The following is a 51837-nucleotide window of genomic DNA, read 5'->3' on the forward strand; positions in this document are numbered from 1 at the left end:
CGCCATTTATATTCTTTTTATATATTTTTAGAAATAAAAATCTATCCCTACTTATATTCATTATCTTTCTTATTTTATAAACTCAGACCCCAAAAAAAATGCGACCCGAAGGTCGCATTTATTCATTTGTTTAGGCTAATTAATTACCATTGGTAACCTACACCTACACCACCAGAGTAGTGACCAGCACTGTTTGCAGTACCATTCACTTTAAGGATAACTTTACCGTTATCACTTGCTCTTGAGTAGCCTACCGCTACTGCAGATGCGCCGCTATAAGCGCCACCTGCTACAGCAACCATTGATTTACCCGGAAGCATTACTTGTGGTAATGATGAAGCTGCCGCTGAGTTCGCACCGATACCACGAACACGTTTATCTAATTTAGATACACGGTTATCAATGTTCGCTACGTTTTGTGCAACACTTCTTAACTGACGTACGTTTACAGCGTCGTTATCAGCTTTACCATCTGCTACGTTGTTAATACGTATTTCAGATTTACCGTCTGCGCCCGTTACTTTGATTGCAGAACCGTGTTCATCTTGTACCGTACCAACTGTTGCAGTGTTACCGTCTTTGCCTACAGTGACTGTGTCAAATGTCGGTGTTGCTGAAGTTGCAATTGCAATATTTGAACCATCTTGAGTAATCTCGATGTTATTGCCTGCTTTCACGCCCACTGTATCGCCCATCGCAACGTTAGATTTCGATGCGCCAGTCACTTTACCAGTTGATCCTTCAACTGTGCCAGCTTCAATGTTCCAACCTTTCGCAACGTCATTTTGTAAGTTCGTTACGTTTTGGTTAGTTGCATGTAATTGGCTACCGTTTACAGCGTCCGTACTTGTTGCACTTACTTCACCCGCTTTCACGTTAGTAACTTTGTTACCACCGTTATTTAAACCATTGCTGGTTAAATTCACGAGTGAATCAGCGAAGCTTACGCCTTTCTCGGATACTTTCGTACCGCCGGCTGTTAAGCTACCGTCTTTGCCTAAATCAACATCCTTGTTTAAGCCCACTGTGAGTGAACCATTAGTTACGGTTGTAGTTACATTACCGTCACCTTTCACTTGGATTGTTTTACCAAGACTTTGTTTCACTTCAGTGCCATTGTCATCTGCTAAACCGAAACCACCGCCTTGCTCTGCGTCTGTTACGCTAGAGATAGCTGTTTGGAGGTCACCGATATTCGCAGCATTCTTCAATGTATCGCCTTTCGCATCTGCAAGTTTAGTACCACCTAAACCACTTTCTACGTTAGTGATTTGTTTGTTACCTGCATTGATGCCGGTTTCTGCAGAGATTTTCACATCACCCGCAGTTAAGCCGTCTTTCGCTAATGAGACTTTATCACCAACTTTCACACCGTCATTGTTCATGATAGTGTCGCCAGCTTTAATGCTACCGTCTTTACCTAAGTCAACATCTTTCGCTAAGCCAACAGTTACGTTTGTGCCATCGTTATTAATTTCGATGTTCTTACCGTTTGCAAAGTTTACAGTGTCACCCGGTTTAACGTTAGTTGAAACATTACCGTTAGTTTGAATGTTCCAGCCTTTATTAGCCACTTCGCTTACTGCATATAATTGGCTACCGTTTACTGCATCAGTACTTGTTGCATTCACGTCACCAGCAGCTACGTTAATAACTTTGTTACCGCCGTTATCTAAGCCTTTAGTAGTTAAGCTTACTGTATTACCACCGTTTGCCGGAGTAATCGTTAAGCCGTTACCTTCAACTACTGACTTATCACCACCTGCGTTAGTAAATGTTGCGCTCGTTAAATCCGTTAACGTTCTCGCCATCTTAATGATGAGTGCGCCATCTACGTTATCAACACGTAAGTTCTTATCAGTAACATCTGCCGCAGTGCTTAAGTTACCTTTAATAGTTAACGTTTCGTTAAGTTTCTTAGTAACTACTTTACCGTCGTCACCTACGAATTTTAAGCCATCGTTAAGGGTTGCAACTTCTTCCTGCTCACCATTTGGTGTTTCATAAACGATACGAGTTTTCGTTTCGCCATCTTTACCATCAACACCTGGTTTGCCTTGCTTAACAGTAATTGTGCCGTTAGAACCGTCTTTACCATTGATACCGATTGTGCCGTTTGCACCATCTAAACCAACACCGGTTTTACCGTCTTTACCGTTAACTGCAATTGCACCGTTGCCGTCTTTACCATTGATTGATACTGCATCTTGGCCATTTTCGCCTTTAATGCTGATACCATCTTTACCGCTGATAGAAACGCCATCTTTACCGTTTTCACCTTTAACAGTGATGACGCCAGGCTCTTTATCGTTACCCACTGTTACGTTGTTAGTTAAGCCGATTTGAAGTGCTTTCTTACCGTCTTTTTCAATAACTTCAGTTTTCACGCTACCGTCACCAATAACAGTAACTGTTTTACCTAAATCCGCTTTAACGTCGTTGTTATTTTCATCAGTTAAACCAAAACCACCGGTTGTCGCGTTAGTTAAGTTATTTACTGAATCTTTTAAGTCACCTACATTAACTGCGTTAGTTAAAACATCACCTGTTGCATTTGCAAGGTCGACTTTATCACCGTTACGGTTTACTAAGCCGCTTGTTACATTAGTAATTTGGTTATTACCATTGTTTAAGCCCTTATCAGTTAAGCTAACAGTCTTAGCTGCATCAGCACCTTTGATAGTTAAACCGTCTTTGTTAATTACAAGTTGGTCATTAACATCGTTACCAAATGTTGCTGTCGTTAAGTTAGTTAAGTTTTGTGCTAGTTTAACGATTAAGTCGCCACCTACGTTATCAACACGGATATTTTCAGCTGTTGCCGTATCAGCTTCAGCTAATCCGCCTTTAATGGTTAAGGTGCTATTTAGTTTCTTATCAATTACTTTGCCGTCGTTACCTACGAAGCTTAAACCGTCATTTAAGGTTGAAACGTTATGTTTAGTACCGTTTGCATCTGTATAAACGATACGAGTCATACCGTCTTTACCGTTTGCACCATCAGTACCGTCAACACCTGCTGCACCTTTCTCTACAGTAATTGCACCGTTAGAACCGTCTTTACCGTTGATACCGATTGAACCGTCTTTACCGTTTAAAGTAACGCCAGTTTTACCATCTGCACCTTTAACGCCGATTTCACCATCTTTACCGTCTTTACCACCAACTGTTAAGTTGTTGTTTAACGCGAAGGTTACGTTATTCGCATCTTTAGTGATAACGATGTTGCCATCTGTATTCGCTAAATCTACGGTTGCATTTGGCGTTACAGTCGTTTGGTTATTACCGTTATTAACTGTTAATTTCCAACCTGCATTTGCAGTTGCATTTACACGCTCTAATTGGTCTTTATTCACAGCATCTTTGCCGTCTTTACCATCAGCAACGTTAGTAATACGACCATCTTCTTTAAATGATACGCCGTCTTTACCGTCTGCACCTTTCAACGTTAAGCCGTTTTGACCATCTGCACCACGAGTGCCAACGATAGACATACCATCTTTGCCGTCTTTCGCAAATTTAACTTCTGCATCCTTACCGTCTTTACCGTCAACGATAATACCAGAGAAGGTTGGACGTTCTGCAATAACGATATTTAAACCTTTATCGCTTTCACGAACACCTACGTTACGATCTGACGCTGCATTTAAGCCAGCTTCAGTGTTGATACCACCTTTAATCGCTAAAGTATCGTTTAGTTTCTTAGCAATTACTTTGCCATCGTTACCAACGAAGTTTAAGCCATCGTTAAGTGTCGCAACTTCTTCTTTATCGCCGTTTGGTTTTTCGTAAACGATACGTGTTTTGCTTTCGCCATTTACGCCATCGTTACCATCAAGACCTTTAGCACCTTGAGCAACAGTAATATTTGCGCTTGCATTTTTACCGTCTTTGCCCGGAGCACCTGTTAAGCCGATAGAACCGTCTTTGCCGTTTAAAGTCACGCCGGTCGTGCCGTCTTTACCTTTAACACCAATAGAACCATCTTTACCATCCTTGCCATCTTTACCAGGACCACCAACGGTTAAGTCGCTGTTAAAGCCGAAGGTTACGTTATTACCATCCTTAGTAATAATGATGTTGCCATCTTTATTTGCTAAATCTACTGTCGCATTTGGCGTTACAGTTGATTCATTTGTACCATTATTAGTTAATTTCCAACCTGCTTTCGCTGTTGCATTAACTTTTTCTAATTGGTTTACATTTACGGCATCCGTACCGTTTAAGCCAGCTTTTACATTAGTAATTGTGTTATTACCGTTGTTTAAGCCTTTACCTGTTAAGCTTACTGAATCACCTGCTTTAGGTGTAATCGTTACACCATTACCACCGATAATTGTGTTGTTGCCAGCAGCATCTGTAAAGTTAGCGCTTGTTAAATCCGTTAACACTTTCGCCATCTTAACGATCAATTGACCGCCTTCATTATCAACACGTAAGTTCTTATCAGTTACTTCAGCAGTTGAAGTTAAGTTACCTTTAATTGCTAAGGTTTCGTTTAGTTTCTTAGCGATTGAAGTTCCTTTATCGCCTACAAAATGTAAGCCGTCTTTAAGGGTTGCAACTTCTTCTTTCTCACCATTCGGTTTTTCGTAAACGATACGAGTTTTGCTTTCGCCGTCTTTACCATCGTTGCCATCAATGCCTTTCGCACCTTTCTCAACTTTGATTGACGCTTTACCTTCTGCACCATCTTTACCGTCTTTGCCGTTTACACCGTCAACGCCGTTAAATACGATTGCATCTTTAGTAATTGTTGTACCATCTTTACCATCTGCGCCTTTAACACCGATAGTTCCGTCTTTACCATCCTTGCCATTTACAACTACATCGCCTTCTAAAGCAACAACTAATGCTTTATCCGCTGCGTCTGCTGTAACAGTAACACCGTCTTTACCTTTAATTTGGATAGTCTTACCTAAGTCTTGTTTAACTTCAGTACCTTTATCATCTTTTAAGCCAAAGCCGTCTGTTGTAATGTTTTTAACGGTTTCTTTTAAGTCACCTACGTTTACAGCATTTGTATCAACTGCATTTGTAAGATCTGCTTTGTTACCCGTTGCATCAGTTAAACCGCTTGTTACGTTAGTAATTTGGTTATTACCGTTATTTAAACCTTTATCAGTTAAGCTAACTGTGTTTTCAGGTTTATCTGCAGAGATAGTTACACCATCTTTACCTACAACCGTCTTATCTGTTGCTGTATTACCAAATGTTGCAGTTGTTAAGTTAGCTAAGTTTTGTGCTAATTTCACAACTAATGCGCCATCTTGGCTATCCACACGCACGTTCTCTGAACTTGCTGCCGCGTCGTTTGCTAATGAACCTTTAACGGCTAATGTGTCGTTAAGTTTCTTAGCAATCTTGTCGCCTTGGTTACCGATAAAGTTTAAGCCATCGTTAAGGGTTGCAACTTCTTCTTTAACTGGTTGACCATTATCGTCTTTAGTTTCATAAACGATACGAGTTTTGGTTTCACCTGGTTTGCCATCAAGGCCTGGTTTACCGTCTGCAACGCTGATATTAGCGCTTGCACCGTCTTTACCATCAGTACCACGAGGGCCTGTTAAACCGATTGAACCGTCTTTACCGTTTAGAACAACTGATGAACCGTCCTTACCGTTAACACCGATTTGACCGTCAACACCATCTTTACCGTCTTTGCCATCTTTACCTACAGTGAGGTTGTTATTTAAAGCAAAAGTAACGTTGTTATCGGTTGTACCTTTAGTAATTACGATATTACCGTCTGTGTTATTTAAGCTTACGTTGCCTTGAGGACCAACATTCGTTGAATTAGCACCGTTAGCAGAAATATTCCAACCTGCGTTTGCTGTTGCATTTACACGCTCTAACTGGTTAACGTTTACTGCATCAGTACCGTTTTTACCTTCAGCAACATTAGTAATTGTGTTATTACCATTGTTTAAACCTTTATCGGTTAAGCTAACTTTATCACCTGTATTTGGAGTGATTGTTACGCCATTACCACCGATAGTTGTGTTGCTATCTGCAGATGTGAAAGTTGCGTTAGTTAAATCTTTTAACTCTTTCGCCATCTTGATGATTAATTCACCTTTCTCGTTATCAACACGTAAGTTCTTATCAGTTACATTAGCATTTTCATCTAAGTTACCTTTAACTGCTAAAGTTTCGTTTAGTTTCTTAGCGATCACTTCGCCTTTATCACCAACGAATTTTAAGCCATCGTTAAGGGTTGCGACTTCTTCAGTAGTTGTTTTACCGTCTTTAGTTGTTTCATAAACGATACGAGTTTTACCATCCTTGCCATCAACGCCCGGTTGACCGTTTTTAACCGTAATCGAACCGTTTGCACCATCTTTGCCGTTTAAGCCGATTGTGCCGTCTTTACCGTTGATAGAGACGCCATCTTTACCGTTTTCACCTTTAACAGTGATTACGCCAGGTTCTTTATCGTTACCAACTGTTACTGTGCTATTTAAGCCGATTTGTAATGCTTTACCGTTGCCATCCGTAACAACTTGTGCATTCACACCATCTTTACCAGTAACTTTAATTGAAGTACCTAAATCCTGTTTAACTTCATTACCCGCTGAATCTTTAAGACCGAAACCACCGGTTGTTGCATTGGTTAAATCTTTAACCGTATTTTGTAAGTCACCAACGTTTACCGCATTTGTTAATGTTGTGCCGTTAGCATCTTTTAATGCAACTTTATTACCATCGTTACCCACTAAACCACTTGAAACGTTCGTAATAATGTTATTACCGTTGTTTAAGCCGTTTTCAGTTAAGCTAACTGTCTTAGTTGCATCAGCACCTTTGATTGTTAAACCATCTTTGTTAATTACAAGTTGGTCATTCGCATCTTTACCAAATGTTGCTGTCGTTAAGTTAGTTAAGTTTTGTGCTAATTTAACGATTAAGTCGCCATTTACGTTATCAACACGGATATTTTCCGCTGTTGCCGCCCCCGCTTCTGCTAATTCACCTTTAATGGTTAAGGTTTCATTTAGTTTCTTAGCAACCGCACCGCCTGTATTTCCTACAAAGCTTAAGCCATCATTTAAAGTAGAAACGTTATGTTTAGTGCCGTTAGGATCTGTGTAAACGATACGCGTCATGCCGTCTGTACCATTTGCACCGTCTTTACCATCAACACCAACTGGACCTTTCGCTACAGTAATTGTGGCTTTCACACCATCTTTACCATCAGCACCTTTAGGACCAGTTAAGCCGATTGAACCGTCTTTACCGTTAAGAACAACTGCTGAGCCATCTTTACCGTTAACACCGATTGAACCGTCTTTGCCGTCTTTACCACCAACTGTTAAGTTGCTGTTTAAAGCGAAAGTAACATTGTTGTTATCTTTAGTAATAACGATGTTGCCATCTTTATTTGCTAAATCTACCGTTGCTTTTGGTGCTACATTTGAGCTGCTTGTGCCATTAACTGTTAAGTTCCAACCTGCTTTAGCTGTTGCATTAACTTTCTCTAATTGGCTTACGTTTACTGCATCAGTAGCGTCCTTACCTGCTGCGACATTAGTAATTGTGTTACCGCCATTATTTAAGCCGTTATTGGTTAAACTTACGGTTTTATCTGTACTGCCGTTAGCCGGCGTAATTGTAATGCCATTGCTATTAATAGTTGTATTTGCATTACCCGCCGTAAAATTAGCGCTTGTTAAATCTTTTAATGTTTTCGCTAATTTAACTTCTAATTTACCTTCAGAACCAACTACACCAATATTTTTATCAGATAAGTTAGTTTCTTCAGCACCGCCAACAATGCTTAATGTTTCACCTAATTTACGATGGACATTAACATTTGTGTTATCACCAACAAAGTTTAAGCCTTTCGCCGTTAAATCATTACCTAAGTTAGTAATATTTGTTTTTAAAGTATTGTGTGAAGACTGTAATTGATCTTCTGTTGCAGCTTGACCAGAAACGATATTATTCGGATCAAAAGTCTTATTCGTTAAACCATTAACTGTACCTTTAGTACCATCAATAGTTACTTTCTTATCACCAGAACCAATATTCACGGTGTTATTTAAATCAAATGTCACATTATTATTCGCATCTTTAGCGATTTTAATGTTGCCATCTTTATTGTTTAGACGAACCGTTGCATTTGGTGCAATATTCGATTTTTCATCGTTATTGACCGCTAAGTTCCAGCCAGCTTTAGCTGTTGCGTTAACTTTTTCTAATTGGCTTACATTTACAGCATCCGTCGCATCTGTACCTGCAGAAACATTCGTGATTTTGTTGCCACCATTGTTTAAACCATTTTCAGTTAAACTAACATCTGTTTTACCTGGCGCAGCTTTAACTGTTACCCCGCTATTACTAACGGTAGTATTACCTGTAGTTACAGAACCATCTTTAGTTAAATCTAACGTATTGTTTAAATTAACTTTTACTTTACCGTTATCAACGGTAGTATTGATATTTTTATTACCGCCAACAACCTCGATTTTCTCACCTAGTTGTTTAGTAACATTGTTACCGTCTTCGGCTTGTAAACCGAAACCACCGGCTACTTTATTCGATAAGTTTGTAACATTTTGGTTTGTCGCATAAAGTTGACTACCATTAATCGCCTGTTTACTATCCGCCGAAAGCGTACCGTTTGATACGTTATTCACAACGTTATCACCCAGATCAATCGTCGCACCGTTAGCAACGGTTAAACCATTGTTTGCAGTAACATTACTAAAAGTAACATCTTTCTTAGTCGCAATTACAACCGATTTATCATCAGCAATTGAAACGTTGATATTATTACCTGCTTTAAAGTTAGCGGTTTTATTTATCGGAGTAACATCTTTCGCTTTTTGACCTTCAACTTGTAATTCCCAACCTGCTTGAACCGTAGTATTTAGATTGTTAATACTATTTGTATTGTTAGTTACATTTTGGTTAGTTGTATATAATTGGCTACCGTTTACTGCATCTTTACTGTTTGCACTAACATCACCAGCAGTTACATTTGTGATTTTCTTATCACCTGCATCAATGCCGTTCTTAGTTACTGACGGACCGCCAGTAATAGTTAAACCCTCTTTATTAACAGTCGTATCACCAATCTTTACTGACCCATCGTTAGTTAAATTTAACGTGTTGTTTAGATTAATTGCGATCTTGCCGTCTTTAACGGTTGTATTAATATTGCTATTACCACCGACTACAGAAACATTTTCACCTAACTTCTTATTAACTACATTATTGTCTTGGGCTTGTAGTCCGAAGCCTTTGGCAATGGTATTTGTATTGTTAGTAATGTTATCTGCGTTTTTGGTGATATTATTTGCATTGTTGATAATATTTTGTTTGTTATTAGCAATATCGTTTTTAACTTTATCAGCTAACTTGAACTTTACTTCACCATTTTTTGCTTCAGTCACAATTTCATCTTGCGTACCAGCAAATTTAATTGGCTCACTTAATTTGTTTGTACCGTTACCTGTATCACCTGCATAGCTAACATTTGCGTTTACTTTTAAGTCGTAAACATTAGCACCATTGTTAGTTGAATTTGTAATAGTTACAGAACCGTCTGTTGACTTAACTTGAGTACGGCCACCATCCACATACTTTTTGGTTGTTGCATCGTTATCTTCAGTTGGTGTACCAACATTAGTAATACGGTTGCCACCCATATCAATGGTTGCACTCGGAGTAACAGTGAAATTATTTACTTTTGTGTTACCTGTTACATTCAAATCACCAGTATTAACTTTGTTTGATGTAACATTTGTAAACGTCACATCGTCTTTGGTTGCGAACGTTAAGTTTTGATCTTGTTGGCTTAACTTAACGTTTTTACCCGCAATAAACTTAACAGTTTCACCATTAATAACTCTAGCATCTGTCGTACCACTAACTTCACCGCCATCCGCATTCGCAGTAGTAACGTTCCATCCTTTACTTACTACATTTGCCACTGCATATAATTGGCTGCCGTTAATTGCATCTGTAGAATCAGCCGTTACTCGGCCTGCCGCTACATTTTGGATCTGACGTTCATAACCTTTAGTACCAACAGAAACAACACTACCATTTGCTTCTTTACCTGCAAAATCCCCATAAGTAATATCACCAATTGTAGTATTTTGTGTAGGTGTTGCTGCCGTAGTTACAGATTTTTGACCCAATGCGACAGAGTTCGTAATATTAGCTTCTGAATATGAACCTAACGCAGTTGTATTTGCTGCCGTTGCATTTGCTAAACGGCCAAAGGCACTTGCCTGAGCTTCTTTAGCGAGCGCCTCTGTACCTACTGCACTAGAATCTTTACCACTTGCAATTGCTTTATATCCTGCTGCAAGCGCATTCTGCTGGTTGGACAACGCTGAACGACCAATTGCGGTACCATTAGCCATAGTAACATTAGCTTCCGTACCTACTGCCGTAGCATTTTCACCTGTCACGCTTGAATTCATACCTACGGTAATAGCATTCTTAGCCGTCGAATTGGCGTTTTCACCAATTGACATGCTACCGACTTTATCCGCCTTGCTATTGGTACCAATTGCAACCGTACTATCTGAAAGAGCTTTTGAATCGCTACCAATCGCTACCGCTTTTGCACCCGTAGTATTTGCCGATGTACCTAATGCAATTGATTTTTCACCATTAGTTTTCGCCGTTACGCCAAAGGCAATTGAACTATTACCGGTGGACGTTGCATTAAAACCGAATGCTACAGATGAATTTGAATTTGCACTTGCCGTCGTACCTAATGCAAAAGCATTTTTGGCTTTTGCCGCAGCAGTTGTGCCTAACGCAAAAGAATCATCACCTAATGCACGGCTATTAGTGCCGAAAGAAAACGCTCTTTGCGCACTTTTAGTACTATTAGCAGAAAGCACATTAGAACTTAAGTAAGCATCATAAACAGTATCATAAACGCCAGTAGTCGAATTCGAACCTAGCGCAAATGAATCATTCCCGTTTGTTTTCGCCGAAGTACCAATAGCAAATGAGCGATCACCATTTGATTGGGTATTATTCATTCCATCATACTTAGTTCTTCTTGCTTCTCCGATATTTTGTGCATCTAATGTCACATGATCTGCCGCACCAATCGCAAATGATTGTTTACCTTTTGCCGTTGCAGAGGAACCTATTGCCACACTTGAGCGCCCATCAGACCATGCCGTTGAACCAATTGCCGTTGAATAATCACCAATTGCAGCCGATTGACGCATTGCTGCAAAAGCGTTAAACCCCGCGGCTCTTGATGAAGTACCTAAAGCAATGGATCCGATATCCGTAGATTGAGAATATGCACCGATTGAAATTGCTAAACCACCGGTTGCTTTTGCATAATCGCCGATAGCAATACCATTTGAGAAATTACGCCCTGTTACTGATGTTGTACTAGTATTTGCACCAATGGCAATACCCGTAGAACATAAAGTGGTATAATTCTGTGCTGTTGATGCTGTTGTCGTATTTGCGGATGCATTTTCATAAGATTTACTCCCCGGATTATAATAATTATATGGGTAAGTTACTCCGCTCGATTCATATGAAGCAACTGTTTGATTGCTAACAGTCCCATTATCATTAACTTTGCCAATTAAGATAACCGCCTCCGCTTCCATCGGAGCAAACGAACCGATCGCAATCGTGCCAACGGCTGCGACTTGAAGGGCAGCAGCAACGGCTACCGTTGCTGTTTTAACCGCTGCTGTTTTATTAGAAACGTCTTTGACGTCCGAGACAGTAGAGGCAGCTTTGCCTTTACTACGGGCGAGTTCAGACACGACAACGAGAGAATTCGTTACCGTGCTCCAAACCACTTTATAAATGTGGTTCATACAATACTCCTAAATTTAATATACATCATTCCAACATAATGAAAGTGACAGATTATACTTTCATTAATTTAATATTTTCTAATCCTTGTGATTAAAAAAGAAAATTTATGATTCTTACACTCATAAGAACAGATCGCATTATATATTTGTTGAATAAAAAAACAAATTAATTCAACAAAAGAACTCAGACCACAGTCAACATTTACACTAATGTAAATTAATTAACAAAAAATGACAATAAACCTGATAGGTAAAAATCATAAAAATATTAAAAAACTTAATAAAATCAATTGATTATAAACAAGTTAAAAGCCTAAAATCTATAAAAAACAATTTTAAAAATTAGCATAGAACAACTTATCAGCCCCAAAAACCATATTTTCTGATGAAAAAAAATACACTAAGAAACAATTAAATTATGCATCAAAATTTATTTTGAAATTAATTGAACTTATTCAAAAACTTAAAATCTAACATAAATTTATATTCAACATAGAGTTATTTTTCATCATAAAATAAATAAAAAACGAGCATTTTTGATTAAAAAACAGAACAACATTGCTTAGAAATAAACAAGCGCAAACGATTAACTCATTTTGTGGCTATTTATGATAAAAAACTTATTTCCTCTTTTATAGATTTGCGCCTTTATTTATATATTTATCCTGTGAGCAGATGAAATTCGTACAAATTTTAAGAACCTAAATTTCCCTTTAATTTAAATTGGAAAAGAATTTAACCATGCTCCTCTCCTACTTTTCTGGCTATAACAAACAACTTTCTTCTACTTATCTCAATCCAAGGAAAAAGAGGCAACAGAGAGCCTAATGATGAAAAATCTGCTTTTGAAATTACAATCAGAAGATGAGAAAGGTTGGAGTGATGAAGCAGAAGCTATCTATACTGATAGAAGAATTGCAAAATTTTGGTGAAATTTGACCGCTTGTTATAAAAAAGAAAGCCCCAACCATAGGTTAGGGCTTGTTGATATTTGCAGTAAAGCTAGCTAGCGATAGTGAGCTGGCCTGCATATAGAATGAAGTAACGCAAGCAAAGCACGCCAATCAAATCTAGAATAGAAATTAAAACGATAAACTTCACGTTATGTTTTAATTGATGGCTACCAAAGATATTCGCCACTAACGGGATTAAAATACCGATAAACAGCACGCCAATCCAGAAGATTGCGCCCCAGAAGCCGGATAAAGCATTATGTAAGGCTAATTGTTTATCTGCGCCACCGAAGTGCAAACCAACAAAGAACGCCACTAATAAACCTAATTCGGTAACCATAATCGGAACTTCGAATTTATGGATAAAGTGAACTTCTTTGCTTTCGCCGGATAATTTACCCGCAAGTAAAATGACGAGGAATGTCGCCGCAATACCGGAAGATGTACCTGATGCTAAAAATAACGCCGGTAATACGGGGTTATTCAGCATTGGATAACTGATTAAGGCTGAAAGTAAGAAGCCGGTATAAGCACCTAGTACGGCAGCGAAGACGAAGAGGATAAACTCAACCGCTTTTAAGCCTTTGCTTTCAACAACATCAATCCAATTTAAAATAAATTTAAATGCCGGTAAGTAACGGTTCACTAACACTGCCACCCAATCTTTGAACATAATGGCGATCCATATAACCAGCACCGCCATATAAAGTTGGAACAACATTACCCCCATCGACATTACAGAACTGAAGTTATAGTTAAACATTAACTTCCAGAATGTCCACGGTTTAGTTAGGTGGAAAATAAGCAAAGTTAAACCGATTAAAGTTGGAATAGTTCCTAAAATAGCGGCACTGCGGATTACCCAGTTTTCACTATTTTTTTCGATTTTATTACCGCTATTACGGTAAGCGATCGCTAACTGCACTGTGCCTGATGAAATACCTAATAAGAAAAGGTAAATCGCAATGGTGCTATCCCACACTAAATTCGGGGTTTGGAATGGAATATAGTCGTTCATTATCTATGTTCCCCCTTGCCAAATGGAATGTGGTATAAGTTCGGCTCTGTACCTAAAGCTACTTTAGTACGATACACTGGGTTCTCGTGTACTTTTTGGTACACTTCGCTAGTGCGATCGTTCATATCACCAAAAGTTAATGCTTTAGTTGGACAAGCTTCTACACAAGCAGGTTGTTTGCCTTCCGCAAGATTGGTATCACGACAGAAGTTACATTTATCTGCTGATTTTTTCTCCGGATGAATAAAACGTACGCGGTATGGACAAACTGCAATGCAGTATTGGCAACCGACACATAAGTCTGAATGAACATCAACAATGCCTGTTTCCCGATCGACAAATGATGCACCGGTCGGACAAACGGCTACACAAGGTGCGTTTGTACAGTGTTGGCAAGATTGACGGAAAAATTCATACTCTACGTTAGGGAATTCACCATACGGTTCGCTACGGATAATTTCTAAACGAGAAACACCTTCCGGTACTTTATTCGTTGTACGGCATGCGTCCATACAAGCAGTACAACCAATACAAGAGGTTTCATCGTGCACCATCGCATAGCGAATTTTTTTCTCTTCTTTCTCAGTAGCAAGAGTTACTGAGGTAGCAAGCCCAGTACTTGCTACGACAGCGATAGCACCTGCCCCTGAGACGAAGTCTCTACGGGTGCAAGTCATTATTTATTTTCCTTTGCTTTGAGTGAGTCCATTTCAGGGGTTTTAAATTCGCCTGCATGGATTTTCGTATGACAATCCGTACAAAGTTTAATACGTTGTTTTTCAGGAATGCCTTTCATCGGTTCTTTTTCCGGGTGAAGTTCATGACAGTTAGTACATGAGATTTTCGTTGCATGGGTATCATGCGCCCAGAATTTTTCACGTAATTTGTCTGCCGTATGACAAGCGACACACACTTGGTTTTGTTCGTTCACCGAACGTTCAAGTGAAGGATTGCTTGCTTTACCGTGCGGATTAAAACGCATTACGTCTTTTACACCTTTGCGGTGATTTTCAGAAATATTACCGTGGCAGCTTACACAAGTGATTGACTCGCCATTATTCGGGCTTTTCACATCTTTTTGGAAGTGTTTGCCCGCATGGTGGAACAGTTTGCCGGTTGCGTTTGCTGATTCGTGACATTGCACACAGTATTTATTTGGATCACGGCGTGCATCTTCTGCAATTTGTGCATCGCTTGCTTGCTCAGCCCAAAGTGGTTTCGGCTGTTGCGGCATTTCCGCTTGGGAAGCGGTTGAAATCGCAAAAAAACTTGCAAATACGACCGCTTGGAGGGCGATTGTTCGCCCTGCTTTTGAGATAATGTTTTTCATAATTTCACCTCAAGCTTCTATTATTTCGCTTCTGCTTTTGGTGCTACAACCGCTTTTGGTTCTTCTACTGCCGGTAATAAGCCTTTTTTACGAGCTTCCGCATCCCATTGTGGAACCACTGTACGTAAGAATTCATCTTTCGCCGCTTGGTCTTTAGGAATATCTAAGCCAATCGCTTTTTGTGCTTTTTCTTTAGTAGAGATATCAGGAATTGCTACTGGAGTAGTTACGCCGTGTTTCGCCAATACTACACCTAATTTCGCACGCGCATCCGCTGCACGGTCGATACCGGTTGCAATTACGTGTAACATTACGTCAGGTGCGTGCATATGACTACCGTGACCCGCTGCTGAGTAGTCCCAACGCCATTGAGCATGACGAATTGCTGTTAACACATCTTTCATTTCTTCTTGAGTTGCACCCGCTTCCCAAGCTGCTTTCGCTTCAAAGTGTGCTTTCACTAATTGGTCTTCTAAACGAATCATCGCTTCTTTCACTTGGTGTTTATGCTCTTTCACACGTTTCTCAAGTGTTTCTTTGCTTTGCTCGTGACAGGTTTTACAAGTCGCATCAAATTGATCGAACGGGTTACCAATTTTGTGATCCGTATAAACTTTACCGTCTTTATCTTTCACTTTCGGCATATGACAGTCGATACAAGTTACACCGTTTTTACCGTGAACACCTTGCGACCAGATTTCAAAATCAGGGTGCTGAGTTTTTAACATCGGTGCTTTAGATAATGCGTGAGTCCAGTCGGCAAATTGGAGCTCATCATAATATTTTTCAATGCTATCTACATCTACGCCTTTATCCCATGGGAAAGTTACATCTGTTTTGCCTTTGAAGTAGTACTCTACGTGGCAGTTCGCACATACTGCTACACGTTTACCGTGTTTATCTAAGTCTTCAAATTTCCACCCCACCGTTTCTAAAGCACGTAATACGTGTGGACGAGCAACGCGTAATGCCGGTTTGCCTTCTTCAAACTCTTTTGAGGTTGTATCGTGACAGTCTGCACAACCGATTGAGTTCACGATTTCAGCACCGTATTTTGCCCATTTAGGATCAAAATAGCCACGCTCACCTTTTTCTTCAATTAAACGAGGTACATCGGGGCTTTTACATGTCCAGCAAGCCATTGGTTGTGGACCGTCGTTTTCATCTTTCGGCGCACCGGTACGTAAAATTTCACGTACGTCTGTTACAGCATAGTAGTGACCACGAGGTTTGTTATAGTCTTTTGCAAACGCATAACCCGCCCATAACACAACATAACGAGGATCCACCGCTAACGCACTACCACGGTCAGTTGACTCTGAAGTCGCTTTCCATGAGTTATACTGAAGCGGGTATTTTTCAGCAAATTTGTGGTTTACTGATTCTACTACCACACCTAATTTTTCATGTTTTAAAGCTTTATCGGTTAAAGATGGTGATTTCGCTTCCTCTGCCCATGCTGACGATGATAAACACCCCAACATTACAATGGTTGCCATTGCTAATTTTTTAGTTAAACGTTTCACGTTGTGTCCCCCACAAAATGCTGATAGAAATGAGAATTTTTCTTATTAAAAACAATAAGATAAACATTGCGTTTCACGCGTGAGCATAGAATAAAATAGATAATATTTACTAGGTGAATCTTAACTTTTATTGAAATAAATCAACAAAAAAATCACAAATACTCCTTAAGAGGTATGCATTTTTCGCTTACCTAACCATCCCTTTTTATGATTTGCTGTAATAAAAGAAATATAAATCAGACTGGGCTAAATTGACTTTTTTATAATTGTTCTTAAAATAAACAATAACCAACTAAAAAAGTAGGATTTTTTATTTTGCAGGAGTAATCATGAAAATCGCCGTTTACAGCACTAAAAATTACGATCGTAAATATCTCGAATTAGCCAATCAACAATATGGCTTTCAACTTGAATTCTTTGATTTTATGCTAAGTGAACGCACCGCCAAAATGGCAGAAGGTTGCCAAGCGGTGTGTATTTTCGTAAATGATGATGCAAGCACTAATGTTTTGGAATCACTAGCTAAAGCAGGTGTAAAAATTGTGGCGCTACGCTGCGCCGGTTTTAACAACGTTGATTTAAAAGCAGCTCAAAAACTCGGTTTACAAGTTGTGCGTGTGCCGGCTTATTCACCGGAAGCGGTTGCCGAGCACGCAGTTGCATTAATGCTAAGTTTAAATCGCCGTATCCACCGTGCTTATCAACGCACACGAGATGCAAATTTCTCTTTAGAGGGCTTAATTGGCTTTAATATGCATGGTAAGACGGTCGGTATTATTGGTACCGGCAAAATTGGGTTGGCAACAATGCGGATCCTCAAAGGTTTCGGTATGGATATCTTAGCTTTCGATCCGTTTAAAAACCCTGCTACCGAAGCGATCGGTGCTAAGTATGTCGAGCTTGATGAGCTGTATGCGAAATCTCACATTATCAGTTTGCACTGCCCTGCGACACCGGAAAATTATCATTTATTAAATAAGCAGGCTTTTGACAAAATGCGAGACGGCGTGATGATTATTAATACCAGTCGTGGCGGGTTAATTGATTCTTCTGCTGCAATTGAAGCCTTAAAACAACAACGCATCGGTGCATTAGGGATGGATGTCTATGAAAATGAACGTGATTTATTCTTCGAAGATAAATCGAACGATGTCATTTTAGATGATGTTTTCCGCCGTTTATCTTCTTGTCATAACGTCTTGTTTACCGGACACCAAGCATTTTTGACAGCTGAAGCGTTAACCAATATTTCAGAAGTCACGCTAAGTAATATTCAACATATTCATAATAATGAAGTGTGTCCAAATCTAGTGTTAGCATCTTAACCCCAACAAGCGGTCAATTTTGCATATTTTTTTGCAAATTTTACGCCAAAATTGATCGCTTTCTTTCCAAATCTGCTTTCTCTAATTCTAAATTTCCAGCATTTTTGCTGATTACAGGTTTAAAAATCCTTAAATCTATGTTATCAATAACGCCTTTAATTTTATAAATTTAATTAAATAATTATAACTAGGACACAACAAAAATGAACGGTGCAAATTTAGTCATTGAAAGTCTAAAAGCACAGGGTGTGACCACGCTATTCGGTTATCCGGGCGGTGCGATTATGCCTACTTATGATGCGCTTTACGACTCAGGTTTAGATCATTTATTAGTTCGCAATGAACAGGGTGCGGCAATGGCTGCAATTGGATATGCGCGTGCAACGGGCAAAGTGGGTGTTTGTATCGCGACATCCGGTCCCGGTGCAACCAACCTAATTACCGGCTTGGGTGATGCGGCATTAGATTCAATTCCGGTAGTGGCAATTACTGGTCAAGTTGCTTCACATTTAATCGGTACGGACGCTTTCCAAGAAGCGGATGTACTAGGTCTTTCACTCGCTTGTACCAAACATAGTTTCATCGTTCAAAACGTAGAAGAATTACCTGAAATTATCGCACGTGCATTCCAAATCGCACAAAGCGGTCGCTCGGGTCCCGTGTTAGTCGATATTCCTCGTGATGTGCAATTAGCTCCAACGTCAGGCAAACCGATTGTTTATCCGAAACAAGCGCCGAGCACTCAAAATGCCGAAAATCTGGCACAAGCCAAAACACTTATCGCTCAAGCTAAACGCCCGGTATTATATGTCGGTGGCGGTGTCGGTATGGCTGGCGGCGTACAAGCGGTCAGAAATTTCTTAAAAATTACCAATATGCCATCTGTCTCCACCTTAAAAGGTTTAGGCACCATCGAAGCGGATGCGCCGCTTTATATGGGGATGATTGGTATGCACGGTACCAAAGCGGCAAACTATGCGGTACAAGAATGTGATCTGCTGATTGCTTGCGGTGCACGTTTTGATGACCGAGTAACCGGTAAACTCGATACCTTCGCGCCATATGCCAAAGTAATTCATATTGATATTGATAGCGCTGAAATTAACAAATTACGTAAAGTACAGGTTGCATTACAAGGCGATCTAATTGAAGCGGTAAATGCTTTAGCGCAACCACTAGATATCGCTCCTTGGCGTGAAGATGTTAAACGCTTAAAAGCAGACTTAGATTTCCAATATGTTGATAATGCGGGTGAAGGCGATATAGATGCCAAAGCATTATTAAACACACTTTCACAACGTAAACCGAAAAATGCGATTATCACCACTGACGTTGGTCAACACCAAATGTGGTCGGCACAACATTTACAGCATTTTGCGCCGGAAAATTTCATTACCTCGGCAGGCTTCGGTACGATGGGCTTCGGTTTGCCAGCAGCAGTCGGAGCGGTAAAAGCACGCCCGAATGATCCTGTGATTTTAGTCACCGGTGACGGCTCAATTATGATGAATATTCAGGAATTGGGTTCTATTAAACGTGGTAACTTACCTGTTAAAATTTTATTACTGGATAACCAACGTTTAGGTATGGTGCGCCAATGGCAATCGCTCTTCTTCCACGGTCGTCACAGTAACACGATTTTAGATGATAACCCTGATTTCGTAGTGCTTGCTTCAGCATTTGGTATTAAAGGCGAACGTATTAAGAAAGCTAGTGAAGTCTCTGATGCGTTAGACCGCTTACTAAATGCGGAAGGTGCTTACTTATTACACGTTTGTATTCCGGAAGAAGATAACGTATGGCCGCTTGTGCCGCCGGGTGCTTGTAATACGGATATGCTGGACGATGAAGTTTAGGTGTTGAGGAGAATAATAATGCAACGTTACGATTTAACTATTAAAGCTAATACACGTCCTGAAACACTTGAACGTATTTTACGAGTGATTCGCCACCGAGGTTTTGGGGTACTGAACCTGCAAGCGGTTAATTCCGGCGAAGAAATTGCAATTCAGCTCACTCTACAGAGCCAACGTGATATTTCGTTACTTACCGCACAACTTGAAAAATTATTTGATGTCTTAGCGGTGAGCTAACTAATCAGGGATAGCGTCAAAGCGAAATACTGTATAAAATAAAAGACTGTTTGGCGAAGCAATACTGTTTCGCCCATTTTACCAACCATTTATTGATCAATAAGGAAATAAAATGGCAGATTTTAACAAAATCTTAACTCCGGGTGATGTTGATGCAGGTATAATCAACGTCGTAAACGAAATTCCAGAAGGCAGCTGCCACAAAATTGAATGGAACCGTAAATTAGGTGCATTCCAATTAGACCGTGTTGAACCGGCTATCTTCGCAAAACCGACTAACTACGGTTTCATTCCACAAACATTAGATGAAGACGGCGATGAATTAGATGTGTTATTAATTACACGCCAACCGTTAGCAACAGGTGTATTCCTTGAAGCGAAAGTTATCGGTGTAATGAAATTCGTTGATGACGGCGAAGTAGATGACAAAATCGTATGTGTACCGGCAGACGACCGTGACTCAGGTAATGCATATAACTCATTAGCAGATTTACCAGCACAATTAATCAAACAAATCGAATTCCACTTCAACAACTACAAAGCACTGAAAAAACCAGGTTCAACTGTTGTTCAACACTGGGGTGATGTAGAAGAAGCGAAAGAAGTTATTCGTGAATCAATCAAACGTTGGGACGAGCAAAAATAATCTTCCCGCGTAAAAATAAAGGCAATTCACTTCGAATTGCCTTTATTTTTAATTTTAATAATATGCAAAAATACCCCAAAAATTGACCGCTTGTTTTAGGATTTTAAGCGGTGTGCTAATATATTAGCAATCTATTTATCCATTACAAACACAACTGAAATAACATTGGAGAGATTATGCCTATTTTACGTTCAGCAACCTCAACGCAAGGTCGCAATATGGCAGGCGCACGTGCATTATGGCGTGCAACAGGAATGAAAGAAAACGACTTCGGCAAACCGATTATTGCCGTGGTAAATTCATTTACCCAATTTGTACCGGGTCACGTCCACTTACGTGATATGGGTAAACTGGTTGCTGAACAAATTGAAGCAGCTGGCGGTGTTGCAAAAGAATTTAATACAATTGCAGTGGATGACGGTATCGCAATGGGTCACGGTGGTATGCTTTACTCATTACCAAGCCGTGATTTAATTGCTGACTCGGTGGAATATATGGTCAACGCGCACTGTGCCGATGCGATGGTGTGTATTTCAAACTGTGACAAAATCACCCCGGGAATGTTAATGGCAGCAATGCGCTTAAATATTCCAGCGGTATTTGTGTCAGGCGGTCCGATGGAAGCGGGTAAAACCAAATTATCCAATCAACTCATCAAATTAGACTTAGTTGATGCAATGATGAAAAGTGCCGACAAAACCGTGTGTGACGATGACGTAGATGCAATCGAAAAATCCGCTTGCCCGACTTGCGGTTCATGCTCAGGTATGTTCACCGCCAACTCAATGAACTGCTTAACCGAAGCATTAGGTTTATCTTTACCGGGCAACGGTTCAATGTTAGCCACCCACGCCGACCGTAAAGAATTATTTTTAACTGCCGGTCGCCAAATCGTTGAACTTTGCAAACGTTATTACGAGCAAGACGATGCGAGCGTATTACCACGTTCAATCGCAACCAAAGCAGCATTTGAAAATGCAATGAGCTTAGATATCGCAATGGGCGGTTCAACCAATACGGTTTTACACTTATTAGCCGCAGCACAAGAAGCGGAAGTGGATTTCACTATGGCGGATATCGACCGCTTATCACGCAAAGTGCCGTGCTTATCGAAAGTTGCCCCAAATACCAATAAATACCATATGGAAGACGTGCACCGTGCCGGCGGTATTATGGCAATTTTAGGCGAACTTGAACGTGCCGATTTATTACATTCAGACACACGTACCGTATTAGGTATGACGATCGGCGAACAGATTGCTAAATACGACATTACCCTCACGAAAGACGAGGCAGTGCATAAATTCTTCCGTGCCGGTCCGGCAGGTATTCGTACTACTAAAGCATTCTCACAAGATTGCCGTTGGGATACGGTAGATGACGACCGTAAAAATGGTTGTATCCGTTCAAAAGAATTTGCCTATAGCCAAGACGGCGGCTTAGCAATGCTGACCGGTAATATCGCACTAGACGGCTGTATCGTAAAAACTGCCGGTGTAGATGAATCCATCTTAAAATTCACCGGTGATGCGATTGTGTTTGAAAGCCAAGAAGAAGCGGTGGAAGGTATTTTAGGCGGTAAAGTGCGTGCAGGTCACGTAGTAATTATTCGTTACGAAGGCCCGAAAGGCGGCCCGGGTATGCAAGAAATGTTGTATCCGACCACTTACTTAAAATCAATCGGTTTAGGCAAAGAATGTGCGTTATTAACTGACGGTCGTTTCTCCGGCGGTACATCAGGTTTATCTATCGGTCACTGCTCACCGGAAGCAGCTTCCGGCGGTACAATCGGTTTAGTGCGTGACGGTGATAAAATCGCGATCGATATTCCAAACCGTTCAATCCAACTTTTAGTTTCAGATGGAGAATTAGCGATCCGCCGTGCGGAACAAGATGCGAAAGGCTGGAAACCGGCAAATCGCCAACGTGAAGTTTCGATGGCGTTGAAAATGTTTGGTCACTTCGCAACCTCTGCAGACAAAGGTGCCGTGCGTGATAAAACCAAACTATAAAATCTATTAATTAAAACTTATAAAAGCGGTCAAATTTCGCTAGAAAATTGCAAAATAATTTGCAAAAATTCGCGCAAATTTGACCGCTTTTTGGTCTCCATTTGAGATCTATTTATTAGGAATGTAAATGTTTGATTTGTTTTTATCGCTAAACCCGATTTTACAAGCGTTTATCGCCGGTTTATTTACTTGGGGCTGTACTGTTTTTGGCGCTGCTTTTGTCTATTTCTTTAAAACGGTAAACCGTAAATTACTTGATGTAATGATGGGCTTTGCCGCCGGTGTGATGATTGCCGCTTCGTTTTGGTCACTACTCGCTCCAGCACTCGAATATGCCGAACCAAGCTATGGATCACTAGCATGGCTACCTGCTGCGGTCGGCTTTCTTGCTGGCGGATTCTTTTTGCGTGTGATCGATCATATCGTTCCGCACTTACATCTAAGTAAACCGCTTGTCGATGCGGAAGGAATGCCGAAGTTCAAAAAGCATCTATCTAAAAGTATGCTATTGTTTTTAGCTATCACTATTCACAATATTCCGGAAGGGCTTGCCCTCGGAGTAACGTTTGGCGCTTTAGCATCCGATGTTGCCGATCACCAAACCATGCTCACCGCTGCTCTCGGTTTAGCCGTCGGGATTGGTTTACAAAACATTCCTGAAGGTTCGTCCCTTTCTTTACCGCTGAGAGGCGAAGGACAAAGCCGCAAAAAATCTTTCTTATGGGGGGCGATGTCTGCGGTGGTTGAACCAATTGCTGCGGTCATCGGTGCGGCATTTGTGCTTTCCATGACAGCAATTCTGCCTTATGCGCTCGCATTCGCTGCCGGCGCGATGATCTTCGTGGTGGTGGAAGAGCTGATTCCTGAGTCGCAAAGTGGCGGAAATACAGATATTGCCACCTTAGGTCTAATGGCGGGATTTGTAATTATGATGGTATTAGATGTCGCTTTAGGCTAAGCTACGCGCCTATTTTGATCGTTACCCAAAGGAATTTGTATGATTTGGTACAAAGCACTGTTTTCACTTCAAGGAAGACTCAATCGTCAGGGCTTTTGGATCGGCTTTGCGATTAACTTTATTTTCTTATTTATTGTCGCAAATTTTTGGTTAAATCCGACCGCTTTCAATCTGATCAGTTTGCTTCCGCTTGCATTATCGTTATATAGCTTATCTGCGGTAATTATTAAACGCCTACACGATCGCAACCGCTCCGGAAAAGCGGTTATCATGGCATTTGTGCCGGTTGTGTGCTATGGTGTATCCCTTTCAGCTCAAGGCACAATGCAATGGTTGCTCGGGATTATGATGCCAATGTTTATCGGTACGATGTTGCTGCTGGAATGGGGTGTATTTAAAGGCAATCCGCAGGCAAACCAGTATGGGGAAAAAGGCTTAAGTATAAAACTTAGATAGCTTAAGGTTAATTTTTATATGTTACTTTTCTTTGCGTTGCCAAAGAAAAGTAACCAAAAGAAAGGCAACCCTACCCAGACTGCCTAATACATACTTTCTTTGGCAACGCAAAGAAAGTAGGAAAAAATTAAACATCAATCAATATTTATCTATACTAAGATTAAAAAAAGAAACTATTAATAATGCCCAAACTAAACTATCACAAAACTCATTTTTTAACTTCTGCACCGAATATCCGTCATTTACCGGAAGACAATGGTGTGGAAATTGCCTTCGCCGGTCGTTCAAATGCCGGTAAATCTACTGCTCTCAATGCATTAACCAATCAAAAAAACTTAGCTAGAACCTCAAAAACACCGGGACGTACTCAGTTAATTAACTTATTTGAAGTCGAGCCGAATTGTAAGTTGGTCGATCTACCGGGATACGGTTATGCGGCGGTGCCGGAGCAAATGAAGCTCCAATGGCAAAAAGCGTTAGGCGAATACCTACAAAAACGTGAATGCTTACATGGTGTAGTGATCTTGATGGATATTCGCCACCCGTTAAAAGATCTCGACCAACAGATGATCGAATGGGCGGTGTCTGCACAATTACCGGTATTATTACTATTAACTAAAGCGGATAAACTTAGCCAAAGCGCAAGAAGTAAAACGGTAAAAATGGTACGAGAAGCGATTTTACCGTTCCAAGGCGATATTCAAGTCGAAGCTTATTCTGCTCTGAATAAAATCGGTATTGATAAACTAACGGCTAAACTGGACGGCTGGTTTAACGAAGTTTTTGTAGAACAGCAATTATAAAAATTTAAAGCTTATCTTCGGATAAGCTTTCTTTTTACAAAGGACAATTATGTTTTACGGCTATGTGATCAATCTTAATCGACATCCTCAACGTCTCCAGCGTTTTCTAGCCCATTCTGATGCCAAATATTTTGAACGAATACCGGCGATCGATAAAAAAGTATTAGATCTGCTAGATGCGCCAGACTTGTTATTTAATACAGAAAAAATTAAATCCATCATTGGTAGAGAGATTACCTTAGGTGAAATCGCTTGTACCCTCTCGCATATTCGCTGCTGGCAGAAAATTGCGAAAAACCCACAACTTGAATTAACCGATTTTGCCGTGATTGCTGAAGACGATATTCAACTGGTAGAGAACTTTCATTATTTCCTCAGTAATATTCTACAAGAACTGAAAAATCGCCCGAAAATCGAAATTGCATTACTACATAAATTGTCACTATTTCATGAAGGTTTTTATACGGCAAGTGCGGAGCAACGTGATTTCCGCTTTTTAACCGATAATCACTCTTCACTATTTGATGATGATGGTTCGGCGCTTTATGTGATACGTAAAGATCGTGCGATTCAGTTGGTAGAACAATTGAAAACCAACAAACCTTATTGGTTAGCCGATCACTTTACTCATATCTGCCCAAGTCAGAATATGTTGGTGCTGAATCCATTACTCGGAAAAATTGTAAATCCGAATGATTCCGACCTTGAAGCCGATCGAGAAATTGCCAGAGCGAATAAGTCAGTATAGAATGCCAAACAATTTACATTAATAAGGAAAAAACAATGTACGATTTTAATGAATTACGCCAAGAAACGGATGAGATCATCGAAAACCTGTTAAAAGATGGTTCGGATCCTGATGCGCTTTATATTATTGAACACCACGTAGCACACCGTAATTTTGATAAACTGGAAAAATTAGTAGTTGATGCTTATAAACTCGGCTACGAAATTTCAGAAGCGGAAGAAGTTGAGGAAGAGAACGGCAAAGTGATCTTCGTGTGCGATATCGTGAGCGAAGTCAACTTAAATGCCGATATCATTACTGCCCAACAAAAAGAATTACTGCCACTGATTGAAAAAGTCGGTGCGGAATATGAAGGCTGGGGCACTTATTTTGAAGATCCAAATGCGGAAGATGATGAATACGGTGAAGACGGCGAATTCTTCGATGACCAAGATGAAGATTTTGAGTTTGATGAAGAAGAAATTACACATCACTAATAGTTAAAAAATCCCCCATACGCTCGTGTGGGGGATTATTTTATTGTGCTTAAAGCCCTTTTTTGACCCAGTAACGATATGGAGTATTTTCCGTTTCGCTATTCAGCAATTGGTGATCCATAAATTCACAGAAACTTGGAATATCTCGCGTGGTAGCCGGATCATCCGCTACAATTAATAAAACTTCGCCTTCAACCATATTGCGGATGGTTTTGCGAGTAAGCATTACCGGCTCCGGGCAACGTAACCCAAGCGTATCTAATGTTTGATCAATTTTTATATCCGTCATATTTTTCTCTTATGTTTTTATCTTATGAAACAATTATTTACACAACATATCAAGCGACTACAACAAGTCGTTCAAACCATTTTAGAAACTAACTTTCTCAGTGGTTTATGGATTCATTCCGGCACGGCTCGCTATCATTTTTTAGATGATCAATCCGCCCACTTTAAAATAAACCCGCATTTTAACTACTTCTTCCCTTTTCCGACAGCAGAAAATTGCTGGTTATTTTTAGACGGCAAAAATAAGCCGACCGTCTATTTCTTCGCACCGAACGATTATTGGCATACGCCACCAACCGCCCCGACAGACGCTTTTTTTGCCGATGAATTTCAATGGGTGATTTTGCAAGATGCCCAAGAAATTGCAAAATTTATCCAAAATCCGACCGCTTGCGCCTTTATCGGTGAAGATGAAAACTTGGCGAAATCACTTGGTTTCAAGCAAATCAATCCGCAAAAAGTGCTGAATCAGCTCCACTTCGAACGTTCTATCAAAAGTGAATTTGAAATCGAAGCAATCTACCAAGCACAATTTGCCGCGTTAAAAGGTCATCAGGCGGCAAAACAAGCCTTTTTTGAGGGGAAAAGTGAGTTTGAAATTAACCTCGCTTATCTCAAAGCCAGTCAACAATCCGATTTAAACGTGCCTTACGGCAATATTGTTGCAATTAATCAACATTCGGCTATTTTACACTATACTCAGCTTGATTACGCCCCTAATCCGCAACCGCAGAGTTTTCTGATTGACGCAGGGGCAACCGTACACGGTTATGCCTCCGATATTACTCGCACTTATGCGGCTGATCCTAATAGCGAATTTGCGACAATGATCAAGCAAATGGAACAATACAAATATCGCATTATTGAGCAGCTTGCTGTGGGTGTAAACTATCTGAGTTATCATACGCAAATGCAGCAATGGATTGCCGAAATGCTGCACGAATATAATTTTGTCCGCCTTACACCGGAGCAAATTTTTGAAGAAGGAATTTCGAGAGCCTTTCTTCCACACGGCTTAGGGCATTTGCTTGGACTACAAATACACGATGTCGCCGGTTTCCAACAAAATCATCGTGGTACTCGCAAATCACCGCCAGAGGTTTATCCAAGTCTGCGTTGTACTCGTGATTTGGCGGAAAATATGGTGCTGACGATCGAACCGGGCTTCTATTTCATTGATATGTTACTGAATCCGTTGCAAAATAGTCCGCTTGCACGCCATATTAATTGGCAGAAGATCGCTGAATTTAAACAATTTGGCGGTATCCGCACCGAAGACAATATTGTGATGCGTTCACAAGGGGCGGAAAATTTAACCCAAAAGGCGGAAATTGAACTTCAACTTTCTGATCATTAAAGCATTCAAATAAGGAACTGTTATGCCATTTCTTTTTGTCTTATTCGGCATTTTTCTGTATATCTATTGCGAGATCTCATTACTGGTCACAATGGGAGCCCAAATAGGGGTGCTACCGCTGATTTTGTTATTGATCGGTATTTCGGTATTAGGCTTATGGTTTGTGAAATTACGAGGGCTATATACCATTTATTCGATTCGTAGTGAATTAAGCCAAGGCAAAATCCCGACGCAAGCAGTGATCGGCTCACTCCTGTTTATTTTAGCCGGCGTCTTTTTAATTATTCCCGGTTTTTTAAGCGATATTATTGCGATTTTATTAATGTTGCCGGTGACGCGTCATATTGCCGAACGTTATTTAATCAAATTCTTTAAAGCGAAAGTGCGTTTCAACCATTTTTCAAGCGGTCAATTTTCACAGCAAGATAACAATACATTCGATGCCGAATTTGAACGCAAACAAGATCAAGATAAATGGATTAAATAGTGGATAAACATACGCTCGCACTATTGAAAGTACATTTTACCGCCATCTTTTTCGGCGCTTCCGGTATTTTCGGTGCATTAATTGAAAGCAGCCCGGATACACTTGTGCTTGGACGAGTGATGATTGCGCTTGTTTGTATCTCTTTGTATTTTATATGGAAAAAACAACCGCTTGTAAAACTCTCTCGCCAAGCATTCTTTAACCAAGTGCTTTCCGGCGTCTTACTTACCGCCCATTGGGTGACATTTTTCACTGCTGTGCAAGTAGGCGGTGTCGCCTTAGCAACCTTAGGCTTCGCCAGCTTTCCTGCTTTTGTCGCGTTATTTGAAATGCTCTTTTTTAGAGAAAAACTCAGTTATCGTGAAGGCTTTTTACTTGTGGCGATCACTATCGGCTTAATTTTGGTCACACCGGAATTTACTTTTGGCAATCATGCGACATTAGGGCTTTTATGGGGTGTTTTATCCGCTTTGGTCTATGGCGTGTTGGCGGTTGTAAATCGGAAAACTATGAGCAAATTATCCGGTACACAAATGAGCTGGTGGCAATATTTAGTGGCAATGCTGATCCTGTTACCTTTTTCAACAAAAGGCTTAATAAACGCACCTGCCCTCGATTGGTTTTGGATTTTCTGTATCGGTTTTTTCTGTACCACATTGGCATATACGCTATTTGTCTCCAGCCTTGATACGATCAACGCCCGTACCGCTTCGATGATTATCTCGCTTGAACCGGTATATGCCATTGCGATTGCGTGGCTATGTTTTAACGAAGTGCCTACCCTCAAAATGTTGATTGGCGGTGCAATTATTTTACTCTCGGTCGCTTGGGCTAACTTAAAGAAATAAATGATGTTTAAAGCTAAATTTAATCCAAAAAATAAACCTCGTTCTGCAACAAACAAACCGAACTTGCAAAATAGAACCAAAAAACGACCGCTTAAACCACAGCTTTCATTTGAAGATACTGTAGTTGTGTTGTTTAACAAGCCGTTTGACGTGTTAACCCAATTCACTGATGAACAAGGGCGACAAACGCTGAAAGATTTTATTCCGATTCCGCAGGTTTATCCGGTCGGGCGTTTAGATCGTGACAGCGAAGGCTTATTACTGCTGACTAATAACGGCGAAATTCAGCATCGCTTGGCAAACCCCAAATTTGAAAAGCAGAAAACTTATCTCGCACAAGTTGAAGGAATTCCGCAAACCGAGGACTTAGCCAAGCTGGAAAAAGGTCTCGAATTGAAAGACGGCTTAACCAAACCGGCAAAAGCGAAAGCGATTTCCGCCCCGAATTATGAATGGCAAACCGCCCCAAAAATTCGAGAGCGAAAAAATATTCCAACCAGTTGGATCGAGCTAAAAATTCACGAGGGAAAAAACCGCCAAGTGCGCCGAATGACAGCACACATTGGCTTTCCGACCCTGCGATTAATCCGTGTCGGTTTAGGACAATTTCAGCTAGGCGATTTAGATAGCGGCGAATACCGTATTTTAAACGAGACGGAAAAACTCCAATTATTTCAACAAATTGACTTAAAAATTTAATGATTTCGGGAGCAAATATGAAAAGTTATTGGGTATTAGCACATCATTTTGATCTTGCTTTAAAAGATGATGAGATTCCTTTCGGCACCGCCGAACAATTGGGTTTTGCCGGCTTTGCTAAATTACAGGTTGGGACATATCAAAACTCACCGGTTTTTCTGGTGCAATTGGATAAACAAGCGGTCGAAAATCTACAAAATTTTACCATGGTAAATCTACGCTCACAGATTGCTCGCCCGGCGGAACTAGCTCACCTATTACACCGAGCTGTTTCACTTAATCATTTCCTAAATACGCATAAATTTTGCGGAAAATGCGGTGCTCATACCGAACTTGCCAAGAACGAAATTGCCGTACATTGCCCAGATTGCGAACATCGCAGTTATCCGACAATCAGCCCGTCTATTATTGTAGCGGTACGCCGTGGACGACAAATTTTACTTGCCAACCATCTACGTCATAAAGGCACGATTTACACCACATTAGCCGGTTTTGTCGAAGCCGGTGAAGCGATCGAAACCACCGTTCAACGTGAAGTATGGGAAGAAAGCGGCTTAAAAATCAAAAACATCCGCTATTTCGGCAGCCAACCATGGGCATTCCCAAACTCACTGATGCTAGGCTTTCTCGCCGATTACGAAAGCGGTGAAATCACGCTACAAGAGGAAGAAATCTTCGATGCAAAATGGTTCGACTGCGCTCAACCACTCCCAGAACTACCGCCGGAAGGCACAATTGCATTAGAGCTAATCAAAGAAACGTTGAAGATTTGTCGAGCCGATAGATAATGACAACAACAAATCTCTCCATTTAATAGGCTACCTAATTTCCTAACAAGCGGTTAAAATTCACTAAAATTTTACAAAAGAGAATCAAGATGGAAAATACATTCGACATCACGCCATTAAATAATGCGATTTTTCGCTTAGAAGAAGGGCTTACTCGCTATGAGAGTGATATTCGCGATTTACAAATTCGAGACGGACTAATTCAACGGTTCGAATTTACCTATGAAATCAGCCATAAAATGCTTAAACGCTATTTGGAATTTATTACTCCGAATCCTGAGGAATATGACGGAATGAGCTTCCAAGAGATTATTCGTTCGGCAAATGAAAAAGGTTTACTATTAGGTAATTGGGCGGATTGGCGACAATATCGAGATATGCGAAGCCGTACTAGCCATACTTACGATGAAGAAATTGCTCTGCAAGTCGTAGCAGGGATTCCGAAGTTTTTAAGTGAAGCCCAATTTTTACTTCACCAATTACATTTTCCGAATCGGATTTGACATGGAAAGTGGATATTGTAGATTGGGCTTTGACGAGTGAGAATTTTAGGGAAATTATTAAGAAAAATTATTGTATTTTAAATACAGGAAACCATATGAAATTATTAGATCTATCAGAAAGCCAAAATTGTAGAATAGTTTTAAAAGAATGCTATGAAATTTTCTTATCTGAGTTTTTTGTAGATGATATATCTATATCTTGCCAATTACATCAAAAACTAAAAAATGAAAGTTTACATATAGCCTCAGCTTGTAACTTAGCAGGATCTATAGAAGATGTAAGAGAATTTATAGATTCATTAAATATCAATGATGAGAATAATGACAAAATTACTTTTATACATATTAGATTATATTTAACATTATTATTTTATATTTTTGAACAAGCTAAGTCCTTCTACGATAAAATTAAAAATGAGAAGACGTCTTTTGAACAAATGTTTGGTATAAAAAAATATGAGAAGGATGGTAACAATTTAGAACTACTAAAATGTTATGTGAATTTTAGTAAACATCCTAAAGATATAGTACATAGTCACCATCCAACATTTTTTGTAGAAAATGAATATGGAAAGGAGAATAGTGAACAAAAATTTATTTTTGATAGAGATCAATTTTTTAAATTCTACTTAAGAAAGTTAAATAATAATGAACGAGAAATTTTATTTAAAACTATTGCTCAAAAACAAAATATAAAGATTGTATTTGAAGATCTAAAAGATGTAACCAGAGAACTCTCTTTATCAATTAAGGAATTTCTAACATATTGCAGTGATGATGGTATTTTTCAAAAGATAGAAAAAGAATTATCAATAGAACTTCTTTAGGTACATTAAACGATGTATAAATTTACTAATAGTTAAAAATCAAAACACTAATAATAAAGTTAGTAAAAATCTTGTAATTAACTCCATTTTAGAAAACAAATCACCTAGCTCACTCTCGCCCCGTGTGGGAGAGAGACAGCTTGTAAAGCGTTTAGCGAAACAAGCAGAGAGAGGGGAAATTTACAAGCTAATTAAGCTAAAACAAAAACAGGGAGAATTTAATTCTCCCTGTTTTTTAATATTAACTAAATAGCTTACCTAGTACACCTTTCGCTGCTTGTGCTAGTAGGTCGTTAGTATTTAAGTTTTGTAGATCCGGTAATTGACCGTCCGGTGTTAATGTATCAACGATTTTCGGTAAAAATTCCGCTAATAAATCACCCGCATCTTTTTCTTCTACACCCGCTTCTTGTGCCACTGCTTGAAGATTTTCTTGACCGAATACATTTGCGATTTGCTCACCTGATACCGGTGCGTTTTCTTCATCCGCACTGATCCAAGTTTTTAATAGGTCGTCCAAACCGCCTTGTTGTAATTTAGCGATTACGCCTTCAACACCACCTTGAGATTGTAGTAATGCTTGAATTAATTGAAGTGCTGTTGATTGATTGCCGTTACCGCCACTTAATACAGATGATGCGATTGAGCCTAAAATGTTTCCTAACATAGGTTTACTCCGAGAAATGTGCCTAAGCACGTTTTTATTTACTGAGTTGCTACTCAGCCTAGATAATTAAGCGGTTTGATTTGCAAAGTTTTTTGCAATTTTGACCGCTTGTTTCTACCGATTCTAAGCCAGAATTCGGCGAACACGTTCCAAATCTTCTTGCGTATCCACTCCCACTTGAGGTGCTTGTTTGGCAAGTTCGATATGAATTTTTTCTCCGTACCATAACGCACGTAATTGTTCTAATGATTCCAATTGTTCTAATTGCGTCGGTTGCCAAGCCACATATTGTTTTACAAAGCCGGCACGGTATGCATAGATCCCGATATGGCGTAAGTAATTTTGGCTTGCAACAAAAGCATCATCACAATCAGCGAAATGATCACGGGCAAACGGAATCGGCGCACGTGAGAAATAGAGTGCCATACCGTTTTTATCTGCCAGCGCTTTGACGGCATTCGGATTGAAAAGTTCTTCTTTAGTGGTTAATTTTACCGCCAATGTTGCCATATTCACTTGGCAACGATCTAAATTTTCCGCTACTTGAGAAACGATCACCGGCGGAATCAACGGCTCATCGCCTTGCACATTCACGATAATTTCATCATCAGCAATCTGCATCTTTTCAATCACTTCCGCTAAACGTTCCGTGCCTGAATTATGTTGATCCGAGGTAATGCACACTTCCGCGCCAAACGCTTTGGCGGTTGCTTCAATCTCCGGATGGTCGGTCGCAATAATCACCCGTGTTGCACCGGCTTGTTGCGCTTTTTCCCATACGTGCTGAATCATCGGTCTGCCGGCAATATCTAACAACGGTTTACGAGGTAAGCGGCTTGAGGCGTAACGAGCCGGAATAATCACTGTAAAATTCATAACATTTCCTTTATAAAAACTCGGAACATCCGCTCGAATCAACATGGCAAAATTCTTGTGAAATTTAACCGCTTGTTTGAATGAAGCTAATGTTCCGTAAAAATATTTAGGCTTCTAACGCATCTAAGAAACGTTCTGCATCTAACGCCGCCATACAACCCGTACCGGCAGAAGTAATTGCTTGGCGATAGTTATGATCCATAACATCTCCGGCAGCAAACACACCTTCTACGCTAGTCGCGGTCGCATTGCCTTCTAAGCCCGATTTCACTTTAATGTAACCGTTATCCAATTCAAGCTGACCATCAAAAATTGCGGTATTCGGTGCGTGACCGATCGCGACAAAGAAACCATCCACTTTAATTTCTTCTTTGCTCTCGTCTTTGGTAGAAGCTAAACGAACACCTGTTACACCCATATTATCGCCTAACACTTCTTCGACTGTTCTATCGGTGTGAAGAATGATTTTGCTTTCTTCCACACGCTTCTGTAAGCGACCTAATAAAATTTTCTCAGCACGGAAGCTATCACGGCGATGAACTAAATGTACTTCGCTAGCGATATTGGCTAAATATAACGCTTCTTCAACCGCAGTATTACCACCGCCAACAACTGCAACCGGTTTGTTACGGTAGAAGAAACCGTCACAAGTCGCACAAGCCGACACGCCTTTGCCTTTAAACGCCTCTTCCGAATCTAAGCCTAAATATTTTGCCGATGCACCGGTTGCGATAATTAACGCATCACAGGTAAAGGTATTAATATCACCTTTTAATGTGAATGGACGCTTAGATAAATCCACGCTATTAATGTGGTCGAAAACGATTTCCGTATTAAATTTTTCAGCGTGTTTCAGCATTTTATCCATTAAGCCAGTACCGGTGGTATGCTCATATTCTCCCGGCCAGTTTTCAATTTCATCGGTAGTGGTTAATTGACCACCTTGCTGCATACCGGTCACTAATACCGGATTTAAATTCGCACGGGCTGCGTAAACGGCTGCGGTATAACCCGCCGGGCCTGAACCTAAAATTAAAAGTTTTGCGTGTTTAACTGTCATGATGTAATCCTCATCAATAAATATCGTTGCTATTTTAGCGTAAATTTACCGGTAACTCTATTTTCTTCGTTTTCACTCATCTTTTTTTCGATTTTGTGAAGCAGCTAACAGAAATTCGCCTCGAATTTTGGTTAAATTGGGACAAATTCTTCTTTTAAAAGGATATCTGTCTATGAAAAAACTTATCAATTCAATCGAAGCTGTCTTACAAGAACAATTAGCCGGTTTTGCCAAAGCTCATTCGACTCTAGTTCTAAACACTGAGCCGACTTACGTACGCCGTGCAGATGCACCGGTTGCCGGTAAAGTGGCATTGATTTCAGGAGGTGGTAGCGGACACGAACCGATGCATGCCGGTTTTGTTGGTAAGGGAATGTTAGACGGTGCTTGTCCGGGGGCTATTTTTACTTCTCCGACACCGGATCAAATGTTTGAATGCGGTTTAAATGTCGATAGCGGCGAAGGGGTTTTATTACTTATTAAAAATTATACCGGCGATGTGTTGAATTTCGAAACAGCCACCGAACTCCTTGCCGATAGCGGTGTAAAAGTCGCAACCGTACTGATTGATGATGACGTTGCGGTCAAAGACAGTTTATATACCGCCGGTCGCCGTGGCGTTGCCAACACCGTGTTATTAGAAAAACTATTAGGCGCAGCGGCAGATAAAGGCTACAACTTATCGCAATTAGCCGAGTTAGGTTATAAGTTAAATAATGCTGGACATTCGATTGGCATTGCGCTTGGTGCTTGTACCGTACCGGCAGCCGGTAAACCGTCTTTCACTTTAGCCGAAAACGAAATGGAATTTGGCGTGGGGATTCACGGTGAACCGGGTATTGAACGCCGTCCGCTTGAAAATTTGGATAAAACCGTACGCCAAATGTTTGAAACACTCATATCACACGGCGATTATGAGCGTAACGTACGCCGTTGGGATAACGACACCCAACAATGGAATGAAGTGTTAGATAAAAAACAAGTGCTACAAAAAGGCGATCGTGTGATTGCGTTAGTGAATAATTTAGGTGCGGTACCGCTTTCAGAATTATATGGTGTTTACAACGTGCTAGCAGATTGTTGCAAACAATTCGGTTTAACTATTGAGCGTAATTTGGTCGGTTCATTCTGCACTTCATTGGATATGCAAGGCGTTTCCATTACCTTACTGAAAGTAGATGATGAAACTTTAGCACTTTGGGATGCACCGGTTAATACGCCGGCATTACGTTGGGGAGAATAAAATGGCGATTTCAAAACAACAAATTCTGCAATGGCTTGAAAATTGTAATCAGGTGATGACTGAGCAACGAGATTTCCTCACACAGTTGGATACCGAAATCGGCGACGGCGATCACGGCTTAAATATGCAACGCGGTTTTAGCAAGGCGTTAGAAAAAGTTACCACAGTAAGTGATAAAGATATTGGCACTATCTTAAAAACGGTCGGCATGACATTACTCTCTCAAGTCGGCGGTGCGAGCGGGCCTTTATACGGCACCTTATTTATCAAAGGTTCACAAGTTGCTAATGGTAAAGAACAACTTACTTTTGAAGAACTTGTTAGCGTCTTCAAAGCCGGTGTGGAAGGCATTGTCGCTCGCGGACGAGCTGAACTGGGAGATAAAACTATGTGTGATGTTTGGCTTCCGTTGCTTGATGAATTAGCTCAAGCGGATCACACTCAACCTGAAGCGGTTCTACTTCATCAAGCGGTCGAAAAAGCCAAAAATTTTGCAAATGCAACCGTACCGATGATGGCTAAAAAAGGACGTGCCAGCTATTTAGGCGAACGCAGTATCGGTCATGCGGATCCTGGAGCAACGTCAAGTTATTATCTTATTAAAGCCTTATCGGAAGCGGTTAAATAGGAGTAATAATGGTTAATTTAGTGATTGTTTCACATAGTAAACAGCTTGGAGAAGGTGTGGCAGAAATTACCCGCCAAATGGCACAAGGATCGTGCCAAATTGCTGTAGCTGCCGGTATTGATGATCCGGATAATTCGATTGGCACAGATGCGGTAAAAATTATGAATGCGATTGAAGAAGTCTTCAGCGAAGACGGTGTAGTGATCTTTGTCGACCTTGGTAGTGCGATTTTAAGTGCGGAAACAGCGCTTGATTTACTTGAGCCTGAAAAAGCGGAAAAAGTGGTAATTAGCTATGCGCCGCTGGTTGAGGGCGCATTTGCCGCTGCGGTAGCCGCTGCCGGAGGCGATGATTTGGCTTCAGTATTACAAGAAGCGAATGAAGCGGCCGCGTTAAAACAGCAACAAGCGGTCTAATTTTCTGAAAAATTTACCAAATAAAAAATGAGGCGAAAGTGTTACTCCGCCTCATTTTTTTGCTTCAAATACAATTAATAGAGCAATGAATAAAGCTGACGTCTAAATTTCGGCACAACAGGATCGTTACCCAAAGCAGAAAGAATCGCTAAAAATTGACTTTTCACTTCACCATTTGCACTATTTAAATCGGCTTTTAGCCAATCAAACAGTAGCACTAACGCCTCTTCATTTTTATGTGCTTGATGTAACTGATTTGCTAAACGAATCGCAATTTCCGGCGTTTTGTTATTTGCATAATCTGCTTGTAATTGCTGTAATTCAGGCGATTCATTCGCTTGTTCTAACAACTTAATCTGTGCTTGTAAACCGTTCCAACGACTATCACGATCTTGAATCGGAATCTGCTTTAAGATTTCTCGAGCTTCTTCCACTTTCTTCATCACAATAAAAGTTTCTGCATACAACAAGGCGAAATCACTGTTTTTCTTATCGGTCATTTCCCAAGCTGATTTGAGTAGCGGTAATGCCTCTTCATAACGCTGATCTTGTAACAATTCCAAAGCTTGATTGAATTTAAGCTCTTCTTCTTTCGGTAAAATATTGGCTAAACGAACTCGCATTTCTTGCTCGGAAATCGCCCCTTGAATCATATCAACCGGCTGCCCGCCTGCAAAAAGATACAGGGTCGGAATCGTTTGAATTCTAAATTGGGCTACCAATGCTTGCTGTTCATCACAATTTACCGTAGCTAATAAAAATTGCGCCGGATTTTCATCCGCTAATCGGCGCAATAATGAATCCATTTCCAGTGAAGCCACTTCTCTCGGTGAGATAAAATTAAACACGACCGGTACTTGTGCCGCCGCGTTCCACACTTCACTAAAATTACTTTCGGTGACATTGACAAAATAATTCATACTATTTCCCTAATCTAAAAAAATCGGCAATATTATTATAGCTGATTTTTAGTAAGCCGTTTCAATCGGTAAACCGCTTCGTTCCCAGCCGTCAAAGCCGCCTTTTACACTATATACGCGATCAAAGCCCTGCTCGACTAAAAATTGCGCCGTATTACGGCTACTTACACCGTGGTAACAAATTACAATCACCGGTTCTTCATAATCAACTTCATCTAGAAAACGTCCATAGCTTTCATTGGTTAAATGAAACGCATCCTGTGGGTGACTATAAACATAACGGCGTGCATCACGAATATCCGCAAGTGTCGCGCCTTCATTTTCGATTAATTCCCATGCTTGCTGCGGGCTAATTTCAGTAAATGTTTCGCTCATATTTCGCATTACACCTTATTTATATAACAAAAAAATAACAAGCGAATATAGCATAATCTATTTACAAAAATAAACGAGAATACCTATTATTACGAGTTGAATTTTTTGCCTCACTTAGTATAATTACGAACCATTTTCATTATACAGTATCACCTGTCTTCTATATTTTTATATCGTTTCCGAGGATTTTATGGAACAAATGCTTGAACTTTTACAAGATCATGTAGATTACATTATCTTAGGTTTATTATTATTAATGAGTATTGTGTTAGTATGGAAAATTATTGAGCGCGTACTCTTTTACAAACAGCTTGATGTCACCAAATATAAAACCCTCCAAGATTTAGAAATCGATACAACTCGTAACCTCACTACTATCTCGACTATCGGTGCTAACGCCCCTTATATCGGTTTATTAGGAACCGTATTAGGTATCTTACTTACCTTCTATCACTTAGGTCATTCCGGCGGTGAAATTGATGCTGCATCAATTATGGTGCATTTATCACTTGCATTAAAAGCAACTGCAGCAGGTATCTTAGTCGCAATTCCGGCAATGATGTTCTACAGCGGTTTCAACCGTAAAGTAGATGAAAGCAAACTAAAATGGCAAGCCATTCAAGCCCGTAAAGTCAATCAATAAGCGATCAAATTTCACTTATTTTTTGCAACTCAATCAGGTTTCTTATGAAAAAATTTGACGAAATTAATATTATTCCGTTCATCGACATTATGTTGGTGCTATTAGCGATCGTGCTTGTTACCGCCTCATTTATTTCACAAGGCAAAATTCAAGTAAACGTACCGAAAGCAACCACGACCCAAACGATGAAAGCGGACGAATTAGCCAAACTTCTTACGATTACAGAAAACAACGAATTCTATTTCAACGACCAACCAATTACTAAAGAAGCGCTCACAACAGAGATTGCCACTTGGGACAAAACCCAAAAAGTAACCCTAAAAGTAGATGGTGCGGTAGCATTTGAAAAATTTGTTGAACTCACCGATATACTCTCTGCGAATGAAATTAAAAACGTCGCTATCGTAACGAAGAAAGATACAGCCAAAAAATAGGATACGAGTATGAAGAAAAAACATTCTCGTATCGGGTTAGTCAGTTCTATTGTTATTCACACCTTTGTTTTTGCCGGTTTCATTTCGATGGTAAAAAATTCTCATTCGGACGGTCAGCCTGAAGATAATGTAATGTCGATGGAATTAGTCGCCGCTTTATTAGAGCAGCCTCAAGTTGCAGTGGCAGAAGAACAACCGGCACAGACGGAACCGGAAAAACCTGAAGCGGAACCGGAGCAGGAACCTGAAGCAGAAGCAATACCTGAACCAAAACCTCAGCCTAAACCGAAAGAAAAGCCAAAAGAAAAACCGAAGGAAAAGCCAAAAGAGCAACCGAAGCCTAAGGAAAAAGAAAAACCTAAAAAAGAGAAAGCTAAAGATAAGCCGATAAAAGCATTAGAAAAAGGTCCTGAAGCGAAACAAGGCATTGTTGCAAAAACTATACCGAATGCAGTACAGGGTACGCAAATGCGCGCCGGTATTCCGAATGGTAAACCAAACGGAAATCCTAACGGTACTTCGGCAAACGGCTCCTCAAATGGTGCAGCGGGCGGCAATGGTAGTGGCAGTTCCGGCAGTGAAATCGGTGCTTATAAAGCGGCATTGCAACGTGCATTACAGCGTCGAGCCAATAATGCTTATCCCGCTCGAGAAAAAATGATGCGTAAAACAGGTGCAGTTACCATTGGTTTTAGCGTATCGTCTTCCGGTGATTTAACCAATGTAAAAGTGTTAAACAGCTCCGGTAACAGCAATCTTGATAACGCAGCAGTCAAAGCGGCACAAAGTACCAAAGTGTCACCGCCACCGGCTGGATTCCCAAGTAATGTTACTGTTCCGGTAAAATTCTCGATTGAATAAACTTTGCAAATAAGCTCCCTCACGGGAGCTTATTTTTTACTTAAAACAAGCGGTCATTTTTCACTAACATTTTGCAAAAAAATCGGCAAAAGATAACCGCTTGCCTAAAGCGAGGTGCTTAAGTAAAATAAACCGTTTCTATTTTTATTTATACAAATTGAGGAAAATGTAATGTTTGGAAAAGGCGGCTTAGGCGGTTTAATGAAACAAGCTCAGCAAATGCAAGAGCGCATGCAAAAAATGCAAGAAGAAATCGCACAACTTGAAGTAACCGGCGAATCTGGTGCAGGTTTAGTAAAAGTAACAATCAATGGTGCACATAACTGCCGTCGTATTGAGATCGATCCGTCATTAATGGAAGACGATAAAGAAATGGTGGAAGACTTAGTTGCCGCCGCATTCAATGATGCCGTTCGCCGTGCAGAAGAAATGCAAAAAGAAAAAATGGCAAGCGTGACTGCTGGCATGCAATTACCACCGGGCATGAAATTCCCATTCTAATCTAGTGATAATGGATAGTTAGCTTTATTGCAGCTATCCATTATTAATTTTCAACTATCCATTCCTATTTATGCAAATTAGCCCTTTACTCGAAAACCTTATGGAAGCCCTGCGTGTATTACCCGGTGTCGGCCCGAAATCCGCACAGCGTATGGCATATCATTTATTACAACGCAATCGTTCCGGCGGTGTAAACTTATCTAAAGCCTTGAATGAAGCGATGACGCATATCGGTCATTGTAACTCTTGTCGTACGTTTACCGAAGAAGACGAATGCAATATTTGTAAAAATCCTCGCCGCCAAATGAACGGTCAACTTTGTGTGGTTGAAATGCCGGAAGATATTCAAGCAATTGAACAAACCGGACAGTTTTCAGGGCGTTACTTTGTATTAATGGGGCATCTTTCGCCGTTGGACGGAATTGGACCGAGAGAAATTGGCTTAGATCTGTTACAAAGCCGTTTAGAAAACGAATCTTTTCACGAAGTCATTCTTGCCACTAATCCGACGATTGAAGGTGATGCCACCGCCAATTATATTGCGGAAATGTGCCGTATCCACAATGTGAAAGTGACTCGCATTGCACATGGGATTCCGGTTGGCGGCTCATTAGAAATGGTAGACGGCACAACCCTTTCCCACTCTTTTGCCGGCAGACGAGATATTTCGTTGTAAGGTGAAAAGGTTATTTGGCTAGTCATAAAAGTCTGATACAATCACTCAGGTATTAATCACTAGAGGTTATCATGGAAACTATCGATACTATTGAAAAAATCAAAAAACAAATCAGCGAAAACCCAATTCTTCTTTATATGAAAGGTTCGCCGAAATTCCCTTCATGCGGTTTCTCTGCTCGTGCGGTGGAAGCGGTAATTAACTGCCAAGTACCATTCGGTTATGTAGATATTTTAACTAACCCGGATATTCGTGCTGAATTACCCAAATTCGCAAACTGGCCGACTTTCCCACAATTATGGGTAGAAGGCGAATTAATCGGTGGTTGTGACATCGTATTAGAAATGTTCCAAAAAAGTGAATTACAAACCTTATTAAAAGAAGTTGCGGCTAAACACGCTTAATTCTTTTACAAACATTCGGCCCAAGCAATTCACTTGGGCTTTTTTTCGACAAAAAAATGCCATTTTGCTCTTACATTCCGCTTCGTTTTTGGCTTACAATGTAAAAATTCATTTGTAATAAATAACAATAAGGACACAACAACATGGCTTTAAAAGATTTAGATTGGGCTAATTTAGGCTTTTCCTACATTAAAACGGATTATCGCTTCATTGCACACTGGAAAGACGGTAAATGGGATGAAGGTCAATTAACTACAGATAACACACTCCACATTCACGAAGGTTCAACCGCACTTCACTACGGTCAGCAATGTTTCGAAGGCTTAAAAGCCTATCGTTGCAAAGACGGTTCAATTAACTTATTCCGCCCTGAAGAAAATGCAAAACGTATGCAAGGCACTGCGCGCCGTTTGTTAATGGCAGAAGTACCGACCGAATTATTTGTGCGTGCTTGTACAGAAGTGGTAAAAGCAAACCAAGATTGGTTAGGCCCATACGGTTCAGGTGCAACGCTTTACTTACGTCCGTTCTTAATCGGCGTCGGTGAAAATATCGGTGTTAAAGCGGCGCCGGAATACATTTTCTCGGTATTCTGTTGTCCGGTTGGTGCTTATTTCAAAGGCGGTTTAGCACCGTCTAACTTCATCACAACCGACTACGACCGTGCTGCACCAATGGGAACCGGCGGTGTTAAAGTGGGTGGTAACTACGCGGCAAGTTTATTACCACACGAATTAGCGGCAGAACAAGGTACTGCAACACGCAAATTTGCCGATGCGATCTACCTTGATCCGAAAACTCATACCAAAATTGAAGAAGTGGGTGCAGCAAACTTCTTTGGTATTACCAAAGACAACAAATTTATTACCCCTGCGTCAGAATCGATCTTACCAAGTATTACCAAATACTCGTTATTACATATCGCTAAAGAGCGTTTAGGTATGGAAACGGTTGAAGGCGATGTATATATCGATCAATTAGATCAATTTGCCGAAGCCGGCGCTTGCGGTACAGCGGCAGTAATTACGCCGGTTGGTGGTATTCAACATAAAGATAACTTCCACGTATTCTATTCGGAAACGGAAGTTGGCCCGGTAACAAAACGCTTATATGCGGAACTTACCGGTATCCAATTCGGTGATGTTGAAGCACCGGAAGGCTGGATTGTTAAAGTAGAATAAGCCGATTTAAGCTGTGACAAGCGGTAAAATTTTGCAATTTTTTTGCAAATTTCTACCGCTTGTTTTCTTTCAAATATAAGGAATATTATGATTCAACGTATTGATGTCAGTAAACGTTTCTCTGAAGTTGCCATTTATAACGGCGTGGCTTATCTCGCCGGGCAAGTGCCGACTGACGATAGCCAAGACGCTTATCAGCAAACCAAACAAGTGCTTGCGGAAATTGATAAATTCTTAGCTAAAGCTAATACCGATAAAAGCAAAATCTTAATGGCAACCGTTTATCTTGCAAATATGGCTTATTATGATGAGATAAACCGTGCTTGGGACGAATGGGTAGCAGAAAATAATGCACCGCCACGTGCTGCGGTGGAGGCAAGACTTGCAAATCCGAACTGGAAGGTTGAAATCGTAGTGAATGCTGCGGTATAACTAAAAGCGTGGGCTGATCAGGCTAACCCACGCTTTTTTATTATAGGAGGTAATATGCGATCCCCATTTTATCGCCACGCACATATATTCTTAATCGGTGGCGCTGCTGATCAAGAACCTTATTATTTTGTTGGCCCGCTCCGCAATATCAGCCTAGCAAAACAAAGGCTGGTAAGAAAAATTAAAAGCTATATCCCCAATCACGAGCAAATCCGTATTCACACGCTTGGTTACAACCATATTTTTCATCTTAGTGACATTGAATTAAATGTGTTAATCAAAATTCAACCGCAAGATCTTATCTATATTATCGGACACAGTTTAGGCGGTTGGAACGCCCCACATTTAGCCAGAATTTTAAAAGACAAAGGCTATCGTGTACGCTTGCTCGCGACCCTTGATCCGGTGGGAGAAGGTACACTCGTTTGGATTGGCTCAAATATCTATAAAACACCACAACCCCAACCAAATGCCGATTTATGGATTAATATTCGTGCTGAAACCAAAGCTGAACACGATTTATCCGATATTGTCGCTCGCCTCGGTCAACAATGGAACTTAACCAATGAACCGGATATTAATCAAACGCTCAATATTCACCATGCCAATGCGCAACGAATGCTAAGTACGAAATTACAAACCGGAAAATCAATTCTGGATTACCTTGTTGAAAACCTACAACAATTACTCTAAATATAAGCGGTCATTTTTCGCAAATTTTTTGCAAGAAATGACCGCTTGTCTATCCTTAAACCTAACTATTCCACCATAAAGCAGGCAATTTTGGTGCCGCTTTCATAGCTTTTTAACTGAGGTTGTTCCGCTTTACATTTTTCGGTTGCCAAGCGGCAACGAGCGTGGAATGCACAACCTTTCGGTGGATTTAACGGGCTTGGTAATTCGCCGGTTAATTTAATTCGCTCACGACGTTGCTCCGGATTTAAGCGAGGTGTTGCCGAAAGTAACGCTTGGGTGTACGGGTGACGAGGATCGCTGAAAATCGCTTTGGTTTTGCCTTGCTCCACCACTCGTCCTAAGTACATCACCATCACTTCATCGGCAATATGCTCAACCACTGATAAATCGTGCGAAATGAAAACATAAGACAGACCCATCTCTTCTTGCAGATCCATCATCAAATTAAGTACCTGCGCACGTACCGATACATCCAATGCCGAAACCGGCTCATCTGCCACCACCACATCAGGATTAAGCATTAAGCCTCGAGCAATCGCAATACGCTGGCGTTGTCCGCCGGAAAACATATGCGGATAGCGGTCGTAAAACTCAGGTTTTAAACCGACTTTGCCCATCATTTCCAACACTTTCGCTTTACGCTCTGCCGCCGATAAATCGGTATTGATTAATAACGGCTCTTCTAAAATGCTGCCCACTTTCTTACGTGGATTCAGCGAACTATAAGGGTTTTGGAACACAATCTGAATTTTCTTACGGCGTAATGCGGCGGTATCTTTATCATTGACTAAGAAATTCTGCCCTTTATAAAACAGCTCGCCTTCGGTCGGGCTTTCAATCATAGTGAGCATTCGCCCCAAGGTTGACTTACCACAGCCGGACTCGCCAACCACCGCCAATGTTTTGCCTCGTTCCAATTGGAATGAGACGCCATCTACCGCTTTAACCGTTTTCGGTTTTGCGAACATTCTCTGCTTAACCGGATAATATTTTTTCAGATTTTTCGCATCAAGAAGCGGTGCGTTTTGTTCATTTTTTTGCAAATCAGTCATTTCGCTTCTCCGTTATTGCTGCATTGTAGGAATACCATTTTCATCTAACGGGAAATGGCATTTCACTTGGCGACCGTTTAACACACGTAATTCAGGTTCGCTGGTTCGGCATTTATCCGTTGCATACGGACAACGAGGATTCAGTAAACAGCCTTGCGGTCGGTCATATTTGCCGGGAACCACACCGGGTAGAGATTGCAAGCGAGATTTACCTTCTGCAAATTCAGGCAATGCTTTAAGCAATGCTTGCGTATAAGGGTGAAGCGGTGCTTTAAAGATTAATTCCGCTTTGCCTTCTTCCACCACTTGTCCTGCATACATCACGATAATACGATGTGCCGATTCCGCAACCAATGCTAAATCGTGAGTAATCAGAATTAACGCCATATTTTCTTTGCGTTGTAATTCCAACAATAAATCAATAATTTGCGCTTGAATCGTTACGTCTAATGCGGTGGTCGGTTCATCCGCAATCAATAATTTCGGATTGCACGCAATCGCTATAGCGATCATCACACGCTGGCTCATACCGCCCGAAAGCTGATGCGGGTAAACATCTAAACGAGATTGCGGATCAGGAATCCCTACCATGGTTAATAATTCAATCGCACGTTCACGACGAGTCGCTTTTGAGCCGCCTTGATGCACCTTCAACGCTTCCATAATTTGGAAACCAACTGTATAACTCGGGTTAAGACTGGTCATCGCATCTTGGAAAATCATCGACACGTCCGCACCGACAATTTTTTGTTTTTCTTTCGGTTTTAACGCTAATAAATTATTGCCGTTAAACTCAAGCGAATTTGCTGTCACACGACCAGGGAAGTCAATTAAACCCATAATCGCTAAAGAGCTGACTGATTTACCCGAACCTGACTCACCCACAATACCTAACACTTCGCCTTCGTTTATCGTATAACTAATACGATCTACCGCTTTGAAGGGCGCTTTCTCATCACCGAAGTGAACAGAAAGCTGATCTACCGTTAATAAAGCCATCTTGCTCTCCTTATTGTTTCAGTTTCGGATCGAGTGCGTCACGTAAGCCGTCGCCCATTAAGTTAAATGCTAATACAAGCGATAAAATCGCGAGCCCCGGAATGGTTACTAACCAGTTTGCCGATTGCATAAAGCCACGAGATTCCGCCAACATTGTACCTAATTCCGGTGTTGGCGGTTGCGCGCCAATACCTAAGAAGCCAAGCGCGGCAAGTTCTAGAATCGCATTGGAAATCCCCATCGTCATTTGCACAATTAACGGTGCAAGGCAGTTCGGTAAAATCACAATAAACATTAAACGTAATACACCGGCACCGGCAACTCGGCTCGCCACCACATAATCACGATTTTTTTCGCTCATGACCGAAGCACGAGTTAAACGCACATAGCTTGGAATTGAAACAATCGCAATCGCAATCGCTGCATTGATCAAAGACGGGCCTAAAATGGTGACCACACCAATGGTGAGAAGTAAGCTCGGAATGGCTAACATAATATCGACAAAGCGCATAATCACGATATCAATCACGCCGCCGTAATAACCGGCAAGTAAGCCTAGAATTACGCCGAATACGCATGATAAAACAACGATCACTAAACCGATAAACATAGATAAACGCGCACCATAGATAATACGGGAAAGAATATCACGCCCAATATCATCAGTACCGAGCAGATAAGCAGAATTACCGCCGTCCATCCACGCTGGAGGCAGTAACAAAGCACTACGGTTTTGCTCAATCGGGTCAAAAGGCGCGACCCAACCAGCAAATACCGCAGCAAAAAAGACAATAGTAATAAAAGCAAGCCCGATAACCGCACCACGGTTTTGGCAAAAGTAATACCAAAACTCTTGTAGAGGCGTCTTCGGAGCCGGTGCCGAAAGGGTTGTTGAAGACATTATGTATCTCACTCCACTCAAATCATTTTGCAAAATTTTGCGTAAATTTAACCGCTTGTAAAAGCCGGAAAATAAACTTAGCTATGGCGAATTCTTGGATTAACTACTCCGTAAATTAAATCAACGGTTAAATTCACCAAAATAATAATCGTCGCAATAATTAGCACTGAACCTTGTAATACCGGATAGTCACGTGCATTAATCGCATCAATAATCCATTTACCGATACCCGGCCACGAAAAAATATTTTCGGTAAGTACCGCACCGGAAAGTAACTGCCCCACAATCAGTCCCACCACAGTTACTACTGGAATCAACGCATTACGTAAAGCGTGTACAATCACAATACGAGTGATATTCAAACCTTTCGCTTTGGCGGTACGAATATAATCTTCACCTAACACTTCGAGCATTGAAGAACGAGTCATACGCGTTACCACCGCCAATGGGATAGTCCCTAACACGATTGAAGGTAAAATCAAGGATTTAATTGCGGCAAGGAAAGCACCCGGCTCGTCTGAAACCCAAGTGTCATACAGCATGAAGCCGGTTTCCGCTTCAATCCAATATTCGGAAGGTAAACGCCCTGAAGCCGGTAAGCCTAGTGGCGTAGAGAAATAGAGAATTAAGATTAACCCCCACCAGAAAATCGGCATCGAATAACCGGTTAAAGATAAAGTGGTTACCGTATGCGAAATCCACGAATCTTTCTTCACTGCAGCAATCACACCAAGAAAAATTCCAAATACTAGCGACCATAACAGTGCAAAGAATGCTAATTCCACCGTTGCCGGAAACAGTGTAAAAAACTCTTTTAGTACCGGCTCATTGTTACGAAATGAATTACCGAGATCGCCCTGAAAGATTCCTTTAATATAATTAAAATATTGTTCGGGTAAGGGTAAATCCAAACCGAGTTGTGCCATCATCTGAGCGTGAACCGCCGGATCTAAGCCTCGTTCTCCCATCCGAATTTCAATCGGATCGCCCGGAATCAAATGTACTAAGGCAAAAGTAATTAACGTTATCGCCAGAAAGGTTGGGATAACCATCAAAAGACGTTTAAGAATAAATGAAAACATTAGGTATACTCGTTATTTGTACCACGGGAAATAGGAAAAACACAGCATAAGCGGTGAAATTCAGCGAATTTTTTACAAATTGCCAATCCCCTTTGCCGTGTGCTTTCAATGGTTAATAAGAGAACTTATTTTGTCTCTAAATCAACCCCGTAGAAATTATGTAAGCTAAATGGGCTGATCACATAACCCTTTACTTCCTTACGAACAGGGAAATAAGTAGTTGAGTGAGCAATGGTTACCCATGGTGCTTGCTCTTTGAAAAGTACTTGAGCTTGTTTATAAAGCTCGGTACGTTTTACTTTATCAGTTGTTTGAACGGCTTCGGTCATTAACTTATCAAAATCTTTATGACAGAATTTTGCATAGTTGGAACCTTGTTTCACCGCCGCACAACTTAATAAGGTATTTAGGAAGTTATCCGGATCTCCGTTATCACCGTTCCAGCCCATCATACCGGTTGCATGTTCGCCGTCACGCATACGATTGAGATATTCACCCCATTCGTAACTGACGATTTTGGCATTCACACCCACTTTTTTCCAATCTTCTTGGATAAGCTCCGCCATACGACGTGCATTCGGATTATACGGACGAGAAACCGGCATTGCCCACACTTCGGTATCAAAACCTTTTTCAAGCCCGGCTTCTTTTAACAAGGCTTTGGCTTTTTCCGGATTATAGTCATAATCTTTCACTTCATCGTTATAACTCCACATTGTCGGTGGAATCGGATTTTTCGCTTTTTCGCCTGAACCTTGATAAACCGACTGAATAATCGCATCTTTGTTAATTGCATAGTTTAACGCTTGACGCACTTTCACATCATCAAACGGTTTTTTCTGCGTATTAAAGTGTAAATAGCCGATATTCAAACCTGGTTTGGCCATTAAACTGATATTCGGATCTTTTTTCAATGTTTCAAGATCAGCCGGATTTGGATAAGGTGCTGCGTGACATTCACCTTTTTGCAATTTTGCCATACGTACCGACGCATCCGGCGTAATTGCAAAGACTAAACGGTCAATTGCCGGTTTACCCTCCCAATATTGCTCAAAGCCTTTATAACGAATCTGAGAGTCTTTTTGATAATCGACAAATTGGAATGGACCTGTGCCGATAGGATTTTGATCTAGTTTCTCCGGTGTTCCTACTTTCAATAATTGATCCGCATATTCCGCAGAGAAAATCGAAGCGAAATCCATCGCAATATTCGCTAAGAACGGTGCATTCGGCACTTTTAGATTAATTTTAACCGTATAATCATCCACTTTCTCAACATTTTGAATAATGTTGCCCATATCCATACCGATAAAATACTCATAGTTACCACCGGACACTTTATGATACGAATGATTCGGATCTAATTGACGATTGAATGAGAACACTACATCGTCCGCATTAAAATCACGGCTAGGTTTAAAATCTTTAGTTGAATGGAATTTCACCCCTTTACGTAAATAAAAGGTATAACTTTTACCGTCTTCCGACACATCCCATTTTTCTGCTAAAGAAGGCACAACTGAAGTTTCCCCCTTAGCGAAATCTACTAAGCGGTTAAAAATCGTTTGGCTAGTCGCATCAAGTGTACCGCCGTCTGTTGCGAATTGCGGATTTAAGTAAGTAGGTGAGGCTTCTAAACAATAAACGAATGTTTTAGGTGCCGCAAAAGCCGAACTTGAGGCGGCAATTGCCAATGGCAATAAAGAAAGTTTGGTGAGTTTTTTCATCGAATGCTCCAATGTTGTGTTTGTTTTTTATTTTTATGAATTAATCGAATATACAAGTTTTTCAATGAAGTTCAATACTTTTTCCATAGAAATCGGTCTAAATTTAGCGAAAATTTGCAAATTTACCACTAAATTTAGACCGATTATTTTATTTATTACACTATATTGAACGCTATCTAGCTCAACATGATAAAAGTTATGCGATAAAGAAGGACTCACCGTATAACCTTGTATTTCTTTACGTATTGGGAAATAAGTTGTCGAATGCACAATCGGTAACCAAGGCGCTTGCTATTTAAAAATCACTTATGCCTGTTTATAAAATGATTCCCGTTTTGCCTTATACGATTCTTGTGCCGCTTGCGTAACTAAATCATTATAAGATTTATCACAAAAATGGGCATAATTCGAACCTTGTTTTACCGCATTACAGCTTAATAGCGTATTCAAAAAGTTATCCGGATCGCCATTATCCCCTGTCCAGCCCATCATACCGGTTGAGTGTTCGCCTTGCTCCATACGCTTAAGGTATTCTCCCTATTCGAAGCTGGCGATTTTTGCAGTAACGCCGCTCTGCTTCCAATCTTCTGAATCATCTCAGCCATACGACGTGCATTCGGATTATACGGGCGAGAAACCGGCATTGCCCACGATTCCGTTTCAAAGCCGTTTTCCAATCCAGCTTCTCTTAGCAATGCTTTCTCTTTCTCCGGATTATATTCATAATCCTGAATCTCATCGTTATAGCCTCAAATTGTCAGCGACATTGGATTCTTCGCTGCCGAACCGGCCCCTTGGTACATCGATTCTAAAATCGCCTGTTTGTTTACCGCATAATTAAGTGCTTGGCGTACTTTTTGATTATTCAACGGTTTTTATCTAAATTAAAAGTAATATAGCCAATATTTAACCCCGATTTTTCAACACCTGTAAATTAGCATCAGCTTTCATCTGAGCAATATCTGCCGAATTCGGATATGGCTATTGCCTGAGATTCATTTTTCTGCAATTTGGCATAACGCACCGTCGCATCAGGTGTGACGCTAAAGACTAAGCGATCTAATTTTGCTCTGTCCTGCCAACAATCATCAAATGCTTTAAAACGCACATAAGCATCTTTCTGTAAACCAGAAAACTCAAATGGCCTAGTACCAATCGGTACGGTATCCACTTTTCCGGTGTACCGGCTTTTAACATTTGATCGGCATATTCCGAAGAGGAAAGTGAAGCGAAATCCATCGCAAGATTAGCTAAAATGTTGCATTCGGCACTTTTACCTAAGAAAAACTCGTAGTTTCCGCCCAATACATTATGAAAATAATTATATTTATTTAATTGGCGGTTAAAAACAAACAACACATCATCGACATTGAAATTACAAGATGGCGTAAACTCTTTGTTATTATGAAATTTAACCCCTTTACATAATAAAAGGTATAGGTCTTACCATCCACAGAAATATCCCATTTTTCAGCTCATGAAGAAATAAGATTTGTCGTACTCGGTTCAAAAGCAATTACACGATTATATAACGCTTCCGCCACATCTAATGTCGCCCCGTCTGTACCGATTTGCGGATTTAAAAAAGTAGGCAAAGATTCAATATAATAAGTAAATGTTTTAGGTGCAGCGAGTACAGAATTGGAGAAAAGTAACAACGCAAACGCTGATAAAGAGAAAAGTTTTTGCATGAAATATCCTGATGTTGTGCTATAAATTATTTTTTGAATAATTTACATATCATCAGCCCTATTTTTCATATTACAATGTTCAGCAGCAAGCTAATTACAAAAAGCAACTGCAACCTATTATTACTCCTCCTAAGAGATAAATTTATTCATTCCACTCTGACAAGCGGTCAAATTCCCTTGCTATTTTGCAAATGCGCTAATGGAGGTTGTTTGAATAAGCAAAAAAAGAAAGGAGAAGATGAATAAAGATAAAAATGAAGCTGGAGCTGGAGCTAAAAACAAATTCACCCCAAAAACAAAAACCCTGTGATTATCACTAACCACAGGGTTCCCTTTAATTCAATCTGGCGATGCCCTACTCTCACATGGGGAAACCCCACACTACCATCGGCGTTACAGCATTTTACTTCTG

45 protein-coding genes and 2 pseudogenes are annotated in these 51837 nt (G+C 40.5%); 30 read left to right on the forward strand and 17 right to left on the reverse strand.

From position 1 onward, the window contains the following. Positions 1 to 143: 143 nt before the first annotated feature. The 5 genes from C228_RS0103155 to nrfA all read right to left on the reverse strand — a co-directional run bounded on the left by C228_RS0103155 (position 144) and on the right by nrfA (position 16646). Entirely contained in the window at positions 144 to 11819 is an 11676-nt protein-coding gene (locus C228_RS0103155; RefSeq protein WP_018651253.1) for a YadA-like family protein, read from the reverse strand. Between the two features lie 1002 nt (positions 11820 to 12821). Further along, positions 12822 to 13790, reverse strand: coding sequence for a cytochrome c nitrite reductase subunit NrfD (nrfD, locus tag C228_RS0103165; RefSeq protein WP_018651255.1), 969 nt, complete (start codon positions 13788 to 13790; stop codon positions 12822 to 12824). Continuing rightward, on the reverse strand, positions 13790 to 14467 hold the full coding sequence (nrfC, locus tag C228_RS0103170; RefSeq protein WP_018651256.1) for a cytochrome c nitrite reductase Fe-S protein: 678 nt from the start codon (positions 14465 to 14467) through the stop codon (positions 13790 to 13792). Before nrfC ends, nrfD begins: the two co-directional genes overlap by 1 nt. Next, on the reverse strand, positions 14467 to 15120 hold the full coding sequence (gene nrfB, locus C228_RS0103175; RefSeq protein WP_018651257.1) for a cytochrome c nitrite reductase pentaheme subunit: 654 nt from the start codon (positions 15118 to 15120) through the stop codon (positions 14467 to 14469). Before nrfB ends, nrfC begins: the two co-directional genes overlap by 1 nt. Before the next feature lie 20 nt (positions 15121 to 15140). After that, entirely contained in the window at positions 15141 to 16646 is a 1506-nt protein-coding gene (nrfA, locus tag C228_RS0103180; RefSeq protein ID WP_018651258.1) for an ammonia-forming nitrite reductase cytochrome c552 subunit, read from the reverse strand. A gap of 329 nt (positions 16647 to 16975) precedes the next feature. Here nrfA and C228_RS0103185 point away from each other — a divergent pair, with 329 nt between their 5' ends. From C228_RS0103185 to rraB, 10 genes are all read left to right on the forward strand, one after another. Further along, entirely contained in the window at positions 16976 to 17971 is a 996-nt protein-coding gene (locus C228_RS0103185) for a 2-hydroxyacid dehydrogenase (protein WP_018651259.1), read from the forward strand. Between the two features lie 203 nt (positions 17972 to 18174). Then, a complete protein-coding gene (gene ilvG / locus C228_RS0103190) occupies positions 18175 to 19827 on the forward strand; it encodes an acetolactate synthase 2 catalytic subunit (protein WP_018651260.1) in 1653 nt (550 codons plus the stop codon). An 18-nt stretch (positions 19828 to 19845) separates the two neighbouring features. Continuing rightward, entirely contained in the window at positions 19846 to 20064 is a 219-nt protein-coding gene (ilvM, locus tag C228_RS0103195) for an acetolactate synthase 2 small subunit (RefSeq protein ID WP_018651261.1), read from the forward strand. Positions 20065 to 20176: 112 nt separating this feature from the next. Continuing rightward, on the forward strand, positions 20177 to 20710 hold the full coding sequence (locus tag C228_RS0103200) for an inorganic diphosphatase (RefSeq protein ID WP_018651262.1): 534 nt from the start codon (positions 20177 to 20179) through the stop codon (positions 20708 to 20710). A gap of 176 nt (positions 20711 to 20886) precedes the next feature. Continuing rightward, entirely contained in the window at positions 20887 to 22722 is a 1836-nt protein-coding gene (ilvD, locus tag C228_RS0103205; RefSeq protein WP_018651263.1) for a dihydroxy-acid dehydratase, read from the forward strand. A 127-nt stretch (positions 22723 to 22849) separates the two neighbouring features. Further along, entirely contained in the window at positions 22850 to 23680 is an 831-nt protein-coding gene (locus C228_RS0103210) for a ZIP family metal transporter (protein ID WP_018651264.1), read from the forward strand. Positions 23681 to 23719: 39 nt separating this feature from the next. After that, entirely contained in the window at positions 23720 to 24136 is a 417-nt protein-coding gene (locus C228_RS0103215) for a DUF805 domain-containing protein (RefSeq protein ID WP_018651265.1), read from the forward strand. A gap of 182 nt (positions 24137 to 24318) precedes the next feature. After that, positions 24319 to 24939, forward strand: coding sequence for a ribosome biogenesis GTP-binding protein YihA/YsxC (yihA, locus tag C228_RS0103220; RefSeq protein ID WP_018651266.1), 621 nt, complete (start codon positions 24319 to 24321; stop codon positions 24937 to 24939). Positions 24940 to 24988: 49 nt separating this feature from the next. Next, a complete protein-coding gene (locus C228_RS0103225) occupies positions 24989 to 25687 on the forward strand; it encodes a glycosyltransferase family 25 protein (protein ID WP_018651267.1) in 699 nt (232 codons plus the stop codon). 35 nt (positions 25688 to 25722) lie between these two features. After that, the gene (rraB, locus tag C228_RS0103230; RefSeq protein ID WP_018651268.1) at positions 25723 to 26163 is read left to right on the forward strand and encodes a ribonuclease E inhibitor RraB; all 441 of its coding nucleotides are present in this window, start codon (positions 25723 to 25725) and stop codon (positions 26161 to 26163) included. Between the two features lie 49 nt (positions 26164 to 26212). On the opposite strand, the gene tusA is transcribed toward rraB, so the two are convergent. Next, positions 26213 to 26452, reverse strand: coding sequence for a sulfurtransferase TusA (gene tusA, locus C228_RS0103235; RefSeq protein ID WP_018651269.1), 240 nt, complete (start codon positions 26450 to 26452; stop codon positions 26213 to 26215). A 24-nt stretch (positions 26453 to 26476) separates the two neighbouring features. Between tusA and pepQ the strand changes: the two genes are divergently transcribed. The 8 genes and pseudogenes from pepQ (at position 26477) to C228_RS0103270 (ending at position 31960) form a co-directional block, all read left to right on the forward strand. Continuing rightward, positions 26477 to 27808: a Xaa-Pro dipeptidase gene (gene pepQ / locus C228_RS0103240; RefSeq protein ID WP_026313166.1), complete on the forward strand. Its 1332-nt coding sequence runs from the start codon at positions 26477 to 26479 to the stop codon at positions 27806 to 27808. A 22-nt stretch (positions 27809 to 27830) separates the two neighbouring features. Continuing rightward, on the forward strand, positions 27831 to 28295 hold the full coding sequence (locus tag C228_RS0103245; RefSeq protein ID WP_018651271.1) for an FxsA family protein: 465 nt from the start codon (positions 27831 to 27833) through the stop codon (positions 28293 to 28295). Further along, positions 28295 to 29143, forward strand: coding sequence for a DMT family transporter (locus C228_RS0103250; protein WP_018651272.1), 849 nt, complete (start codon positions 28295 to 28297; stop codon positions 29141 to 29143). The genes C228_RS0103245 and C228_RS0103250 overlap by 1 nt, the downstream gene beginning before the upstream one ends. After that, positions 29144 to 29842 carry a pseudouridine synthase gene (locus C228_RS0103255; protein WP_018651273.1) on the forward strand — a complete coding sequence of 233 codons (699 nt, stop codon included), beginning with the start codon at positions 29144 to 29146 and terminating at the stop codon, positions 29840 to 29842. Beyond that, positions 29842 to 30630, forward strand: a complete 789-nt coding sequence (nudC, locus tag C228_RS0103260; RefSeq protein WP_026313167.1) for an NAD(+) diphosphatase — start codon at positions 29842 to 29844, stop codon at positions 30628 to 30630. The genes C228_RS0103255 and nudC overlap by 1 nt, the downstream gene beginning before the upstream one ends. A gap of 89 nt (positions 30631 to 30719) precedes the next feature. After that, positions 30720 to 31133: a nucleotidyltransferase substrate binding protein gene (locus tag C228_RS0103265; protein WP_018651275.1), complete on the forward strand. Its 414-nt coding sequence runs from the start codon at positions 30720 to 30722 to the stop codon at positions 31131 to 31133. Next, positions 31115 to 31213: pseudogene (locus C228_RS15140) on the forward strand (nucleotidyltransferase family protein); the annotation flags it as partial. The gene C228_RS0103265 and the pseudogene C228_RS15140, both read left to right, overlap by 19 nt. A 15-nt stretch (positions 31214 to 31228) precedes the next feature. Next, on the forward strand, positions 31229 to 31960 hold the full coding sequence (locus C228_RS0103270) for a hypothetical protein (protein WP_018651276.1): 732 nt from the start codon (positions 31229 to 31231) through the stop codon (positions 31958 to 31960). Positions 31961 to 32201: 241 nt separating this feature from the next. On the opposite strand, the gene C228_RS0103275 is transcribed toward C228_RS0103270, so the two are convergent. The 3 genes from C228_RS0103275 to trxB form a co-directional block, all read right to left on the reverse strand. Beyond that, on the reverse strand, positions 32202 to 32627 hold the full coding sequence (locus tag C228_RS0103275; RefSeq protein ID WP_018651277.1) for a YidB family protein: 426 nt from the start codon (positions 32625 to 32627) through the stop codon (positions 32202 to 32204). 123 nt (positions 32628 to 32750) lie between these two features. After that, on the reverse strand, positions 32751 to 33503 hold the full coding sequence (gene kdsB, locus C228_RS0103280) for a 3-deoxy-manno-octulosonate cytidylyltransferase (protein ID WP_018651278.1): 753 nt from the start codon (positions 33501 to 33503) through the stop codon (positions 32751 to 32753). Positions 33504 to 33609: 106 nt separating this feature from the next. After that, positions 33610 to 34563 (reverse strand): thioredoxin-disulfide reductase, encoded by a 954-nt coding sequence (gene trxB, locus C228_RS0103285; protein WP_018651279.1) that lies wholly within the window; start codon positions 34561 to 34563, stop codon positions 33610 to 33612. A gap of 172 nt (positions 34564 to 34735) precedes the next feature. On the opposite strand from trxB, the gene dhaK reads away from it, so the two are divergent. From dhaK to dhaM, 3 genes are read left to right on the forward strand one after another with little or no spacing between them, the layout of a single operon-like run. Next, the gene (dhaK, locus tag C228_RS0103290; protein WP_018651280.1) at positions 34736 to 35806 is read left to right on the forward strand and encodes a dihydroxyacetone kinase subunit DhaK; all 1071 of its coding nucleotides are present in this window, start codon (positions 34736 to 34738) and stop codon (positions 35804 to 35806) included. Between the two features lies 1 nt (position 35807). Next, positions 35808 to 36434 (forward strand): dihydroxyacetone kinase subunit DhaL, encoded by a 627-nt coding sequence (gene dhaL / locus C228_RS0103295; RefSeq protein WP_018651281.1) that lies wholly within the window; start codon positions 35808 to 35810, stop codon positions 36432 to 36434. Positions 36435 to 36442: 8 nt separating this feature from the next. Then, a complete protein-coding gene (dhaM, locus tag C228_RS0103300; RefSeq protein ID WP_018651282.1) occupies positions 36443 to 36850 on the forward strand; it encodes a dihydroxyacetone kinase phosphoryl donor subunit DhaM in 408 nt (135 codons plus the stop codon). A gap of 74 nt (positions 36851 to 36924) precedes the next feature. Here the strand turns inward: dhaM and C228_RS0103305 are convergent, their stop codons facing one another. Further along, positions 36925 to 37770: a co-chaperone YbbN gene (locus tag C228_RS0103305; RefSeq protein WP_018651283.1), complete on the reverse strand. Its 846-nt coding sequence runs from the start codon at positions 37768 to 37770 to the stop codon at positions 36925 to 36927. Positions 37771 to 37818: 48 nt separating this feature from the next. Beyond that, entirely contained in the window at positions 37819 to 38145 is a 327-nt protein-coding gene (gene glpE / locus C228_RS0103310) for a thiosulfate sulfurtransferase GlpE (RefSeq protein ID WP_018651284.1), read from the reverse strand. Between the two features lie 190 nt (positions 38146 to 38335). Here glpE and exbB point away from each other — a divergent pair, with 190 nt between their 5' ends. The 9 genes from exbB (at position 38336) to C228_RS0103355 (ending at position 43970) form a co-directional block, all read left to right on the forward strand. Beyond that, complete coding sequence (gene exbB, locus C228_RS0103315; RefSeq protein WP_018651285.1) at positions 38336 to 38788, forward strand: TonB-system energizer ExbB; 453 nt, start codon at positions 38336 to 38338, stop codon at positions 38786 to 38788. Between the two features lie 44 nt (positions 38789 to 38832). Next, positions 38833 to 39222, forward strand: a complete 390-nt coding sequence (exbD, locus tag C228_RS0103320) for a TonB system transport protein ExbD (RefSeq protein WP_018651286.1) — start codon at positions 38833 to 38835, stop codon at positions 39220 to 39222. 9 nt (positions 39223 to 39231) lie between these two features. Then, positions 39232 to 40083, forward strand: coding sequence for an energy transducer TonB family protein (locus C228_RS0103325; protein ID WP_018651287.1), 852 nt, complete (start codon positions 39232 to 39234; stop codon positions 40081 to 40083). A 171-nt stretch (positions 40084 to 40254) separates the two neighbouring features. Then, on the forward strand, positions 40255 to 40584 hold the full coding sequence (locus C228_RS0103330) for a YbaB/EbfC family nucleoid-associated protein (RefSeq protein WP_005600053.1): 330 nt from the start codon (positions 40255 to 40257) through the stop codon (positions 40582 to 40584). Between the two features lie 70 nt (positions 40585 to 40654). After that, positions 40655 to 41260 (forward strand): recombination mediator RecR, encoded by a 606-nt coding sequence (gene recR, locus C228_RS0103335; protein WP_018651288.1) that lies wholly within the window; start codon positions 40655 to 40657, stop codon positions 41258 to 41260. Positions 41261 to 41340: 80 nt separating this feature from the next. Continuing rightward, on the forward strand, positions 41341 to 41664 hold the full coding sequence (gene grxD, locus C228_RS0103340) for a Grx4 family monothiol glutaredoxin (RefSeq protein ID WP_026313168.1): 324 nt from the start codon (positions 41341 to 41343) through the stop codon (positions 41662 to 41664). Positions 41665 to 41807: 143 nt separating this feature from the next. Further along, positions 41808 to 42845, forward strand: coding sequence for a branched-chain amino acid aminotransferase (locus tag C228_RS0103345; protein ID WP_018651290.1), 1038 nt, complete (start codon positions 41808 to 41810; stop codon positions 42843 to 42845). Between the two features lie 87 nt (positions 42846 to 42932). Next, complete coding sequence (locus C228_RS0103350; protein ID WP_018651291.1) at positions 42933 to 43277, forward strand: RidA family protein; 345 nt, start codon at positions 42933 to 42935, stop codon at positions 43275 to 43277. A 54-nt stretch (positions 43278 to 43331) separates the two neighbouring features. Further along, on the forward strand, positions 43332 to 43970 hold the full coding sequence (locus C228_RS0103355; protein ID WP_018651292.1) for a hypothetical protein: 639 nt from the start codon (positions 43332 to 43334) through the stop codon (positions 43968 to 43970). Positions 43971 to 44035: 65 nt separating this feature from the next. On the opposite strand, the gene C228_RS0103360 is transcribed toward C228_RS0103355, so the two are convergent. The 6 genes and pseudogenes from C228_RS0103360 to C228_RS13250 form a co-directional block, all read right to left on the reverse strand. Continuing rightward, positions 44036 to 45025, reverse strand: a complete 990-nt coding sequence (locus tag C228_RS0103360) for a peptide ABC transporter ATP-binding protein (RefSeq protein WP_018651293.1) — start codon at positions 45023 to 45025, stop codon at positions 44036 to 44038. Between the two features lie 12 nt (positions 45026 to 45037). Further along, on the reverse strand, positions 45038 to 46024 hold the full coding sequence (gene dppD / locus C228_RS0103365; protein WP_018651294.1) for a dipeptide ABC transporter ATP-binding protein: 987 nt from the start codon (positions 46022 to 46024) through the stop codon (positions 45038 to 45040). A gap of 10 nt (positions 46025 to 46034) precedes the next feature. Then, complete coding sequence (locus C228_RS0103370; protein ID WP_018651295.1) at positions 46035 to 46925, reverse strand: ABC transporter permease subunit; 891 nt, start codon at positions 46923 to 46925, stop codon at positions 46035 to 46037. 77 nt (positions 46926 to 47002) lie between these two features. Beyond that, complete coding sequence (locus C228_RS0103375) at positions 47003 to 48007, reverse strand: ABC transporter permease subunit (protein ID WP_018651296.1); 1005 nt, start codon at positions 48005 to 48007, stop codon at positions 47003 to 47005. Between the two features lie 125 nt (positions 48008 to 48132). Next, a complete protein-coding gene (locus tag C228_RS0103380) occupies positions 48133 to 49734 on the reverse strand; it encodes an ABC transporter substrate-binding protein (RefSeq protein WP_018651297.1) in 1602 nt (533 codons plus the stop codon). 171 nt (positions 49735 to 49905) lie between these two features. Continuing rightward, a pseudogene (locus C228_RS13250) lies at positions 49906 to 51425 on the reverse strand (ABC transporter substrate-binding protein); the annotation flags it as partial. Positions 51426 to 51837 lie beyond the last annotated feature (412 nt).

It is taken from the genome of Actinobacillus capsulatus DSM 19761 (genome assembly GCF_000374285.1).
In the GTDB taxonomy this organism is placed as follows: domain Bacteria; phylum Pseudomonadota; class Gammaproteobacteria; order Enterobacterales; family Pasteurellaceae; genus Actinobacillus; species Actinobacillus capsulatus.

Excerpts from the sequence above, each read along its gene's own strand:
- C228_RS0103265 (WP_018651275.1), top strand. The coding sequence starts at position 30,720 with ATGGAAAATACATTCGACATCACGCCATTAAATAATGCGATTTTTCGC.
- dhaM (WP_018651282.1), top strand. The coding sequence starts at position 36,443 with ATGGTTAATTTAGTGATTGTTTCACATAGTAAACAGCTTGGAGAAGGT.
- tusA (WP_018651269.1), bottom strand. The coding sequence starts at position 26,452 with ATGACGGATATAAAAATTGATCAAACATTAGATACGCTTGGGTTACGT.
- kdsB (WP_018651278.1), bottom strand. The coding sequence starts at position 33,503 with ATGAATTTTACAGTGATTATTCCGGCTCGTTACGCCTCAAGCCGCTTA.
- C228_RS0103380 (WP_018651297.1), bottom strand. The coding sequence starts at position 49,734 with ATGAAAAAACTCACCAAACTTTCTTTATTGCCATTGGCAATTGCCGCC.
- glpE (WP_018651284.1), bottom strand. The coding sequence starts at position 38,145 with ATGAGCGAAACATTTACTGAAATTAGCCCGCAGCAAGCATGGGAATTA.
- ilvM (WP_018651261.1), top strand. The coding sequence starts at position 19,846 with ATGCAACGTTACGATTTAACTATTAAAGCTAATACACGTCCTGAAACA.
- C228_RS0103330 (WP_005600053.1), top strand. The coding sequence starts at position 40,255 with ATGTTTGGAAAAGGCGGCTTAGGCGGTTTAATGAAACAAGCTCAGCAA.
- nrfB (WP_018651257.1), bottom strand. The coding sequence starts at position 15,120 with ATGAAAAACATTATCTCAAAAGCAGGGCGAACAATCGCCCTCCAAGCG.
- recR (WP_018651288.1), top strand. The coding sequence starts at position 40,655 with ATGCAAATTAGCCCTTTACTCGAAAACCTTATGGAAGCCCTGCGTGTA.
- nudC (WP_026313167.1), top strand. The coding sequence starts at position 29,842 with ATGATTTCGGGAGCAAATATGAAAAGTTATTGGGTATTAGCACATCAT.
- C228_RS0103155 (WP_018651253.1), bottom strand. The coding sequence starts at position 11,819 with ATGAACCACATTTATAAAGTGGTTTGGAGCACGGTAACGAATTCTCTC.
- ilvD (WP_018651263.1), top strand. The coding sequence starts at position 20,887 with ATGCCTATTTTACGTTCAGCAACCTCAACGCAAGGTCGCAATATGGCA.
- C228_RS0103305 (WP_018651283.1), bottom strand. The coding sequence starts at position 37,770 with ATGAATTATTTTGTCAATGTCACCGAAAGTAATTTTAGTGAAGTGTGG.
- C228_RS0103270 (WP_018651276.1), top strand. The coding sequence starts at position 31,229 with ATGAAATTATTAGATCTATCAGAAAGCCAAAATTGTAGAATAGTTTTA.
- C228_RS0103350 (WP_018651291.1), top strand. The coding sequence starts at position 42,933 with ATGATTCAACGTATTGATGTCAGTAAACGTTTCTCTGAAGTTGCCATT.
- exbD (WP_018651286.1), top strand. The coding sequence starts at position 38,833 with ATGAAAAAATTTGACGAAATTAATATTATTCCGTTCATCGACATTATG.
- nrfD (WP_018651255.1), bottom strand. The coding sequence starts at position 13,790 with ATGAACGACTATATTCCATTCCAAACCCCGAATTTAGTGTGGGATAGC.
- dppD (WP_018651294.1), bottom strand. The coding sequence starts at position 46,024 with ATGGCTTTATTAACGGTAGATCAGCTTTCTGTTCACTTCGGTGATGAG.
- dhaK (WP_018651280.1), top strand. The coding sequence starts at position 34,736 with ATGAAAAAACTTATCAATTCAATCGAAGCTGTCTTACAAGAACAATTA.
- C228_RS0103275 (WP_018651277.1), bottom strand. The coding sequence starts at position 32,627 with ATGTTAGGAAACATTTTAGGCTCAATCGCATCATCTGTATTAAGTGGC.
- pepQ (WP_026313166.1), top strand. The coding sequence starts at position 26,477 with ATGAAACAATTATTTACACAACATATCAAGCGACTACAACAAGTCGTT.
- ilvG (WP_018651260.1), top strand. The coding sequence starts at position 18,175 with ATGAACGGTGCAAATTTAGTCATTGAAAGTCTAAAAGCACAGGGTGTG.
- C228_RS0103255 (WP_018651273.1), top strand. The coding sequence starts at position 29,144 with ATGATGTTTAAAGCTAAATTTAATCCAAAAAATAAACCTCGTTCTGCA.
- dhaL (WP_018651281.1), top strand. The coding sequence starts at position 35,808 with ATGGCGATTTCAAAACAACAAATTCTGCAATGGCTTGAAAATTGTAAT.
- trxB (WP_018651279.1), bottom strand. The coding sequence starts at position 34,563 with ATGACAGTTAAACACGCAAAACTTTTAATTTTAGGTTCAGGCCCGGCG.
- C228_RS0103200 (WP_018651262.1), top strand. The coding sequence starts at position 20,177 with ATGGCAGATTTTAACAAAATCTTAACTCCGGGTGATGTTGATGCAGGT.
- C228_RS0103210 (WP_018651264.1), top strand. The coding sequence starts at position 22,850 with ATGTTTGATTTGTTTTTATCGCTAAACCCGATTTTACAAGCGTTTATC.
- C228_RS0103345 (WP_018651290.1), top strand. The coding sequence starts at position 41,808 with ATGGCTTTAAAAGATTTAGATTGGGCTAATTTAGGCTTTTCCTACATT.
- nrfC (WP_018651256.1), bottom strand. The coding sequence starts at position 14,467 with ATGACTTGCACCCGTAGAGACTTCGTCTCAGGGGCAGGTGCTATCGCT.
- C228_RS0103185 (WP_018651259.1), top strand. The coding sequence starts at position 16,976 with ATGAAAATCGCCGTTTACAGCACTAAAAATTACGATCGTAAATATCTC.
- C228_RS0103370 (WP_018651295.1), bottom strand. The coding sequence starts at position 46,925 with ATGTCTTCAACAACCCTTTCGGCACCGGCTCCGAAGACGCCTCTACAA.
- exbB (WP_018651285.1), top strand. The coding sequence starts at position 38,336 with ATGGAACAAATGCTTGAACTTTTACAAGATCATGTAGATTACATTATC.
- C228_RS0103215 (WP_018651265.1), top strand. The coding sequence starts at position 23,720 with ATGATTTGGTACAAAGCACTGTTTTCACTTCAAGGAAGACTCAATCGT.
- C228_RS0103360 (WP_018651293.1), bottom strand. The coding sequence starts at position 45,025 with ATGACTGATTTGCAAAAAAATGAACAAAACGCACCGCTTCTTGATGCG.
- yihA (WP_018651266.1), top strand. The coding sequence starts at position 24,319 with ATGCCCAAACTAAACTATCACAAAACTCATTTTTTAACTTCTGCACCG.
- rraB (WP_018651268.1), top strand. The coding sequence starts at position 25,723 with ATGTACGATTTTAATGAATTACGCCAAGAAACGGATGAGATCATCGAA.
- C228_RS0103325 (WP_018651287.1), top strand. The coding sequence starts at position 39,232 with ATGAAGAAAAAACATTCTCGTATCGGGTTAGTCAGTTCTATTGTTATT.
- C228_RS0103245 (WP_018651271.1), top strand. The coding sequence starts at position 27,831 with ATGCCATTTCTTTTTGTCTTATTCGGCATTTTTCTGTATATCTATTGC.
- C228_RS0103355 (WP_018651292.1), top strand. The coding sequence starts at position 43,332 with ATGCGATCCCCATTTTATCGCCACGCACATATATTCTTAATCGGTGGC.
- C228_RS0103225 (WP_018651267.1), top strand. The coding sequence starts at position 24,989 with ATGTTTTACGGCTATGTGATCAATCTTAATCGACATCCTCAACGTCTC.
- C228_RS0103375 (WP_018651296.1), bottom strand. The coding sequence starts at position 48,007 with ATGTTTTCATTTATTCTTAAACGTCTTTTGATGGTTATCCCAACCTTT.